Source organism: Streptomyces sp. T39, assembly GCF_008042045.1.
Classification (GTDB): domain Bacteria; phylum Actinomycetota; class Actinomycetes; order Streptomycetales; family Streptomycetaceae; genus Streptomyces.
This window is the reverse complement of sequence record NZ_RDBP01000054.1, coordinates 210,944-252,510: the sequence shown is the minus strand read 5'-3', so window position 1 is coordinate 252,510 and position 41,567 is coordinate 210,944. Positions and strand designations below refer to the sequence as shown.

The window sequence follows — 41,567 nt, the reverse complement described above, 5'->3', positions numbered from 1 at the left end:
GTCCACCGCCGTCACCGGCCGCCGGCCGGTGACGTGCCGTCCCGCCACACCCCAGGAGGCTCTTCCGTGCCGTCCCCCTCGTCCCCCGGCGTCCGGCCCCCGGTCCCCGGACGTCCCGCCCGGCGCCGGTCCCGGCGGACCGTCCGGCTCGTCGCCGGCGCCGCGCTCCTGCTCGGCCTGGTCGCCGTGCCGACGGCGCAGGCCCGTGAAGGGGACCACTGCGCGCGCCAGGCGTCGCTGCGCGTCCCGGGCGCGGCCCACCAGCAGGTGTCCTGCCTCGGTGAGCTGACCACCGCGGGAACCGTCGCCTCCGGCCACACCGATCCGGCCGACTGGGCGGGGCTGACCCCCGCGGGACTGGCCACCCCCTCCGGGGTGCCCGGCATCCAGCTCGACGGCTGGTTCCCCGACGACTCGGCCACCAACACCAACCACGGCTGGGGGCACGACTCCCAGTTCGTGATCCGGCTCCCCGACCGGTGGAACGGCGGCCTCGTCGTGGCGGGGTCGCCCGGCACCCGGGAGCAGTACGCCAACGACCGGGCGATCTCCGACTGGGTGCTCTCCCGGGGCTACGCGTTCGCCGCCACGGACAAGGGCAACACCGGTGCCGCGTTCCACCGGGACGGCGACCGGCCCGGTGCGGCGATCGCCGAGTGGAACGACCGCGTCACACAGCTGACCCGGGCGGCCCGCGCCGTCGTCGCGCAGCGCTACCGCGAACGGCCCCGGCGCACGCTGATGACCGGCATGTCCAACGGCGGCTACCTGGTGCGCTGGCAGCTGGAGAACCACCCCGGTCTGTACGACGGCGGGGTCGACTGGGAGGGCACGCTGTGGCGGGCCGACGGCCCCAACCTGCTCACCTTCCTGCCGCCGGCGCTGCGCGCCTATCCGCGGTACGCCGCGGGCGGTGCCGGCGCCGCCGGGGCGCACGAGGAGATGGTCGCCGCCGGGTTCCCGGCGGGGTCGGAGTTCCTGTGGCCGTACCACCACCAGTACTACTGGGACCTGACGCAGCGCATCTACCGCGAGGAGGTGGACCCGCGCTTCGACGGTCCCATGGAGGCGGGGACGCCGTTCTGTGCCCCCGGCACCCCGGCGTGCGACGCGGACTACGACTACGCGGCGCGCCCGCGCGAGGTGCACCGGGCCGTGGAGCGCATCGCGCTGACCGGCCGGATCGGCAAACCGCTGATCACCCTGCACGGCACGCTGGACGTGCTGCTGCCGATCGGTGAGGGCTCGGACGTGTACGCCCGCATGGTCCGCGACGCCGGGCGGGAGGGGCTGTTCCGCTACTACCGCGTCGAGGGCGGCACCCATGTCGACTCGCTGTACGACGTCTTCCCCGACCGGCTGCGTCCGCTGACGCCGTGCCACCGCTCCGCGTTCACCGCGCTGGAGTCGTGGATCGGCGGCGGGCCGGAGCCCGCGCCCAGTCGCACGGTCGCCCTGCCGGCCGACCGCAGCGGGCTGCTGACGGACTGCTCCCTCGGCCGACGCTGACGGCGCCGCCACCGCTCCCTGGGCAGCCCGCCACGCCCGGACCGGTGGCAGCCGGTCCGGGCGTCCGGCTCAGGCCAGGGGTTCCAGCCTGCCGGTGCGCGCGAGCCGGGCGTACCAGTGGGCGCTGGACTTGGGGATGCGGGTGCCGGTCGGGTAGTCGACGTACACGGCGCCGAACCGCTTGCTGTAGCCGTAGCCCCACTCGAAGTTGTCGAGCAGCGACCAGAGGAAGTAGCCGCGCACGTCGACGCCGGACTCGATGGCCCGGTGCACCGCCTCGAGGTGGCCGTGGAGATAGGCCACCCGGTCGGGGTCGCGGACCTCGCCGCCCGGGTTCACGTAGTCGTCGAAGGCGGCGCCGTTCTCGGTGATCATCAGCGGTGTCCCGGGCAGGTCCGCCGAGAGCCGGCGCAGCAGGTCGTACATGCCGCTCGGGTCGACGGCCCAGCCCATGGCCGTGGTGTCGCCCGGCGGCAGGTGGAAGGCGACCCCCGAGGCGCCGGGCCAGGGGCTGTGGGCGCTCCGGCCGTGGCCGTCGGAGGTGTGGGTGGCGCCGTCCGGGGAGGCGGCCGACACCACGGTGGGCGTGTAGTAGTTGACGCCCAGGAAGTCCAGCGGGCGACGGGCGGTGGCGGTGTCGCCGTCGCGCACGAAGGACCAGTCCGTGAGACCCGCGGTGTCCTCCAGCAGGTCGTCCGGGTAGGCGCCGTGGAACATCGGCCCGGTGAAGATCCGGTTGGCGAGGGCGTCGATGCGGCGGACGGCGTCCGCGTCGGCGTCGCTCGCGGTCAGCGGCCGCACATGGTGGACGTTGAGCGTGACGGAGACCTGCGACCTGGACGGCAGCGCGGCCCGCAGGGCCTGGACGGCCCGGCCGTGCGCGAGGTTCAGATGGTGCGCGGCGCGCAGGGCGGCGACGGGGTCGGTGCGCCCGGGGGCGTGGACGCCCGAGCCGTAGCCGAGGAAGGCGCTGCACCAGGGTTCGTTGAGGGTGGTCCACGTGGTGACACGGTCGCCGAGCGCCTCGGCGGCCAGTTCCGCGTAGGCGGCGAAGCGTTCGGCGGTGACGCGCTCGGGCCAGCCGCCGGCGTCCTCCAGTTCCTGGGGCAGGTCCCAGTGGTAGAGGGTGGCGACCGGCTTGATGCCCTTGTCGAGGAGTTCGTCGGCCAGCCTGCGGTAGAAGTCGAGGCCGCGCTGGACGGCGGGGCCGCGGCCGGTGGGCTGGACGCGCGGCCAGGAGATGGAGAAGCGGTAGGCGCCCACGCCGAGGTCGGCCATGATCGCGACGTCCTCGCGCCAGCGGTGGTAGTGGTCCGTGGCGATGTCACCGGTGTCGCCGTTGCGGACCCTGCCGGGGGTACGGGCGTAGGTGTCCCAGATGGAGGGGGTGCGGCCGTCGAGGGCGGCCGCGCCCTCGACCTGGTAGGCGGCGGTGGCCGTACCCCACAGGAAGTCCTGCGGGAAGGTGCGGGCGGCGGAGAGCTGGTCGTCGGGCGCAGGGCGTCGGATCGCGGTGGCCACGGGGTTCCTTTCCCGGAGGAAGTGGCGGTGGGTACGTTCCCATCCCAGGGTGGGAACGTGCCCATTCCGAGGTGGGAACGTACCCACCCGATGTCCGGAAGACTGACGCCCGGGCGCCGCCGGTGTCAAGGAGCCGGTGGGCGCACGGTCGTCGACACCGGCCGTTCTGGCACAATGCGCCAGGTGAACGGCCCCGTAGAAGCACGAGGAGGGTCCATGGGGGGCGGTCAGCGACCGACCATCAAGACCGTCGCCGCACGCGCCGGCGTGGGCCGCACGACGGTCTCACGGGTGATCAACGGCTCGTCCCTGGTCAGCGACGAGGCGCGCACGGCCGTGATGACCGCGATCGCCGAGCTCGGCTACGTGCCCAATTCGGTCGCCCGCGGCCTGGTGACCAGCAGGACCGACTCCGTCGCCCTCGTCGTCCCCGAATCGGAGAGCCGGCTGGGCTCGGAGCCGTACTTCTCCGCCGTGATCCGCGGGGTGAGCACCGGACTGGCCGACACCCGCACCCAGCTCCAGCTGGTCCTGGTGCGCGACGCCGGCGAACGGGACCAGCTGACGCGGTCCGTCACCGAGCGCCGTGTCGACGGCGTGCTGCTGGTCTCGGTCCACACCGACGACCCGCTGCCCGGCCTGCTGGAGGAGATGGGCCTGCCGACGGTGCTCGCCGGCCGCCGCTCCCCCGGCGAGTCCCTGAGCCATGTGCACGCGGACAACGCGGGCGGCGCGGCCTCGGCCGTACGGCATCTGCTGGCGGGGGGCCGCCGCACCGTGGCCACCGTCGCGGGGCCGATGGACATGGACGTCGGCCTGAGCAGGCTGCGCGGCTGGCGTCAGGCGCTGGACTCGGCGGGCCGCCCGTCCGGCCCGGACCTGGTGGCCGTCGCCGACTTCACCGAGGAGGGCGGCCGGCGGGCGATGGGCGAGCTGCTCGACCGGGTGCCCGCGCTGGACGCCGTCTTCGTGGCGTCCGACGTGATGGCGGCCGGCGCGCTGCGCGAGCTGCGCGCCCGGGGCAGACGGGTGCCGGCCGACGTCGCCGTGGTCGGCTTCGACGACTCGTTCCTGGCCCGCCACACCGATCCCCCGCTGACGACCGTGCGCCAGCCGGTGGAGGAGCTCGGCGTCACCATCACCCGGCTGCTCCTGGCGGAGATCGCCGATCCGGCGACGCCCCGCCGGCACGTCGTGCTGCCGACCGAACTGGTCGTCCGGGGCTCGGCGTAGCACGGTCCGGCGGTGCGCCCGGCAGCGGCCGGGGCACCGGCGGACGGGGTGGCGCGCGGGAGCCCGGGACACGGCCTGCCCGCGGGTTCACGCGTCCGGGTCGAAAGCTGTCACATCCGGGGCAAACTGGGTAGTCGCTATCCATGACCACATACAGTCCCTCCGCGCAGGGCGCCCTCACCGATCTCGCCGCGGGCGAGGGAGCACCGGCAGTGATCGTCTTCCTTCTCGTCGTGGTCGGCCTGCTGGTCCTGCTGGTCTGGATCGTCTGGCAGGTAGGGGCGCGCAGGCGGCGCGACGCCGCGCCCACCCGCGACGAACTGCCCACCCCGCCCGACCACCGCACCCATGTCGAGAGCCGTCTCGAGCCCGACGAGGTGGACCCCTCGCAGGGGCGCCAGACGCCGGGACGTCTGACACCGCACGAGATGCACGGTTACGGGAACATGGGCTCGCGCCCCGCGGCGGCGGAACCGCCGCGGCCGGAACCCGGTGAGGGGGACGCCGCCCCCGGCCAGGACGGCGGCCGCCCCGGCCAGGGCGGCCGACCGCCCGCCTGACAGGCCCTGCACCGTCCCGCCCGCCGGGCCGGCCGCCGTCGGCGCGCGTCCGTGCCCCGTTCCGTTCCCGCGCGCCCGTGTCCGCGACCGGTCCGCCCGCAGGTGTCGGTGTCGGCGTCCGTGACCGGCTCCGGTCGCACGTGTTCCTCTCCGGTCCGGTTCGCCCGCAGGTCCGACCGGCTCCGGTCGCACGTGTCCGTCTCCGGTTCGCCCGGCCGGCTCCCGCCCGCAGGTGTCCAATCCGCCCGCACGCGTCCCCGCACGGGCGGTGCCCGCACCCCCGGCCGGGGAGTGCGGGCACCGGTGCGCGCCTGGGCGCGTCAGTCGTCGCCGCGGACGATGTGCGCCTCGGGCCCCGCCTCGCGGGGCTCGCGCGCCGTTCCGGCGTCCCGCCGGAGCACGGCGGGGCGGCAGATGCGCACCCGCTCGTCCTCGGGCACACGGCTGGTGATCGGTCGGGGGTAGGCCCGGGTGTCCACGGCCTCCATCTCCTTCGGTGTCTGCGTACCGGCCTGTGGTCTTCAGCACCGGTCTGGCACGCGCGACGACCGGGACGGCGGCACGGCGGCCGCTCGCAGCCGGTCACGGCATGCGCTTCGAGGTCGTGTACCCCGATGGGAGCACATTATTCGTGTATCCGTACGAATCGGCACCTCCGGCCGCCGGTACGCCCCCTCGCGCGAGGGGGCGTACCTTCGCCCTCTCCGGCGCGCGCTCGGGCCCGATCCGGCACAGGGTGGGAGGCATGCCCCGCGGGGAGCGCCCCCGCACGGAACGGAGGACGGCACGTGGAGTCCATCGCACGCCCCGACGACCCGGCCCATGCGTCCGTGGTCACCCTGCACGTCAACGGCGTCGCCCGCACGGTGGCGCTCGACCATCGCACCACCGTCCTGGACGCCCTGCGCGAAGGGCTCGGGATCACGGGGCCGAAGAAGGGCTGCGACCAGGGCCAGTGCGGCGCATGCACGGTCCTGGTCGACGGACGGCGGGTGCTGAGCTGCCTGCTGCCGGCCGTGGCGTACGACGGGGCGCGGATCGTCACGGTGGAGGGCCTCTCCGGGGGCCGGGGACTGCATCCGCTCCAGGAGGCGTTCGTGGCCCGTGACGCGCTCCAGTGCGGCTACTGCACGCCGGGGCAGCTCTGCTCGGCGGCCGGGATGCTGGCGGAGGCCCGGGAAGGTCACCCGTCGTTCGTGACACAGGGCTCCGAGGGCCCCGTCGACCTGACGGCGGAGGAGATCCGGGAGCGGATGAGCGGCAACGTCTGCCGCTGCGGTGCCTATCCCGGGATCGTGGCGGCCATCGAGGACGTGGCGTCGTGAAGCCCCACGGGTACCTGCGCGCGTCGACCACCGGCGAGGCGCTCGCCGCGTACGCCGCCCACCCCGGGGCGCAGTACCTCGCCGGGGGCACCAATCTGGTGGACCTGATGAAGCTCGGCGTCACCGCGCCCCGGATGCTGATCGACGTGCGCCGGCTGCCGCTGGACTCGGTCGAGGGGACACCGGACGGGGGCCTGCGCGTCGGGGCGGCCGTGCGCAACAGCGATCTCGCCGCCCACCCCGCCGTGCGGTCCCGCTACCGCGCCCTGTCGCAGGCGCTCCTCGCGGGGGCCTCGGCCCAGCTGCGCAACTCCGCGACGACGGGCGGCAACCTGCTCCAGCGCACCCGCTGCGGGTACTTCCAGGACGTCACCAAACCGTGCAACAAGCGCGAGCCGGGGACCGGCTGCCCCGCGGTGGAGGGACTGCACCGGGACCTGGCGGTGCTGGGGCATTCGCCGCACTGTGTGGCCACCCATCCTTCCGACATGGCCGTCGCCCTCGCCGCCTTCGACGCGATCGTGCGGACCGAGGGCGCCGACGGCCCCCGCACGCTGCCGGTCACCTCGTTCCACCGGCTGCCGGGCGACCGTCCGGACGTGGACACACAGCTGCTGCCGGGCGAACTGGTCACGGCGGTGGACCTGCCGCCCGCCCCCGGCGTCCGCTCGGTCTACCGCAAGGTGCGCGACCGCGCCTCGTACGCGTTCGCCCTGGTGTCGGTGGCGGCCTGTCTGGCCGTCGAGGACGGCCGGATCCGGCATGCCTCGCTCGCCTTCGGCGGTGTGGCGCACCGCCCGTGGCGGGCGTGGACGGCGGAGGAGCGGCTGCTCGGGGCTCCCGCCACGAGGGCGGCGTTCGAGCAGGCCGCGGAGGCGGAGCTGGACGCCGCCGAACCGCTGCGGGACAACGCGTTCAAGGTACGGCTCGCCGGCGATCTCGCCGTGCGGGTCCTCATGGAGCTGGCCGGGGAGGCGGCATGACGGACGACGGACGCGTCCTCGGGGCGGACGCGGAACGCAGCGAGGCACGCGACAAGGTCACCGGGCGGGCCCGGTACGCGTCGGAGTACCGCCCGCCGGACCGGCTGTACGCCTGGCCGGTGCCGGCGACCGTCGCCCGCGGCCGGGTCACGGACGTCGACGCCGGTCCCGCCCTGGCGGTGCGGGGTGTGCGGGCGGTGCTGACCCATGAGAACGCCCCCCGGGTGGCCGCCCCCGACGACGCGACCCTCGCCCTCCTCCAGGACGACCGGGTCCCCCACCGGGGCTGGTACGTCGCGCTCGTGGTGGCGGACACGCTGGAGAACGCCCGCGCGGGCGCCGCCGCGGTGCTCGTCTCGTACGAGACCGAGGAGCACGACGTGCTGCTCACGCGCGACCGGCCCGGCCTGCGCATCCCCGAGGAGGCCAACGGCGGCCACCCGGGCCTGCGCGAACGCGGGGACCCGGACGGGGCGTTCGCTTCCGCGGCGGTGCGGGTGGAGGCCGAGTACGCGCTGACCGCGCTGCACAACCACCCGATGGAACCGCACGCGGCGACCGCCCACTGGCAGGACGACGGCACGCTGACCGTCCAGGACTCCAGCCAGGGCGCCGGCACGGTCCGCGAGGTGCTGGCCCAGATGTTCGGGCTCGACCGGCGCCGGGTGACCGTGGTGTCCGAACACGTCGGCGGCGGCTTCGGGTCCAAGGGGACGCCCCGGCCGCACGTGGTCCTCGCGGTGATGGCGTCCCGCCGCACGGGGCGGCCCGTCACGATCGCGCTGCCGAGGCGCCACCTCGCGGCGGTCGTGGGCCACCGCGCACCGACCCTGCACCGGGTGCGGCTCGGCGCGGACGCCGACGGGGTGATCACCGCGCTCGACCACGAGGTGGTGACCCGCACGTCGCGGGTGCGGGAGTTCGTGGAGCAGGCCGCCGTGCCCGCGCGGGTGATGTACACCTCCCCCAACAGCCGCACCGTGCACCGGGTCGTGGACCTGGACGTGCCCACTCCGTCGTGGATGCGGGCGCCCGGTGAGGCGTCCGGGATGTACGCGCTGGAGTCGGCGATGGACGAGCTCGCGGAGGCCGCCGGCATCGACCCGGTGGAGCTGCGGCTGCGCAACGAGCCGGCGACCGAGCCCGACAGCGGGCGGCCGTTCAGCAGCCGCGGTCTGCCCGGCTGTCTGCGCGAGGGGGCCCGGCGCTTCGGCTGGCACGAGCGCGACCCCCGGCCCGGTTCCCGGCGGGAGGGGGACCTGCTCATCGGGTCGGGCGTCGCGGCCAGTACGTATCCGGTGCTCGTCGGCCCCTCGCGGGCGAGTGCGACCGCGGAGCCCGGCGGGCGCTACCGGATCCGGGTGAACGCCACGGACATCGGCACCGGCGCGCGCACGGTGCTCGGGCAGATCGCCGCGCAGGTGCTGGGCGTCCCGCTGGACGCGGTGCGGGTGGAGGTGGGGAGCACGGCGCTGCCGGCCGCGCCGCTGGCGGGCGGCTCGTCGGGGACGGCGTCCTGGGGCTGGGCGGTGCACCGGGCGAGCGAGCAGCTGGCGGCACTGCTGTCCGGGCACGACGGGCCGGTGCCCCCCGAGGGCCTGACCGCCACGGCCGACACCCGGGCCGAGGCCGGCGCCGAAGTGCCGTACGCGCGGCACGCGTTCGGTGCCGTGTTCGCGGAGATCGGCGCGGACACGGTGACCGGCGAGGTCCGCGCACGGCGGCTGCTGGGGGTGTTCGCCGCCGGGCGCATCCTCAACCCGCGTACCGCGCGGTCGCAGTTGACGGGCGGGATGACGATGGGGCTGGGGATGGCCCTGACGGAGGGCAGCACGCTGGACGCCCGCTTCGGCGACGTCGCGGAGTGCGACCTCGCCTCGTACCACGTGCCGGTCTGCGCCGACGTGCCGATGGTCGAGGCGCACTGGCTGGACGAGGACGATCCGCACCTCAACCCGATGGGCAGCAAGGGCATCGGCGAGATCGGGATCGTGGGCACGGCGGCGGCGATCGGGAACGCGGTCCGTCATGCCCTGGGGGCGCGCCTGCGGGAGCCCCCGTTCACTCCGGACAAGGTGCTGGCCCATCTGCACCGCGACCCGCACCGCTGATCCGCGCGGCGCGGGTGAGCACCTCCAGGAGCATGGCCGGGGTGAGGCGGCCGGTGAAGACGTTGCGCCGGCTGGGGTGGTAGCAGCCGAGCACGTGGAGGGCCTCGCCGCCGTCGGCGCGGGTGAGGATGTGGTGGGCGCCGTGGCCGAACGCCGGCCGGGGGCGGGGGCTGTCGTAGCCCGCGTCGGCGAGGACGGGCAGCAGCGCCTGCCAGCCGAAGCCGCCGAGCACGACGACCGCCCGCAGCCGGTGCAGCAGGCCGAGTTCGGCGGCGAGCCAGGGCCGGCAGGCGTCCCGTTCCCCGGGAGTGGGCCGGTTCTGCGGCGGGGCGCAGTGGACGGGTGCGGTGACCCGTACGCCGTGCAGGGTGAGGCCGTCGTCCCGGTCGGTCGACGCCGGCCGCGAGGCGAGTCCCGCGGTGTGCAGCGCGGCGAAGAGCACGTCTCCCGAGTCGTCGCCGGTGAACATGCGCCCGGTGCGGTTGCCGCCGTGGGCGGCCGGGGCGAGTCCGACGACGGCGAGCGACGCGTCCCGGGGGCCGAAGCCGGGCACGGGCCGGGCCCAGTACTCCTCGTCGCGGAAGGCGGCCCGCGGCGCTGCGGCCACGCTCTCGCGCCAGGCGACGAGGCGGGGGCAGGCCCCGCAGCGGGAGACCTGCCGGTCGAGTGCGCCCAGCGAGGCGCAGCGGGGGGCGGTGCGGGCGGGGAACGCCGGGTCGGCGGGCGCCGGCGGTCCGCTCGGCCCGCCTCCCGGTGTCCGGCTCATCCGCCGTCCCCGTCCGCGTCCCGGACCTCGTCCGAATGCCGGGCCCCGGGCGCGTGCCCGTCCCCGTGCGCGGCGGGCGCATGGTCCGCGCCGCGGGCCGGGGGACGGTCGGGGGCCTCGATCCAGCGGGCGGCGAGGAGCAGGGCGATGTCGTCGGGGCGGTCGGGGGTCTGGCGCGCCTCGTTGATCAGCCGGTCGGCGGTGTCGCCGAGCGGGGAGGCGCCGACGTCGGACAGGGTGAGGCGCAGCCGCTCGATGCCGATGTCGATGTCGATGCCGGGCGTCTCGACGAGACCGTCGGTGAACATGGCCAGCACCGCGCCGCGTTCGAGATGGAAGTCGGTCACCGGGTACTCGGCGTCGGCGTCCACCCCCAGAACCACGCCGCCGGGCAGGTCCAGCACCTCGGTGCGGCCGTCCGGGCGGCGCAGCAGGGGCTGGAGGTGGCCGGCCCGCACGGCCTCGGCGCGGCCTCCGGCGGGGTCGAGCAGGATGTAGCAGCAGCTGGCGAACTGGCCCGGGTCGAGGTCGATGAGCAGCCGGTTGGTGCCGCCCATCACCTCCGCGGGCCCGTGGCCGCTGACGGCCAGGGCCCTGACGGCGCTGCGCAGCTGGCCCATGGTGGCCGCCGCGGACACACCGTGGCCCTGGACGTCGCCGATGACGATGGCGACGCCGCGGGCGGTCTCCACGACGTCGTACCAGTCGCCGCCCACGTCCATGCCCTGGGTGCCCGGGAGGTGGCAGGCCACGGTGTCGAGCTGGTCGACGATGGGCAGCCGGCGCGGCAGCAGCCCGTCCTGGAGGCCGCGGGCGAGCGCGGCCTCGGAGTCGTAGCGCTGGGCGCGCTGGAGGGCCTGGGCGATGAGACCGGCGAGCGCGGTGAGCACGGTGCGTTCCTCGGGGCTGAAGCCGCGCGGCTGGTCGAAGCCGAGGATGCAGGAGCCGACGGGCCGTCCGGACGCGATCAGCGGCAGGAAGGCGCGGGCGCCGACGTGGGCGTCGAGCGGGATGCCGGGGTACGCCTCGGCGAGGTGGTGCATGGATTCGAAGAAGAGGGGGCGCCCGGTGGTGAGGGTGTCGACGCCCGGGATCTTGGAGTCGAGACCGACTCCGTCGAACCGGTCGAGGAAGCCGCGGGGGAAGCCGGTCTCCCAGGAGAGGTACAGATGGCGGTCGTTGAGGAGGTAGATGGCCAGCTGGCGTCCGCCGAAGGCGGGCAGCAGCTCCTCGGTGACCACGGCGGACACCTGACGGGCCGTCACCGCCTCGGTGAGCGCGATGGCGAGGGCGACCGGCCGGTAGAGCGCGACCGCGCGGTCGGCCGGGGAGCCCATGCCGGTGCCGGGGGCGACGACCGAACCGGGGGTGTAGGCGGGCTGGTCGGCGGGGCCCATCGTGACGGTGAGCCCGTCGTGGCCGGCGAAGACGGAGACGGAGAGCCAGCCCTGGTCCCGCTGGACGAGGAAGTGCGCCGGGTCCCCGGAGAGCAGGGCGGAGCGGTAGTAGTCCTCGTAAGCGGGCTGCCCGAGCCACGGCACGCTCTCCCACAGGACGGTGCCGAGCAGCGAGGAGCGCGGCAGGCCGACCATCGTCTCGGCGTGCCGGTTGAGGTAGGTGACGCGGCCGAGGCGGTCGACGGAGCAGACCCCCTGCGGCAGCCGGTCCGCCGACTCGGCCACCACCGGCCCGGCGCCGAGGTCGACGAGGAAGCCGGTCAGCCGGGTGCCGCCGGATCCGCCGCGCCGCCGCCCCCGGCGGCCGGACATCTCCACCAGGTGGGGGCGGCCGTCCGCGCCCTGCAGGCGGATCCTGCGGGTGACGGGACGGTCCGACTCCGAGGCGTGCCGGGCGACGGCCCACAGGCCGTACGCGTCGGCCGGTTCGACGCGTGCGGCCACCTCGTCCACGGTGAGCGGGAGGCCCGCCGGCTGGGCGCCCATGATGCTGCACCAGCCCTCGTCGCCGGTGACGGTGCCTGCGTCCAGGTCCCAGTCGAAGGTGCCGAAACGGACCGGCGGGGAGCTCACGCTCGGCAGGGTGACGGCCAGCGGGTCGCCCTCCCACTGGATCCGCCCGTCGACGGGCATGGCGGCGAGCGTCTCCCCGAGACGCGCCGCGATGCCCGTGATGCGGCGCCGGTCGGCCTCCTCGACGCCCCGGCCGGGTGTGCCGGGTCGCAGCACGGCGATGATCCCGTAGGTGTCGCGACGGTGGACGATCGGCACGTACAGCGAGCCGAACGGGAAGGGGAGACCGGCCATCAGCTGGGGGTAGCGGCGCATGGCCTCCTCGGCGTCGCCGAGATAGACGGGCCGGCCGGACCGGTAGGCCTCCGAATGGGGGAACGGCCTGTTGACGTGCATGCGCCACCAGTGCCGGAACAGGTCGGACGGCAGTCCGGCGATCACCGCGAGGAGCAGCAGCTCCGGGGAGGTGGTCCGCATGTACAGGCCGCCCGCGAAGCCGCCGACGGCCTCGATCGCGGCCGCCTCCGCCTGGGCGAGGACCATCGCCAGCTCGTCCGGGGCCGCGGGACCGCCGCCGGCCGCCGCGGGGTCGGGCGGGCGCGCCGACGGGCCGCGCGCGTCGACCGCCGCGGGTCCGGGGCGCTCGGCGTCGCCAGCGGGCGGCCGGCCCGCGCCGTACCGGGTCACCCCCTCAGCATGCTCCCCCGCGGGGGTGCTCCGCATCTCCGTGTCCGGCCCCGGACGGTGATCCGCCGGCGCGATGTCCGGCCGCGACCGGTGATCCGCCGGCGCGGCGGGGGGCCGGGGTGCTTGAGCTAGATTGAGCACGGGCCGGACGACAGGGAGGCACACGGTGCCATCAGGGCAGCAGGCGCGTGCGCAGGCGGCGGCGATCACTCCGGGGCGTCAGGCGCCGGTGACGGAGGCCGCGCCCGCGGACCGGGTCAGGGCCCTGTTCGGCAGTCATCGGCTGTCGCCGGGACAGCGCCGGATCGCCCAGTACATGATCGACCATCTGACCGAGGCCGCGTTCCTGTCGATCACCGACCTCGCCGAGCGGGCCGGGGTCAGCCAGCCGTCGGTGACCCGCTTCGCCACCAGCCTCGGGTACAGCGGTTTCCCCGCCCTGCGGGAGGCGTTGCAGCCGATCGCGCTGAGCGCGGTGGCCGGCGTCCAGGAGACGCGGGAGCAGATCCGCCGCAACGAGCTCCAGGCGGCGGTCGACGCCGAGATCGACAACCTGGAGTCCCTGCGCCGGGTGTTCGCGGACACCGACCAGGTGCTCGACGTGGGCCGGGAGCTGGCCCGTTCGGTGCCGCTGACGGTGCTGGGGCTGCGGATCTCGGTGTCGCTCGCGGAGTACTTCGCGTACGCGGCGCGCCGTATCCATCCCGATGTGCGGCTGGTGACACGGGGCGGGACGGTGGCGTTCGACGCGCTGCTCCAGTCGCGGGAGGCGGGCGGCAGCTGGGTGCTGGCGTACGCGATGCCGCGGCACGCGAACGAGACGCTGGCCGCGCTGCGGGTGGCGCGCGGCACCGGGCTGCGGGTCGCGCTGATCACGGACCTGACGCTGGGGCCGCTGGTCGACGAGGCGGATGTGACGCTGACGGCGGGGACCGGGTCCCGGCTGGTCTTCGACTCCTACGCGGCGCCGGCCGTGCTGTCGGCGGCGGTGCTCCAGGCGATGGCCGACGCGGACCCGGAGCGGACGCAGGCGCGGCTGGAGGGCTACGAGCAGGTGGCCGACCAGCAGGACTTCTTCATCGAGGACTGACACCGCGGCCGGCGCCCGTCCGGGCCGCCCGGCGGGCGCCGCGGCCCGCGACGAGGGGCGTCGGCGGTGCGGCCTCCCGGCGGTGTGGACGTCCTGTGTGGCCTGCGCGCTTCCGGTGTGTTTCCGGCGCCCGCCGTGCATGAAATTTTTCATACCCTTGCGTACTCGACGGTATATATATTTACTACTTCTGGCAGGCCGCTCCGGCGCACTCCCGGAGCCCGGCCACCGCGTGAACCGAACATCCGGTGACGGCGCTCCCTCCTCGCGTCGGGCTCCGGTGTTCAATCCGGGCACTCCGCCGTACCGCGGAATGTCCCTTGGCGGTCCCGGTCAACCCCTGGGCCGGGACCGCCACAAGCTTCTCTCCCGCAGCGGATCCGCTCAGGCGAGCTGGCGGCGCACCAGCGCGTGCAACCGCCCGCCGGGATCGGCCAGCAGCTCCGCCGGCCGGCCCTCCTCCACGATCCGCCCCGCGTCCATCACCAGCACCCGGTCGGCGTCGAGGACCGTGCTCAGCCGGTGGGCGATGACGACCCGGGTGGCGTTCAGCGCGCGGGTCGAGGCGATGACGGTGCGCTGGTTCTCGTTGTCCAGCGCACTGGTCGCCTCGTCGAGGAAGAGGATCCGGGGCCGGCGCACGAGCGCCTGGGCGATCATCAGACGCTGTCGCTGCCCGCCGGAGATCGCGCCGCCCTGCGCGATCATGGTGTGCAGGCCCATGGGCATGCGCCGGATGTCGTCGGCCAGCCCGGCCATCTCGGCGGCGGCCCAGACCTCGTCCTCGTCGAAGCTCCCGGCGCCGCAGATGCAGTCCCGCACGGACCCCGTCAGCGGCTGGGCGTTCTGGAGCACCACACCGCACTGCCGGCGCACCGCCGCCCGGTCGAGGGCCGCCAGGTCCTGGCCGTCGTAGAGGACCGCCCCCGTGTCCGGCCGCTCGAAGCCGATCAGCAGCCGCAGCAGCGTCGACTTGCCGCAGCCGCTCGGGCCGACGACGGCGACGAACTCCCCCGGGCGCACGCTCAGCGAGACGTCGTCGAGGACGGCGGGGCCGTCGTCGGTGTAGCGGAACGACAGGCCCCGGGCCTCGACGGCGCCCGAGAGCGTGCCGGGCCGGCCTCCGGTGCCGCGGACCTCCGGCAGTTCGTCCAGGATCGGCCGCACCTGCTCGAACATGGGCAGTACGGCGACGGCGGACACCAGGACGCCGGTGAGCTGGGTGACGGCGGCCAGCAGCATGGTGACGGCCGCGTTGAAGGTGAGGAACTCGCCTGCCGACATGCTTCCCCGCGCGGGCCCGGCGAGCAGCACGAACATCACCAGCGAGCACAGCGGCAGGTACACCGCGTCGAGCACGGCCGTCCAGTTCCTGATCCGGCCGACCCGCTGCTGGAGCTCGCGGGTGCGGGCGAACTCCCCCGCCCAGGCGGCGTAAGCGAAACCCTCCGCGGCCGCGACCCTGAGCTTCGGCAGCCCGCGCAGGGTCTGGAAGGCCCGGTTGTTGAGCTTGTTGCCCAGGTCGACGAGTCGGCGCTGCCAGCGCACCTGCCACAGTCCCATCACCAGGAAGACGGTGGCGATGACCAACAGCATGCCCAGGGCCGCGAGGGCGAGCGGCACGCTGAACCAGAGCAGCAGGGCCACGTTGACCAGGCCCACCGTGCCGGACTGCACCGCGACCGGGGCGATGCCGGAGAGCACCCTGCGCATCGAGCTGATGCCCATCGCGGCACTCGCCAGCTCGCCCGTGGAGCGCTCGGTGAAGAAGCGTGCCGGAAGCCTCAGGAGGCGGTCCCAGACGGCAGGTTGCAGGGTGCTCTCGATGCGGCCCTCCATCCGCAGGATGGTGAGGTTCTGCATCAGCATGTACGCGGCGGACACCACACCGGCGATCATGACGGCGACAGCGGTCGTCACGATCGGGCCGGTCTCGGCGTGCGGCACGTACTCACCGAGCACCCTTCCGGTGGCGACCGGGACCAGCGCGCCGAACAGGACCGTGACGAGGCCGCCGAGGAGCAGCCGGCGCACGTCGGGGGCGGCGCCCCGCAGGGCGAAGCGGGCCAGTCCGCGCAGGCTCGCGGGAGTCTCGGGCAAGGGGCGGCAGAACATGGTCGCCCGGGGCTCGAAGCCGTCCGCCTCGTTCCTGCCCACGCGGGTGCGCGAGCCGGTGACCGGGTTCAGCGCCTCGTAGCGGCCGCGCCGCCACAGCAGCGCGACCGGGGCGCCGGAGGCCGCGCGGTGGCCCACCAGCGGGCCGGCGTCGGTCCGCCACCAGTCGCCGGTCAGCCGTACCGGGCGGGTGCGGACCCGGGCGGCGGCGGCCACGCGTTCGACCGGCGGCAGCCGCTCGTCGTCGGTGCCGCCCCGCGGGGCGTCCGTCAGGTCGATGCCCGCGGCCCGGGCGACGGCCACGCACACGGCGAGGACCGCGTCGTCCCCGGCGCCGCCCAGCGGGGCGCGGGCCCCGGCGCGCCGGCCGATGGAGTCGACCAGCGCCCGGTCGGCGCGTGCGCGCACGTCCTCGCCCGCCCGAATCCCGGCGGCGGCGCGGTCCTCGTGGGCGCGCTCCAGTTCCTCGATCCACTGGTCGACGGCGGCCAGCAGGCGGTACTGCTGGTTCACCATCCGCTGCCACATCGCGCCGTCGACGAGGAGGTCCGCCGCGAAGTCCGCGCTGTGGGCGGCTCCGTAGCGGACGGCGCCCGGGTCGACGGGCATCCACAGCACGTCGTCGTCGGCCGTGCCGGTGTCGCCCGCGGGGCGGCCGTCGAGCGGCGCCTGGAAGAGGACTCCCAGGCCGCGTCCGACGCCGAGCGCGAAGGCGTGCTCCGGTCCGGCCCAGGGGGTGTCGTGTGCGGCGGCGCCGCCGGATCCCCGGGGTGCGTACGGGTCGGCGGCCCGGGGGGACGCGCCGTACGGGTCCGTGGCCCAGGGGGACGCGCCGTACGGGTCGGGGGCGTGGGGATCGGGGACGTACGGGTCGGGGGCGTGGACGTCCTGGGCGTACGGGGACGCGCCGTACGGGTCGGTGGCGTACGGGTCCTGGTACAGCTCGCGCAGCGGGATGCGGCGCAGCAGGCACTCCTGGGACGGCCGTCCGACCAGGGTGTGGCGGGGGCCGTCGACCGGGCCGAGCAGCAGCGCGCCCGCCTCCAGCCGGCCGAGGAAGTGCCAGGGGCCCTCCTCGGCCGCGTCGACGGCGAAGAGGTCGAGGAAGCCTCCGGCCACCAGCCAGAGCACCTGCGGACCCTCCAGGTGGAGGCTGCGCAGCCCGGTGGAGTCGACGGGGCCCCCGAGGGCGCCGAACGCCGCGACGACGGGGTCGGCGTGCTCCGCGACGGGTCCGGACGGCGGCGTGTGCGGGGTCCGGACGTCGCCCGCCCCAGGGGTGTGGGGGCCGTACATGCCGCCCCCGGCCCGGGGGTGGGTCGCATACATGCCGTTGTCGGCCTGGGACGAAGGGACGTGCACGCCGCCGTCGGCCTGGGGGTGGGGGACGGACACGTCAGCGCTCCTTGACGAGATCGGCGTAGGCCCCGCCGGCGGCCACCAGGTCCTCGTGGCGGCCGCGCTCCACGACCGAGCCGTGGTCGAGGACCACGATCTCGTCGCTGTCGCGGACCGTGCTCAGGCGGTGGGCGATGACCACACAGGCGCAGCCGCGTCTGCGGATGTTGTCGATGATCACGCGCTCGGTCTCCGCGTCGAGCGCGCTGGTGACCTCGTCGAGCACGAGGACGCTGGGGCGGCGGACGAGCGCCCGGGCGATCTCCAGGCGCTGGCGCTGGCCGCCGGAGAAGTTGCGGCCGTCCTGTTCGACGCGGCCGTGGATGCCGTCCGGCCTGGCCGTCACGACGTCGAGGACGGCGGCGTCGCGCAGGGCGGCGACGACGGCATCGTCGGTGATCGACGGGTCCCACAGCGCCACGTTGTCCCGCACCGTGCCCTCGAAGAGGAAGACGTCCTGGTCCACGAAGGAGACCGAGGCCGCGAGCGCGCTGCGGGGGATGTCCTCCAGACGTTCGCCGTCGATGCGGATCGTGCCCTCCCACGGCCGGTACAGGCCCGAGATCAGCCGGGACACGGTGGACTTGCCGCTGCCCGAGCCGCCGACGAGCGCGACCTGCCGGCCGGGTCCCACGGCGAGGGAGAAGCCGCGCAGCAGGGGTGCGTCGAGCGGGCTGTAGCCGAAGGTGATGTCCTCCAGCGTCACATGGCCCTTGAGCCTGCGGGTGCTGGGGGCCGGCGCCTCGCGGGAGTAGAGGCCGTCCACGGGGAAGTTCTCGACGTCCTTGAGCCGGGCGACGTCCGCGGCGAAGTCCTGGATGCGGCCCGCCACTCCGTTGAGGCGGGTGATGGGGGCGGTGAAGCGGGCGACCAGCGCCTGGAAGGCGACCAGCAGGCCGATCGAGATGTGCCCCTCGACGGCCCGCAGTCCGCCGATCCACAGGATCAGGGCGCTGTTGAGGGTGGCCAGGGCCGGCGCGACGACCGCGAGGTACGCGCTCGGCACACCGAGGCGCTGCTGGACCTCCAGGGTGGTGGCGTGCTGCCCGGCCCAGCGGCGGAACCAGCCGTCCTCGCCGCCGGTGGCCTTCATCGTCTCGATCAGCTGGAGACCGGTGTACGAGGTGTTCGTGAGCCGGGCGCTGTCGGCGCGCAGCTTCTGGGTGTCGGTGGCGCGCAGGCGCAGCACGATCCGGATGGCCACCACGTTGAGCAGGGCGATGCCCACGCCGACGACGGTGAGCTGGGGGTCGTAGGTCCACAGCAGCGCGGCGTAGAGGACGACCACCACTCCGTCGACGGCGGCCGCCGCCAGGTCGCGTGCGAGGGTCTCGGCCACGGCGTCGTTGGACTGGAGCCGCTGCACCAGGTCGGCCGGGCTGCGCTGGGCGAAGAACGTCACCGGCAGGCGCAGCAGATGTCTCAGGAACCGCGCGCTGCCGAGGGTGGAGGAGATGACGCGGCCGCGCAGCAGGTTCGCCTGCTGGAGGCCGGTGAGCACGGCGGTGAGCACCACCAGGGCGGCCAGCGACGCGAACAGCGGGCCGAGCAGCGAGGTCTGCCCCCCGATGAGGAACATGTCGATGTAGGTGCGGCTGAGCGCGGGGACCGCGGCGCCCACGGCGACCAGAAGCAGGCTGGCGAGCAGCGCCGCGAGCAGGGTGCCGGTGGTGCCGCGCAGCCGCGCGGGGACGGAGGCGAGGACGCCGGGCCTGCGGCCGCCGCGGGTGAAGTCCGGGCCGGGTTCGAGGACGAGGACGACCCCGGTGAAGCTGGTGTCGAAGTCCTCGTCGGAGACGAACCGGCGCCCCCGGTCGGGGTCGTTGATGTGCACGCCGCGGCGGCCGGGGCGTCGTGCCGGACCGTCGTAGACGACGTAGTGGTTGAACTCCCAGAAGAGGATCGCCGGTGCCTGGACGCCGGCCAGCGCGCCGGCCTCCATCTGCATGCCCTTGGCGGCGAGACCGTAGCCGCGGGCCGCCTTCAGGATGTTGCTCGCCCGGGAGCCGTCGCGGGAGACGCCGCAGGCGATGCGCAGTTCCTCCAGCGGCACATGGCGTCCGTGGTGGGCGAGGACCATGGCGAGGGCGGCGGCGCCGCACTCGACGGCCTCCATCTGGAGGACGGTCGGGGTGCGGACCGGTTTCGGCCCGGGCTGCCCGCGCTTCGGGCCGGCGCGCCGGGTGCCCCGGCGGCCGGTGCGGGCGGGCTCGGGGCGGTGTCTGCGGCGGCCGCCCGGCGGGAGCCGCCGCTGGGCGGGGACGGCGGTGTCGCCTGCGGGGGTCACGGCAGCAGCCAATCGATCGGGTGCCGGGCGGCGGTGTGGACCGATCCGCTCGCGAGGGTCATGGACGGGAGGGCGTGGGGCGGGCCGTTCGAGGTGGACCAGTCGTAGCCGGAGTCGGTGTGCGGATCGGGGGCGAGCTCCACGATCACGGCGACGGGCAGCCCCTTGCCGGAGAACTGCTCGCCGAGCTGGCTGCTGCCGAGGAAGGCGGTGATGCGCCGGCTGGTCTCGGCGGTCCTGCCGACGGACTTCACCGTGCCGCGCAGCACTCCGTACCGCTGGGCGGCGACGGACTGCACGCTCAGGTCGACGCGCGCGCCGACGGGGACGTCGGGGCCGCTGTCCGCGGGCACGTAGAGGACGGCCATCAGGGGGTCGTCGGCGGCGCGCGCCCGCTCGACGGCGGCGAGGTCGCTGCCGGTGGTGACGACGGAGCCGATGGCGGCGACGAGGGCGGTGACCCGGCCGGCGGCGATGGTGCGCACGACGGTGTCGCCGCCCGCGGTGCGGACCTTCAGCAAGGGGGCGTCGGCGGCGACGCGTTCGCCCTCCTCGGCGAGCACCTCGGTGATCTGGCCGGAGACCGGGCTCTGGAGCACATAGCTGCCCTGGGCGTGGGTGAGCACGCCGGGGGCGGTGACGGTGGAGGTCACGGTGCCGGCGACCGCCCACACCGTCGCGGCGGCCATGGCGGTGAGGGTGACCGCGAGGACGAGGAGTCCCTGGGGGCGCGCGTAGCGCACCGGGAGGTCGATGTCCTCGGCCGACCGGAGTCTGGAGAGGGCCTGTTGGCGGAACTGCACGACACGCTTCCCTGGGCTTCCGGGGGACCTTCCGTGCCGCCTCCCGCGCCGGGGGCTCGACGGAGCGTCCCGTCCTACGGGCCGTGCGCCGCACGGCGGGGCTGACGGCCGTGTGCCCCGGAACCTGGCTGGTTCCGGGGCACACGGCACGGCGGTGCCGGCAGAGCGGGCCGGCGGGCCGCGGAGGTCCTGCGGACCGGGAGACCTTACAGACCGGCGACGAGTCCGGTGACCGGGCCGGTGAGGGCGGCGGTGTTGAGACCCGTGGCGCCCTCGACCACACCGGTCACGGCGGCGACGGTGCCGGAGACCGGGGCGATGGAGTCCAGCGCGGCGGTGGCGTTGCCGACCACGGCGCTGTGGAGGCCGCCGGCCACGTTGTCCAGCTCGCTGTCGGAGATCTCCTGGGTGGGGACGAAGTTCATGGAGAAGCTTCCCTTCGGATGGATGGTGCGAAATGACGGCGCCCGGCGGGCGAATCGCTTCGCCGGCCGCCCTGCGGGGTGGGGGGAGATTCCCGGATGCAAGAACCGGTATCGCATCCCGCGGTGCGAAGGATCAAAGCACGTGGGCGTGTTGGCGGCCCAATCGCGAGGAGGCCGTGACGGGCCGATCGGGGCCTTTCGGCGGCGTTGTATTGCGAGGACGTGCACGCGCCTCCATGAATCGGGGCCACCTTCTTCACGGGATCGCCCGGGAGGCGGCGCCGACGGGCCGAACTCCCGCTCAGACAAACGGGACATGACCGCACAGAGGGCGATTTCCGCAGGTCAGGGGCTTGCCGACAGTGCGGAGACGATGTGCCGCCTGAGCATTCGCTGTGCAGATCCGACGGAGGGAACGGAATGCGGGCGCCGCGTCACACGGCCTTCACACGTCAGGGGTGCGGCTTTTCGCCGCACCCCTGAATTCGTTCACCCCGCCCCGTCCGTCGCGCGGGCCGGGTCCCCCGTCACCGCATTCAGCCGCCGTCCGCCCGCGACTCCTGCGGCGGGGCGATGATTTCCGTGTGCAGCGCCGCCGCATACGCCTCGTCCGGGTCGAGCCGGCGCAGTTCCTCGGCGATGAGTTCGGCGGTGCTGCGCACCTTCAGGGCGAGCACCCGGTTCGGCTGGCCGGGGATGGACAGCCGGGCGACCGGCCCCTCCGGCCGGTCGATGTGGATCTCGCCGTCGGCCGTGCGCAGGCGTACGGCGGTGACGACGGGGCCGGCCGTGACGACCTGCTCCACCGGCACGCCGAGGCGGGCGCAGAACCAGCGGGCGAGCAGTTCGGCGCTCGGGTTCTCCGCCTCGCTCTCCACCACCGCCGACAGCACCTCGGTCCGCGCCTGGTCGAGGGCGGCGGCGAGCATGGAGCGCCAGGGGGTGAGCCGCGTCCAGGCCAGGTCCGTGTCGCCGGGCTCGTACCCCTCGGCGCGGGCGGCGAGTTCCCGCAGCGGCTCCTCGACGGCGTAGGTGTCGGTGATCCTGCGCTGGGCGAGGGAGCCGAGCGGGTCCCGGGCCGGGACCGGGGGTGCGTCGACGGGCCACCAGACGACCACGGGGGCGTCGGGGAGCAGCAGGGGCAGCACCACCGAGTCGGCGCGGTCGGCGAGCTCGCCGTGCAGGCGCAGCAGGACGGTCTCCCCCGCGCCGGCGTCGCTGCCGAGGCGCACCTCGGCGTCGAGGCGGGTGGCGTGGCGGTCGCGCGGCGAGCGGGCATGCCGCTTGATGACGACGAGGGTGCGCGAGGGGTGCTCGCGCGAGGCGTCGCCCGCGGCCTTGATGGCGTCGTAGGCGTGCTCCTCGTCGGTGACGATGACCAGGGTGAGGACCATGCCGACGGCGGGGGTGCCGATCGCGCGGCGGCCTTTCACCAGCGCCTTGTTGATCTTGCTGGCCGTGGTGTCCGTGAGGTCGATCTTCATGGCCTGCGCCAGCTCCGTCCGTCTCGTGCGAGCATTTCGTCGGCCTCGGCCGGGCCCCAGGTGCCGGCCGGGTACTGCGCGGGCGTGCCGTGCTGTCGCCAGTGGTCCTCGATGGGGTCGAGGACACGCCAGGACTCCTCGACCTCCTCGGTGCGGGGGAAGAGGTTGGCGTCGCCGAGCAGGACATCGAGGATGAGCCGCTCGTACGCCTCCGGGCTGGACTCGGTGAACGACTCGCCGTAGGCGAAGTCCATGGTCACGTCCCGCAGTTCCATGGAGGTGCCGGGCACCTTGGAGCCGAAGCGCATGGTGACGCCCTCGTCCGGCTGCACCCGGATGACCAGGGCGTTCTCCCCCAGCTCCTCGGTGGCGCTGGAGTCGAACGGGGAGTGCGGGGCACGCTGGAAGACCACCGCGATCTCGGTGACCCGGCGCCCCAGCCGCTTGCCGGTCCGCAGGTAGAACGGCACCCCGGCCCAGCGGCGGTTGTCGATGCCGAGCTTGACGGCGGCATAGGTGTCGGTGGTCGACCGGGGCGCGATGCCGTCCTCCTGGAGGTAGCCGACCGCCTGCTCGCCGCCCTGCCAGCCCGCCGTGTACTGGCCGCGCACGGTGTGCAGGCTCAGGTCGGCGGGGAGCCGCACGGCCCGCAGCACCTTGAGCTTCTCGGTGACGAGGGAGGCCGCGTCGAAGGAGGCGGGCTCCTCCATCGCGGTGAGCGCGAGCAGCTGCAGGAGGTGGTTCTGGACGACGTCGCGGGCGGCGCCGATGCCGTCGTAGTAGCCGGCGCGGCCCCCGATGCCGATGTCCTCGGCCATGGTGATCTGCACATGGTCGACGAACGACCGGTTCCAGACGGGCTCGAAGAGGGTGTTGGCGAACCGCAGCGCCAGGATGTTCTGGACGGTCTCCTTGCCCAGGTAGTGGTCGATCCTGAAGACCTCGTCGGGCGCGAAGACCTCGTGGACGATCGCGTTGAGTTCGCAGGCGCTGGCCAGATCGTGCCCGAACGGCTTCTCGATGACCGCGCGGCGCCAGGAGCCGGCGGGTGCGTCGGACAGGCCGTGGTTCTTGAGCTGCTGGACGACCTTGGGGAAGAACTTGGGCGGCACCGAGAGGTAGAACGCGAAGTTGCCTCCGGTGCCCTGCGCCTTGTCGAGGTGCTCGACGGTGGCCCTCAGCTGCTCGAAGGCCGCGTCGTCGTCGAAGTCGCCCTGGACGAAGCGCATCCCCTCCGCGAGCTGCTGCCACACCTCCTCGCGGAAAGGCGTGCGCGCGTGCTCGCGGACGGCGTCGTGCACCTCCTGGGCGAAGTCCTGGTCGGCCCAGTCGCGGCGGGCGAACCCGACGAGCGAGAAGCCCGGTGGCAGCAGGCCGCGGTTGGCGAGGTCGTAGACGGCGGGCATCAGCTTCTTGCGGGACAGGTCTCCGGTGACCCCGAAGATCACCAGCCCGGAGGGGCCGGCGATCCGGGGCAGTCTCCGGTCGAGCGGGTCCCGCAGCGGATTCGCCCAGCCGCTGTTCTCCGACATGGGGTCAGTCCTCCTTGTGCGAACGGCGATTCGAGTGCATCCGTTCCGAGGATCGCACCTGGGCTCGCCCCGGGCCTGTTTCGTCCCTCCGCGGCCGCGTCGCCGAAGCGGCTGCCGCACGGGGATTGACCGGGCGACAGCGAGGCCCTAGGTTCCCAGAAAATTGCGAGGACAATACCGAAAGTTTCGATCGGTCACGAGCACGTACGGCCGGTCCTCGCCCCGCAACGGGACACCGAACGACACCCCATGAAAGGGGACGTCCATGAGCAGGACGACCCGCGCCCTGGCGGTGGGCGCCGCAGCCGCAGGACTCCTCGGCACCCTGGCACTCCCCGCCGCCTCGGCCCCGGCCGGCACCGGCCGGACCGCGCGCGCCGCGAGCGCCGCGCACGAGGACGTGCCCGGGCGGACCGCGCAGGCCGGCCGGACCGGCCGCGACACGGGCGCGCAGACGCTCGGCGAGCTGGGCCGCCGCAACGGCATACGGATCGGCACGGCCGTGGACATGGCGGCGCTCGCCGACGACGCCGCCTACCGCGACGGGGTGAGCGCATTCTCCTCGGTCACCGCCGAGAACGTGATGAAGTGGCAGCTCGTCGAGCCCGTGCGCGGCACCTACGACTGGGCCGCGGCCGACGAACTGGTGGACTTCGCCGGGCGCAACGGCCAGCTGGTCCGGGGCCACACCCTCGTCTGGCACAGCCAGCTGCCCTCCTGGCTCGACGAGGACGACTTCTCCGCCGAGGAGCTGCGGGAGCTGCTGCGCCGCCACGTCACCGAACAGGTGCGTCACTTCAAGGGGCGGATCTGGCAGTGGGACGTCGTCAACGAGGCCTTCGACGACGACGGGACGCTGCGCGACAGCATCTGGCTGCGAAAGCTCGGGCCCGGCTACATCGCCGACGCCTTCCGCTGGGCCCACCGGGCCGACCCCGCGGCCAGGCTCTACATCAACGACTACAACATCGAGGGCGTCAACGCGAAGAGCACGGCGCTGCACGGACTCGTCGCCGACCTGCGACGGGAGGGCGTCCCCGTGCACGGCGTCGGCTTCCAGGGCCACTTCGCCGTGCAGTACGGGTTCCCGGGCGATGTGACCGCGAACCTCGGCCGCTTCGACGCCCTCGGACTGGAGACGGCGGTCACCGAGGCCGACGTCCGGGTGCCGATGCCCGCCGACGCCGCCGAACGGGAGGCGCAGGCGCGCGGCTACAGCGTGCTGCTCCAGGCATGCCTGCTGACCCGCCGCTGCACCGACTTCACCGTGTGGGGCTTCACCGACAAGTACTCCTGGGTGCCCGGCGTCTTCGACGGGGAGGGCGCGGCGAACATCCTGGACGAGGACTACGCGGAGAAGCCGGCCTACCGGGCCCTGCTCCAGGACCTCCGCCTGGCGGCCCGCCGCCGCTGACCGCGCCGGGAGCGCCGGCACCCCGTCGTTCCGAAACTTTCGTTCGGATGCATGCCATGGACCCGTACGATCCGCCCGGTGCCGGCCGGAGGTCCGTGCTCGGGCTCGGGCTCGGCGTCACCGCCCTCTCCTCCCCGCTGTTGTCCGCGCTCGCCGGTGCGTCGCCCGCGCACGCCGAGCCGGCGAGCGCTGCGGCGACCACCAGCGGCCCGCTGCGGGCCACGGACCCGGGAGCGTACATCGCCTTCTCCCCCGAGCCCGGCACGATGCCCCTGGTGGCCGAGGGCGCATCCCCGGCATCGGGCGCACCGCGGGCGGTGTGGAACCGTTCCCGGTGACCGCCGCCAGGCAGTCGCCCGGCGGGCGGAGCCCGCATCGCCGCGTCAGAAGTTCTCCGGTGTGGCCATCGGCGCCCTGGCGCTGTTCCTCGCCGCCGCGTTCGCGCCGGCGGCGCTGCTGCCCCATGTGACGGTCTTCGTGCTCGCGATCGTGATCGGCTACTACGTGATCGGCCACGTGCACCATGCCCTGCACACACCGCTGATGTCGGTGACGAACGCGATCTCCGGGATCATCGTCGTCGGCGCGATTCTGCAGATCGGCCACACGAGCACGGCGGTCACGGTGCTGTCGGCCGTGGCGATCCTTCTGGCCAGTATCAACGTCTTCGGCGGCTTCGCGGTGACGCGTCGCATGCTCGCCATGTTCAATCGGAGCTGACATGTCTGCGACCATCGCCGCCCAGGCGGCCTACCTCGTTGCCGCGCTGCTGTTCATCCTCGCGCTGGCAGGACTCTCCAAGCACGAATCGGCACGGCTCGGCAACGCGTTCGGCATGCTCGGCATGGGCGTGGCGCTCGTCGCCTCGGTCGTCCTCGCGGTCGACGGCGACGTCAGCGGCGCCGGCCTCGGCCTGATGGCCGCCGCGATGCTGGCCGGCGCGCTGATCGGCCTCCAGCGGGCCCGCGGCGTCGAGATGACCGGGATGCCCGAGCTGATCGCGCTGCTGCACTCCTTCGTCGGTCTGGCCGCCGTACTGGTCAGCTGGAACGGCTACCTCAACGTCGAGCACGACCCGGACGGCCACGAGGCCCGGGCCCTGGACGCGCTCGGCACGCTGGGCATCCACCACGCCGAGGTGTTCATCGGCCTGTTCATCGGCGCGGTGACCTTCACCGGCTCCATCGTGGCGTACCTGAAGCTCGCCGCGAAGATCGACTCCAAGCCGCTGGTGCTGCCGGGCAAGAACGTGCTGAACCTCGGATCGCTGGCCCTGTTCGTGGCCCTGACGGTCTGGTTCGTCGTCACGCCGGAGCTGTGGCTGCTGATCGCCGTGACCGTCCTCGCGCTGGCCCTGGGCTGGCACCTCGTCGCCTCGATCGGCGGAGGCGACATGCCGGTCGTCGTCTCGATGCTCAACAGCTACTCCGGCTGGGCGGCGGCGGCCTCGGGCTTCCTGCTCGGCAACGACCTGCTGATCGTGACCGGCGCGCTGGTCGGCTCCTCCGGCGCCTACCTGTCCTACATCATGTGCAAGGCGATGAACCGCTCCTTCTTCTCCGTCATCGCCGGCGGCTTCGGCATCGAGGCGCCGTCGGGCTCGGAGGTCGACTACGGCGAGCACACCGAGATCACCGCCGCGAGCGCCGCCGAACTGCTGGGCTCGGCCCGGTCGGTGGTCATCACCCCCGGCTACGGCATGGCCGTGGCGCAGGCGCAGTACCCGGTGGCCGAGCTCACCGCGAAGCTGCGCGCGAAGGGCGTCGACGTGCGGTTCGGCATCCACCCGGTCGCCGGCCGTCTGCCCGGCCACATGAACGTCCTCCTCGCCGAGGCCAAGGTGCCGTACGACATCGTCCTCGAAATGGACGAGGTCAACGACGACTTCGCCGAGACCGACGTCGTCCTCGTGATCGGCGCCAACGACACGGTCAACCCGGCCGGCGCCGAGGACCCCAGCAGCCCGATCGCGGGCATGCCGGTGCTCACCGTGTGGGAGGCGGGCAAGGTCATCGTCTTCAAGCGCTCGATGGCCTCCGGCTACGCGGGCGTGCAGAACCCGCTCTTCTTCCGCGAGAACACCTCGATGCTCTTCGGCGACGCGAAGGCCCGCGTGGAGGACATCGTCGGAGCCCTGTGAGGCGCACCGCCGGGTGAGGGCCTTCCGGCCGGGATGACCTCCCGGCCGGAGCCCTCGGTCTCTCCACCACCACCCCGCGCCGCCGTACACCGGTTCGGACGGCGGAACCGGGAGCGGACCCGGACCGTCCGGCGGTGCGTTATGGGGGGATTCCTGCGTGTTCTCTCGGCTGCGCGGTGCGCGGTGCGCGACCATACGGACGCTGACCCCGGGCTCGGTCACGATGCGCCGGACCGGCGCATCGTGACCGAGCCGGCCGCAAACAGCGGGAAAACCGAGACAGGAAGAAGGACGGACGTGTCCGGCAGTGAGAGCGAGAACCCGGTAATCCCCTCCCCGTCCCGTGCGACGACCCGCCCCAGGACCAACCGGGACTGGTGGCCGAACCAGCTTGACCTGCAGGTCCTCCACCAGCACTCGGAGCGTGCCAATCCGATGCCGGCCGGCTTCTCCTACGCCGCGGAGTTCGCGGCCCTCGACGTCGAGGAGCTGAAGCGGGACGTCTTCGCGGTCATGACCGACTCGCAGGACTGGTGGCCCGCGGACTACGGTCACTACGGTCCGCTCTTCATCCGGATGAGCTGGCACTCCGCGGGCACCTACCGCATCGAGGACGGCCGGGGCGGCGGCGGGAGCGGCGCCCAGCGCTTCGCCCCGCTCAACAGCTGGCCCGACAACGCCAGCCTCGACAAGGCGCGCCGGCTGCTGTGGCCGGTGAAGCAGAAGCACGGCCGGAAGATCTCCTGGGCCGACCTGCTCGTCTTCGCCGGGAACTGCGCCCTGGAGTCGATGGGGTTCGAGACGTTCGGATTCGGCTTCGGACGCGAGGACATCTGGGAGCCCGAGGAGATCTTCTGGGGCCCCGAGGACACCTGGCTCGGCGACGAACGCTACAGCGGCGAACGGGAGCTCTCGGGCCCGCTCGGCGCGGTGCAGATGGGCCTCATCTACGTGAACCCGGAGGGCCCCAACGGCAACCCGGATCCGCTGGCCGCCGCCCGGGACATCCGCGAGACGTTCCGGCGGATGGCGATGAACGACGAGGAGACGGCGGCCCTCATCATCGGCGGCCACACCTTCGGGAAGTGTCACGGCGCGGTGGACGCCCAGTACATCGGCCCGGAGCCGGAGGCGTGCCCGGTCGAGGCGCAGGGCATCGGCTGGAGCAACGCCTTCGGCACCGGCGCCGGCCCGCACGCCCTCACCAGCGGGCTGGAGGGCGCGTGGACCACCGCGCCGACGTCATGGGACAACAACTACCTCGACAACCTCTTCGGCTACGAGTGGGAACTGACCACGAGCCCCGCCGGCGCGCAGCAGTGGACGCCCAGGGACGCGGCGGCGCAGGGGACCGTGCCCGACGCCCACGACCCGTCGAAGAGCCACGCCCCGATGATGCTGACGACCGACCTCGCGCTCAGGGCGGACCCGGTCTACGGCCCGATCGCCCGGCGCTTCCACGAGAACCCGCAGGAGCTCGCGGACGCGTTCGCCAGGGCCTGGTACAAGCTGCTGCACCGTGACATGGGGCCGCTCACGCGCTACCTCGGTCCGTGGGTCGCCGAACCGCAGCTGTGGCAGGACCCCGTACCCGAGGCCGACCACGAGCTGGTCGGTGACGAGGACGTCGCCGCCCTCAAGCGCACGATCCTGTCCTCGGGGCTGTCCGTCTCCCAGCTGGTGTCCACCGCGTGGGCCTCGGCGGCGAGCTTCCGCGGCACCGACAAGCGGGGCGGCGCCAACGGAGCCCGCATCCGGCTCGCCCCGCAGCGCGGCTGGGAGGTCAACGACCTGCCGGGCCTGGCGGACGTACTGCGCACCTACGAGCGGATCCAGCGGGAGTTCGAGGCCGCGCAGTCCGGCGGGAAGCGGATCTCCCTCGCCGACCTGATCGTCCTGGGCGGCTGCGCCGGTGTCGAGCAGGCGGCGAAGGAGGCCGGGCACGACATCACCGTCCCGTTCGCGCCGGGCCGGACGGACGCCTCGCAGGAGCAGACCGACGTGGAGGCGTTCGCCGTCCTCGAACCGCGCGCGGACGGCTTCCGCAACTACCTGCGGGCGGGGGAGAAGCTGGAGGCGGAGACCCTCCTGCTGGACCGGGCCAACCTGCTGACGCTCAGCGCTCCCGAGATGACCGTCCTGGTCGGCGGGATGAGGGTGCTGGACACCAACGCGGGGCAGACCCCGCACGGCGTCTTCACCCGGCGGCCCGGGGCGCTCACCAACGACTTCTTCGTCAACCTGCTCGACCAGGGCACGGAGTGGAAGGTCTCCGGAGCGGCGGAGAACGTGTACGAGGGACGCAGCCGCGCGAGCGGCGAGGTCGTGTGGACCGCCACCGCCGTCGATCTCGTCTTCGGCTCCCACTCCCAGCTCCGCGCGCTCGCGGAGGTCTACGCCTGCCGGGACGCGGAGGAGAGCTTCGTGCGCGACTTCGTGGCCGCGTGGGACAAGGTCATGAACCTCGACCGGTTCGACCTCGCGTGAGCGCGCAGCCCGGGCCGGCCGTCCACCGGCCGGCCCGGGCTCCGCACGGCCGGGGCACCCCCGGCCTACGCGGGCTCACCCCGGGGCGATGCGGCCGCGCCACGCGCCGGACTCGCCGCCGCGGCCCTCGATGAAGTCCTTGAAGCGGCGCATGTCGCCCTTCACCCGCCGCTCGATCAGCCCGGTGGCCGCCGCGGTCTTCTCGGCGATGTCCCTCGCCTCGACGTCCATCACCAGCTGCACGCGGGTGTGGCTCTCGTCCAGGCGCTGGAAGCTGACCATCCCCTTCTGCCTCGTCTCGCCGCGGGTGGTGCGCCACGCGATGCGCTCGTCGGCCAGCTGGTCGATGATCTCGGTCTCGAACTCACGGGTGATGCCGCCGAGTTCCATGGTCCAGCGGTTGTGACGGGCATCCAGCTGCACCACCTCCTCGACGCCTTCCATGAACTTCGGGAACTCCTCGAACTGCGTCCACTGGTTGTAGGCGGTGCTCACGGGGACGTCGACCTCGATCGTCTCGGTCACCATGCTCATGGCCGTGCCTCCTTTCATGACCACCGCGCCGGCAGGAGGTCTGCCGCGCGGACGGGCACGAAGGGGCGCGTACCCCGGCATCCGGGACCGATGCCTGTCCGTCCGCCTGCCGTGGGGGGACGGGGGAGAGACGGCGCAGACGGCGGTGCACCAGGCATTCGCCCGCTGTGCGCAGGGCAGACCCCAGGTGTTCGCCCGAAAGCGCCCCCCGCACGCTGTCCTTGGGGCGCCCCTCGCCGACCGCCCCCCACCTGCGAAGGACCCGCCCCCATGACGCAGTTGAACCGACGCCGCTTCCTCCAGCTCGCCGGCGGCGCCACGGCCCTCGGCCTGCTCTCCGAGAGCATCGCCCGCGCCGCGGCCATACCCGCCCAGGGCGCCACCGGCACCCTCCGGGACGTGGAGCACATCGTCGTCCTCATGCAGGAGAACCGTTCCTTCGACCACTACTTCGGCACCATGAAGGGTGTGCGCGGCTTCGGCGACCCCCGCCCCGTCACCCTGCCCAGCGGCAGGAGCGTCTGGCACCAGTCCGACGGCACGAAGGTGACGCTGCCCTTCCGGCCGGCCGGCGACGACCTCGGGATGGAGTTCCTCCAAGGGCTCAACCACGACTGGGCCGGCGGCCAGAAGGCGTTTAACCGGGGACGCTACGACCAGTGGGTGCCGGCCAAGACCGCGACCACCATGGCGTACCTCACCCGCGACGACATCCCCTTCCACTACGCGCTCGCCGACGCCTTCACCGTGTGCGACGCCTACCACTGCTCCGTCATCGGCTCCACCGACCCCAACCGCTACTACCTGTGGAGCGGGCACACCGGCAACGACGGCACCGGCGGCGGGCCGGTGCTGGACAACGCCGAGGCCGGGTACGGCTGGACCACCTACCCCGAGCGCCTGGAGGCGGCGGGCGTCTCCTGGAAGGTGTACCAGGACATCGGCGACGGCCTGGACGCCGCGGGCTCCTGGGGCTGGATCGAGGACGCGTACCGCGGCAACTACGGCGACAACTCCCTCCTGTACTTCGACAGCTACCGCGGCGCCCGCCCCGGCACCCCCCTGTACGACAAGGCCCGCACCGGCACCGACGCCGCGGCCGGCGACGGCCTGTTCGACATCCTGCGGGCCGACGTACGGTCCGGCCGGCTGCCCTCCGTCTCCTGGATCGCGGCCCCCGAGGCGTTCTCCGAGCACTCCAACTGGCCGTCGAACTACGGCGCCTGGTACATCGCCCAGGTCCTCGACGCACTCACCTCGGACCCCGACGTCTGGGCGCGCACCGCGCTGTTCATCACCTACGACGAGAACGACGGCTTCTTCGACCACGTCGTGCCGCCGTACGCGCCCGCCGACGCCTCACAGGGCCTGTCCGCGGTGCCCACGACGCTGGACACCCACCCCGGCTCGCCCGGCTTCGTCGCCGGACCCTACGGCCTCGGCCCCCGCGTCCCCATGCTCGTCGTCTCCCCCTGGAGCACCGGCGGCTACAGCTGCTCGGAGACGTTCGACCACACCTCGGTCATCCGCTTCATGGAACGCCGCTTCGGCGTCCGCGAGCCGCAGATCTCACCGTGGCGGCGCGCCGTCTGCGGCGACCTCACCTCCGCGTTCGACTTCGCCCGCACGGGGACCGCGCCCGGACTCCCGCCCACCGAGGGCTACTTCCCGCCCGACCGCGAGCGCCACCCCGACTTCCGGCCCACCCCGCCGCCGACCGGCTCCATGCCCCGCCAGGAGCCGGGCCGCAGGCCCACCCGGCCGCTGCGGTACGCCCCGTACACCGACGGCGCCGCGGACACCACGGCCGGCACCTACCGCCTCACCTTCGGCGGCGGGCCCGACGCGGGCGCCCAGTTCCTCGTCACCTCCGCGAACCGCACGGACGCCCCCTGGACCTACACCACCGCGGCCGGCGCGTCGGTCGCCGACACCTGGAACACCCGCTGGTCGAACGGCATCACGGACCTCACCGTCCACGGCCCGAACGGCTTCCTGCGCCGCTTCCGCAGTCCGGGCACGACCCCCGGCCCCGAGGTGTCGGCGCGCCACAACGCGGTCACCGGCGGTCTCGACCTCACCTTCACCAACCCGTCCGCCGCCGAAGTCCGGGTGACCGTCGGCGAGGCGTACGGCGGCACCACCCGCCGGATCGCCGTCCCGGCGGGCGCGACGGTCCGTCACACCCTCGACCTGCGCGCCTCGGGGAGCTGGTACGACGTGACGGTGACCGCCGCCGGCTCCTCCGTGTTCCTGCGCCGGCTCGCCGGCCACGTCGAGACCGGGATCCCCGGCCTGTCCGACCCCGGGCTCCTCACGGACTGAGCCACGCCGTCCGCACCGATCGGCTCCCCACGGCCGGGCCCCGCCGCCCGTCCCGGACCACGGCACACGGGTCCGGGGCGGGCGGCCCCGGCCGAACGGCCCGCGGGGCGCGGCGGCTCACCGGTCGACCGGGATCTCCGCCCACACCTGCTTGCCGCCGCTGAGCGGCACCGCCCCCCACGCCGACGTCGTCGCCTCGACGATCAGCAGGCCCCGGCCGCCGGTGGCGTCCCAGTCGACCTGGGGCTTCACCGGACTGCGGGGCGAGGCGTCGCTGACGGCGACGCGCAGCCGGTCCGAGGACAGGGTCAGGTTGAGGCGTACCTCGCCCCGGGTGTGCGCGATCGCGTTGGTGACCAGTTCGGAGACGACCAGCAGGGCCACGTCCGCCTCCTCGCGCACCCCCCAGGACCGCAGGGTGCGTGCCGTGAACCGACGGGCGTGCAGCACCGCGTCCGGCAGGCGCCAGACCGTCCAGTGGGTCCGCAGCGGGCGCGAACGGGACCCGTCGTAGCGCAGGACCAGCACCGCCATGTCGTCGTCGCGGCCGTCGGCCGCGCCGAGCATGTCGTCGGCGACGCGGCCCGGGTCGGAGGGATCCGCCGCGGCCAGCACCTCCCGGACGCGGCGCATGCCGTCGTCGAGGGCGAGCTGCGACGACTCCACCAGACCGTCCGTGAGCAGGGCCACCAGCGTCCCGGGGCCGAGACCGGCCTCCGTCATGGGGAACTGGGCGTCCGCCAGCACGCCCAGCGGCGGCCCGCCCTCCACCTCCAGTTCCTGCGTCACCCCGTCCGGGTGCCGCAGCAGCGGCGGCAGATGCCCCGCGCGCACGAAGCGGGCGATGCCCTCCTCCATGTCCAGGTCGGCGTAGAGGCAGGTGGCGAAGAGATCCGTCTCCATGCCCACCAGCAGCCGGTTGGCGCGGGCGAGGACCACGTCCGGGGGGTGCCCCTCCACCGCGTACGCCCGCACGGCGGTGCGCATCTGCCCCATGATGGTCGCCGCGGCGGCGCTGTGGCCCTGCACGTCGCCGATGACGAGCGCGACATGGCCCTCGCCGAGCGGGATCACGTCGTACCAGTCGCCGCCCACCTCCAGGCCCCGGGTCGCGGGCAGGTAGCGGGCCACGGCCACTCCGCCGGGAAGCTCGGGAAGTTTGCGGGGCAGCAGGCTGCGCTGGAGCATGGTGGCCAGCTCGTGCCCGGCGTCCAGGGCGTGCGCCCGGGTCAGCGCCTGGCCCACCAGGCCGGCGACGGCCGTGAGCAGCGAGCGTTCCTCCGGGGCGAACGGGTGCGGGTCGTCCCAGCCCACGAGGCAGACACCGACCATCCGGCCCTCGGCCGGCAGCGGCAGGACGGCCAGACCGCCGGGACCGATGCCGGCGAGGTTCTCCTCCAGCCCGGTACCGGACGGCCACAGGCTCAGATGGCCGTGCCGCATGGCGTTCTGAAGGGTCGGCAGAGCGTGGTACGAGGCGTCCGGCCACTCCGAGCGCCACTCCGACTGCCACGCAGGCGGCCAGGCGTGATGGTCCGGCGGATCGAGGACGGTGACGAACAGCCGGTCGGCCTTGAGCTCCGCCAGGGCGATCCGGCCGGCCTGCAACGGCCCCCGCAGCGCCGACACCACGAGCCGGCTGACCTCGCGCACGGTCGTGGCGCCGGCCAGTTTCGCCGCCAGGTCCTGGACGACGGCGACCTCGTCGGCGGTCGGGCGCAGATACGCCGCGTCGGCGACCACACCGAGTATGCGCTCGGGCGTGCCGCCGGGGCCGTAGCGCAGCCGGCACCGCAGCCCCAGCCAGCGCAGCTCCCCGCCCGGCAGCCGGACACGGAACGCCAGCTGCCCGCCGTCGGCCGACATCCGGCCGGGCTCCAGGATCTGCATCAGCGCGGGCACGTCGTCCGGCACCGCGCACGCCAGCAGGGACTCCACCCGCCCGTCGAAGTCCCGCGCGCTCAGCCCGAACAGTGACAGCGCCCGATCGTCGGCCACCAGCCCGCCGCTGCCGAGCGTCAGAGTGAACGCGCCGCCGTGGCGGGGCACCAGCGAGCGGCCGGGCGCCGGTGCGCCCCGGGAGCCCGCCGCGCGGGTGGCGGCCGACTCCAGACCTGCCGCCACCTGGTCGGCGTACAGCTCCAGCAGCCCGCGGCGGTCGGCACTGAAGCCCGCGCCGACGTCCCCCGCCACCAGCAGGCAGCCCAGTGCGGTGGCCCCGCCGCCGAGCGGCAGCGCGCCGAGGGAGTAGGAGGCGGGCCAGGACCCGGCCAGATGGGCCGTCCCGGTGTCGGGGCGCCCGGCGTCGTACGCGGCGAGTTCCTCCGGCGCCAGCCACACCGGCCGGGCCGTGCGGAACGCGTCGGTCGCGGGGGAGTGGCCGGCGACCGCCACGGCGGACGGCAGCGCGTACGTCCCGCCGCCGTCGCCCGCGACCTCCGCCAGACGCAGTTCGTCGTCGCCCTCGGCGAGTACGTAGACAGCGGCCAGCTCGGCCCCGCAGAACGCAAAGTCGTGCCTGGTCAAAGTGTGTACCGCCTCCGTACGCGGACAGGCGTCGCCCTCACTCCCCATGCTGCCGCTCCCCGCGGTGCGGCAGCCAGTGCGGAACAGAAGGTGATGATGCCCCGTGAAGCGGTTGCCGTCAGCCCCTGCACCGCAAACGCCGGGTGTGTCAGCGTATGTCGGCACAGACGGGCGACGGCCCGAGCCGCCGTCGTCACATGGGGTGACCGTTCGGCGACAAGGCGTCGCCGCCGTGCAGGACGGTCAGCAGTCGGCCCACCTCCGACGCCATCGCCGCCCGCGCCGGTCCCAGATACCTGCGGGGGTCGGAGAGCCGCTCGTCGGCCGCGAGCGCCGACCGGGCCGCGCCGGTGAACGTCCGGTTCAGGTGCGTCGAGATGTTGATCTTCCGCATGCCGGCGGTCACCGCCCGGACCAGGCCGGCGTCGTCGACGCCCGAGGATCCGTGCAGCACCAGAGGCACCGGCACCGCCTCGCGCAGTGCGGCGATCAGGGCGAAGTCCAGCGCGGCGTCCCGCGTGGCCATGGCGTGGGAGCTGCCGACCGCGACGGCCAGTGCGTCGACCCCGGTGGCGGCCGTGAAGGCGCGCGCCTCCCCGGGGTCGGTGCGCACGCCCGGGGCGTGGGCACCGTCCTTGCCGCCGATCTCGCCGAGTTCCGCCTCCACGTGCACCCCGTGCTCGTGGCAGTGGGCGGTGATCTTGCGGGTGGCCGCCACGTTCTCCTCGTACGGGAGCTTCGACGCGTCGAACATCACCGAGGTGAAGCCCAGCGCGACCGCCTCGTGCACCAGCTCGGTGGACTCGGCGTGGTCCAGGTGCACGGCGACCGGGACGTGCGCGGCGCGGGCCAGCGCCAGCGTGGCCAGGCCGATCGGCGCCAGCGTGCCGTGGTAGCGCACGGTGTTCTCGCTGATCTGGGCGATCACCGGCAGTCCGGCCGCCTCGGCGCCCGTGACGATGGCCTCGGCGTGTTCGAGCTGCACCACGTTGAACGCGCCGATACCGGTGCCCGCTTCGGCGGCGGCCCGGACGAGGGAATCGGTGGACGTGAGGGGCATCGGGTTCCTCCAGCGGAACGAGGGGGGCGGTCTGGGGAAGTCGTCGGGGGGCGGACGCGTCCACGTCGCCGGCCATCGGCAGGGTGACGCCGGGGCGGACGTCGGGGCATACGTCGACGACGATCTTCTCGTGCATGAAGCTGCGCATACCCTGGTCTCTTCGAACAGTTACGAGCATGTCTCGCGCCGCGCAGTATTCAGCAGCAGACGCGCCCGGTCCAGCTGCCGTTATGGGACTGTTGCCCGAGAACCGGGACAAGTGCATGCGGGTACCTGCGTACGCATGGCGGGTTACGATCAGATTCATGCACGGTGAGGACCCTCGAATCGGGTGAGGGGCGCCGTCGCCCAGCGTGTCGGTGCGCAGCCCGCAGCCTGAAGGAGTCCCGCCATGTCCAAGCACGAGCGGTGGAACGCACTGCTGGAACTGCTCGCAGCCGACGGCAGGGTGGACGTCGAGGACGCCGCGGTCACCCTGGAGGTCTCCCCGGCCACGATCCGCCGCGACCTGGACGAACTGGCCGCCCAGCAGATGCTCGTCCGCACCCGGGGCGGGGCCATCGCCCACGGCGTCAGCTACGAACTCCCGCTCAGGTACAAGTCGTCCCGGCACGCCTCGGAGAAACAGCGCATCGCGTCGGCCGTCGCCGAACTCATCGGAGAGGGTGAAGTGGTGGGGCTCAACGGCGGCACCACCACGACCGAGGTCGCCCGCGCGCTCGCCCTGCGCGCCTCCGGCACCCGCCGCGACGCCCCCGACGCCAACGCGCCCGTCCTCACCGTCGTCACCAACGCCCTCAACATCGCCGGCGAGCTCGCCGTGCGCCCTCAGATCAAGATCGTGGTCACGGGCGGGGTCGCCCGCCCCCAGACCTACGAACTGGTCGGCCCGCTCACCGTCGGCGTCCTGAACGAGGTCGTCCTGGACGTCGCCGTGCTCGGCGTCGACGGCATCGACCCCGAACTCGGCGTGATGACCCATCAGGAGGACGAGGCGAGCATCAGCCGCCTGTTCGCCGAACGGGCCCAGCGCGTCATCCTCGTCACCGACTCCTCGAAGATGGGCAAGCGGGCCTTCGCCCGGATCTGCGGACTCGACAGCATCGACGTCGTGGTGACCGACTCGTCCGTCCCCCCGGACGTCGCCGAGGGCCTCGCGGAGGCGGGCATCAAGGTCGTCGCCGTCTGACGTCACCGGTTCGCCGGGGAGCCGTCCCCGGTCGTCCGGCCGGCGTGCGAGGTGGGTGCCCCGTCGGCGGCCCCGTCATGGGCCGGGCGCCGGGGGAGTGCTTCCCCGGCTGCGGCGGCCGTCGTCGTGGGGTCGTCCGCCCGGACTGAGGGGCGGCGCCCGGGGCCGGGCGGGCGTCAGCCCGTCAGGACCGCCGGCGGCGTCTCGCCGGCCGGCGCGGGCGGCCGGGGCGGGAGGACGAGCAGCACGCCCGGCGTCCGGGGTGCCGGAGCCTCCACCGTCCCGGGAGCGGCCGCCCCGGCCACCGGGCGCGGGCGTCCCGTGACCGGGACGTCTCCCGCCTTCTCTGCGACGGCGTCTCCCTCCGCCTCCGGGAGGGCCCCGTCCGGGGCGGCCGGGACGGCCCGGGTCAGCAGGATCACGCCGCGCGCCGCGACCGCCGCCGACACGGCGGCGGTCAGCCAGCCCCAGGCGCCTGCCCGGAACGTCTCGCCCAGCAGCGCGACGCCGATCACCCCCGCCACGGCCGGGTTGGAGAGGTTGACGAGCGCCAGCGGCGCGGCGAGTCCGCCCCGGTAGGCCCGCTGCGACAGCAGGAGCCCGCCCACGGAGAGGACCGCCACCAGCGCGGCGACCGCCACGGTCTGCCACCACGCCGTCGCCCCGCCCGGCAGCCCGCCGGCCAGGGCCGCGGTGACCGTCTGCGTCAGCGCCGACGCCACACCGGAGGCCACTCCCGACGCGGTCGCGTGCCCGAGACCCCGGCCCCGCGCGAGCACGGCGATCAGGAGCCCCGACGCCGCCGCCACGGCGAGCGACTCCCGCACCGACAGCGCGTCGCCCGGGGCGGCGGGCCCGGTCACCGAGATCAGACCCACGAGACCGGCCAGGGTGCACAGCGCGCCGCGCCACTCGCCGCGCACGACCCGGCGGCGGTCGCGCCGGGCGGCCAGGGGCAGCGCCGCCACCAGGGTCAGCGCCCCGAGCGGCTGGACCAGCGTCAGCGGCCCGTAGTGCAGAGCGCCGACGTGGGCGAGGGCGCCCGCGGCGTTGAGGCCCACCGCCCACCACCACAGCGGCTGCGCGGCCAGCGAACGCGGCGCGCCGCCGTCGCGGGCCGCGACGGCGGCCAGCCGGGACTGCGTCACGGCGGCGAACGCGTACCCGACGGCGGACAGCAGGGAGAGCAGGACCGCGAGGACGAGGCCGCTCATCGCAGCGCCCCGGCGGCACCGGCCGCTGCGGCGCCGCCGGATCCGTGCGCGAGCGCACCGGAAGCGGGCGCCCGCATCAGCAGCAGGACCCCGCCGAGCAGGAGGGCGGCGACGACGGCGTCGAGCCAGTAGTGGTTGGCGGTGCCGACCACGACGAGCAGGGTGAGCAGCGGGTGCAGCAGCCACAGTGCGCGCAGCCGCCCCCGGGTCGCGGCCATCAGACCGAGGGCCACCATCAGGGCCCACCCGACGTGCAGCGAGGGCATCGCGGCGAACTGGTTCGCCATCGAGTCGGTCGCCGGGGTCGCGCCGTACACCGACGGCCCGTACACCTGCGCGGTGTCGACGAGGCCGGCGGCGGACAGCATCCGCGGCGGTGCGAGGGGCATCAGCAGGTGCAGCATCAGCGCGGCGGCCGTCAGCGCCGCCAGCGCCCGGCGGGACCGGCGGTAGTGCTCGGGCCGGCGCCAGTACAGCCAGGCGAGGAAGGCGACCGTGGCGGGGAAGTGCACCACGGCGTAGTAGGTGTTCGCCGCGTGGACGAGGGTGTCGCTGTGCAGCAGCACCCGCTGCACGAGCCCCTCGTCCGGCAGGCCGAGGGCGCGCTCGGCGTCCCATATGCCGGTGGCGTTGTGGAACGCGCGGGCCTCGTGGCCGTTCGCGAGGAGGCGGCCGAGCTTGTAGACGAGGAAGAGCGCCGTCACCAGCGCGAGTTCGCGCAGCAGCGGCGGCCTGTGGGCAGCGGCCGTCCCCGGTATGGCGGGACGTTTCCCGGCAGCCATGACGCGGCCCCTCAGTCACCCGGTACTCGGCCGGCGGATCGACAGCAAACGGAGGAAGCGTAGATCCGAATTCATCGAGACGCAAACGTCTCGATACGTTTGCGTCTCGATTGTGCGGCCCCTACTCTCGTCTGTGCAGTCACCTCCCGCCGACAGCCGCCCACCGCCCCGTCACGGACCGCCCGCCAGGGAGAGGAACCGATGTCCACGCAGGCCGCCACGTCAGCCGCTCGCCGCAGCAAGATCACGCCCCAGCGCGAGCAGGAACTCTTCGCCGCCGTGCTCGACCTGCTCCGCGAGGGCGGCTACGACGCCGTGACCATGGAGGGCGTCGCCGCCCGCACCAAGTGCGGCAAGGCGACGCTCTACCGGCAGTGGAAGACCAAACCGCAGCTCGTGACCGCCGCCCTCGGCGCCCGGCGGTGCGCGCTGTTCACCGGCATCGACACCGGCACGCTCGCGGGCGACCTGCGGGAGGCCGCCCGGCTCGCCTGCGACCGCCGCGGCCGGGACACCGAACTGATGGAGGCCGTCGGCCAGGCCTACCTCCAGCACCCCGATCTGCGCGACGCCCTGCGCGAGACGGTGATCGACCCCGAGGTCGCCGCGCTCGACGCGATCGTGCGCCGCGCCGTCGAACGCGGCGAGCTCGCCGCCGACAACCCGGCGATCGGCTACGTCGCGCCCTGCTTCATGGGGGTGCTGCGCGTCGAGCGGCTCTTCGACGACCGCCTCGGCGACGACGCCGGGCTCCCCGGCTTCGTCGAGGCGGTGCTCTTCCCGGCCCTCGGTCTCGCCGCCCCCGGCCGGGCCGTCCGGTAGCCGCACCGGCGGCCCTCTGTGACCCTGGGCCCATGCAGCGAGGAGCCGGTCAGGTGAAGGTCCGCAGGGTCTACGACGACCCCGGGGCGGACGACGGCACCCGGGTGCTCGTCGACCGCCTCTGGCCGCGCGGCCTGGCCAGGACACGGGCGCGCGTCGACGAGTGGCCCAAGGCCCTCACCCCGTCGACCGAGCTGCGCCGCTGGTACCACGGGCCGGACGGCGAGTACGACGAGTTCTGCCGCCGCTACGAGAGCGAGCTGGCCGAACCACCCGCCGCCGAGGCCCTGTCACGCCTGCGTGCCCTCGCCGCCGAGGGACCCGTGACCCTGCTGACCGCCGCGAAGGACCCGGCCGTCAGTCACACGTCGGTGCTGGTCCGCCTTCTCGCGCGGTGAGCCGCGGGGCCTCGGACGCCGCGTCCACCGGCCCCGCCGCCCGCCCGGCCAGCTCCCGCGCCCACGCGGTCAGGCCGGGCACGTCGATGCCGTAGGGACCGGGAAACGGCGCGATCCGGTCCGCGCCGCGCCGCAGCAGGCGCACACCGCCCGTGGCATTGCCCCGGGCGGCATGGGTGAGCCCCACGGCGAGTTGGGCGAGCCCGCGCCACAGCTCACGCTCCGCCTCGGGCCCCGACTTCCACGCGTCCTCGAACACCTCGTGCGCGTGGAACGGCTTCCCCTCGTCGAGCAGCCGCTGTGCCTCGGCCAGCGACTCCCCGGGGGTGCGCACCAGGCCCTCCGGCTGACGCTCCACACCCGCCGCACCGTACGGCAGGGGACGCCCGAGACCGTCCCTGGGCCGGGCGTTCCTCGCCCTGCCCTCCGCGTCGCGGTCCCGCCCCGGCCTGCTGCTGCGTGCCTCGTCCATCCGCCCATTGTCCCGCCGGCCGCCCGGAGCCACTTCCCGGGTGCGCGCGGCCGCGTCCGGCCGTCCCGTGGAGTGTTGTATGGTTCTCTTGCGCGTTCGGCCAGGGGGAAAGCCCAGGTCACACGGGCATCGGGACGTGGCGCAGCTTGGTAGCGCACTTGACTGGGGGTCAAGGGGTCGCAGGTTCAAATCCTGTCGTCCCGACTCGAGAGAGTCGTCGATCAGAGGTCGTGTCGGAGCAGTCCGACACGACCTCTGACCGTTTTCCGGGTTCACCCGCCGTCCCGCGCCGGGCCCGCACCCTGCCCGGCTCGGCCCCCCACGGGCCGGGCAGGGTGCGGGCCCGGCGCGGGACGGCGGGTGAACCCGGAAAACGGTCAGAGGTCGTGTCGGACTGCTCCGACA

31 protein-coding genes, 1 tRNA gene and 1 pseudogene are annotated in these 41,567 nt (G+C 74.1%); 17 read left to right on the top strand and 16 right to left on the bottom strand.

Going from position 1 to position 41,567, the window contains the following annotated elements; translation table 11 throughout:
* The first annotated feature begins 66 nt into the window (after nt 1-66).
* A complete protein-coding gene (locus EAO77_RS33360) occupies nt 67-1,509 on the top strand; it encodes a 3-hydroxybutyrate oligomer hydrolase family protein (protein ID WP_147992055.1) in 1,443 nt (480 codons plus the stop codon).
* Nucleotides 1,510-1,578: 69 nt separating this feature from the next.
* On the opposite strand, the gene EAO77_RS33355 is transcribed toward EAO77_RS33360, so the two are convergent.
* Nucleotides 1,579-3,030: a GH1 family beta-glucosidase gene (locus EAO77_RS33355; RefSeq protein ID WP_147992054.1), complete on the bottom strand. Its 1,452-nt coding sequence runs from the start codon at nt 3,028-3,030 to the stop codon at nt 1,579-1,581.
* A gap of 216 nt (nt 3,031-3,246) precedes the next feature.
* On the opposite strand from EAO77_RS33355, the gene EAO77_RS33350 reads away from it, so the two are divergent.
* Together EAO77_RS33350 and EAO77_RS33345 are read left to right on the top strand one after the other, a co-directional pair.
* Complete coding sequence (locus EAO77_RS33350; protein ID WP_147992053.1) at nt 3,247-4,263, top strand: LacI family DNA-binding transcriptional regulator; 1,017 nt, start codon at nt 3,247-3,249, stop codon at nt 4,261-4,263.
* A 143-nt stretch (nt 4,264-4,406) separates the two neighbouring features.
* Entirely contained in the window at nt 4,407-4,823 is a 417-nt protein-coding gene (locus EAO77_RS33345; protein WP_147992052.1) for a DUF6479 family protein, read from the top strand.
* 320 nt (nt 4,824-5,143) lie between these two features.
* On the opposite strand, the gene EAO77_RS39040 is transcribed toward EAO77_RS33345, so the two are convergent.
* Nucleotides 5,144-5,302, bottom strand: a complete 159-nt coding sequence (locus EAO77_RS39040; RefSeq protein WP_187283527.1) for a hypothetical protein — start codon at nt 5,300-5,302, stop codon at nt 5,144-5,146.
* Nucleotides 5,303-5,611: 309 nt separating this feature from the next.
* Here EAO77_RS39040 and EAO77_RS33340 point away from each other — a divergent pair, with 309 nt between their 5' ends.
* Genes EAO77_RS33340 through EAO77_RS33330 form a run of 3 tightly spaced genes read left to right on the top strand, consistent with a single transcriptional unit; the run spans nt 5,612 to nt 9,242 of the window.
* Complete coding sequence (locus EAO77_RS33340) at nt 5,612-6,148, top strand: (2Fe-2S)-binding protein (protein ID WP_261994255.1); 537 nt, start codon at nt 5,612-5,614, stop codon at nt 6,146-6,148.
* The gene (locus EAO77_RS33335) at nt 6,145-7,131 is read left to right on the top strand and encodes an FAD binding domain-containing protein (protein WP_147992050.1); all 987 of its coding nucleotides are present in this window, start codon (nt 6,145-6,147) and stop codon (nt 7,129-7,131) included. The genes EAO77_RS33340 and EAO77_RS33335 overlap by 4 nt, the downstream gene beginning before the upstream one ends.
* Nucleotides 7,128-9,242: a xanthine dehydrogenase family protein molybdopterin-binding subunit gene (locus EAO77_RS33330; RefSeq protein WP_147992049.1), complete on the top strand. Its 2,115-nt coding sequence runs from the start codon at nt 7,128-7,130 to the stop codon at nt 9,240-9,242. The genes EAO77_RS33335 and EAO77_RS33330 overlap by 4 nt, the downstream gene beginning before the upstream one ends.
* Here the strand turns inward: EAO77_RS33330 and EAO77_RS33325 are convergent.
* Both EAO77_RS33325 and EAO77_RS33320 read right to left on the bottom strand, forming a co-directional pair.
* On the bottom strand, nt 9,193-10,008 hold the full coding sequence (locus EAO77_RS33325) for a uracil-DNA glycosylase (protein ID WP_147992048.1): 816 nt from the start codon (nt 10,006-10,008) through the stop codon (nt 9,193-9,195). The two genes, EAO77_RS33330 and EAO77_RS33325, sit on opposite strands and share 50 nt — an antisense overlap.
* A complete protein-coding gene (locus tag EAO77_RS33320) occupies nt 10,005-12,701 on the bottom strand; it encodes a SpoIIE family protein phosphatase (protein ID WP_147992047.1) in 2,697 nt (898 codons plus the stop codon). The genes EAO77_RS33325 and EAO77_RS33320 overlap by 4 nt, the downstream gene beginning before the upstream one ends.
* A gap of 130 nt (nt 12,702-12,831) precedes the next feature.
* Here EAO77_RS33320 and EAO77_RS33315 point away from each other — a divergent pair, with 130 nt between their 5' ends.
* Complete coding sequence (locus EAO77_RS33315) at nt 12,832-13,755, top strand: MurR/RpiR family transcriptional regulator (RefSeq protein ID WP_147992046.1); 924 nt, start codon at nt 12,832-12,834, stop codon at nt 13,753-13,755.
* 384 nt (nt 13,756-14,139) lie between these two features.
* Here the strand turns inward: EAO77_RS33315 and EAO77_RS33310 are convergent, their stop codons facing one another.
* The 6 genes from EAO77_RS33310 to zwf all read right to left on the bottom strand — a co-directional run bounded on the left by EAO77_RS33310 (nt 14,140) and on the right by zwf (nt 23,799).
* The gene (locus tag EAO77_RS33310) at nt 14,140-17,166 is read right to left on the bottom strand and encodes an NHLP bacteriocin export ABC transporter permease/ATPase subunit (protein WP_147992079.1); all 3,027 of its coding nucleotides are present in this window, start codon (nt 17,164-17,166) and stop codon (nt 14,140-14,142) included.
* A 100-nt stretch (nt 17,167-17,266) separates the two neighbouring features.
* The gene (locus EAO77_RS33305; RefSeq protein WP_147992045.1) at nt 17,267-19,555 is read right to left on the bottom strand and encodes an NHLP family bacteriocin export ABC transporter peptidase/permease/ATPase subunit; all 2,289 of its coding nucleotides are present in this window, start codon (nt 19,553-19,555) and stop codon (nt 17,267-17,269) included.
* Nucleotides 19,552-20,358, bottom strand: a complete 807-nt coding sequence (locus EAO77_RS33300; RefSeq protein ID WP_147992044.1) for an HlyD family efflux transporter periplasmic adaptor subunit — start codon at nt 20,356-20,358, stop codon at nt 19,552-19,554. The genes EAO77_RS33305 and EAO77_RS33300 overlap by 4 nt, the downstream gene beginning before the upstream one ends.
* 206 nt (nt 20,359-20,564) lie before the next feature.
* Nucleotides 20,565-20,783 (bottom strand): type A2 lantipeptide, encoded by a 219-nt coding sequence (locus EAO77_RS33295; RefSeq protein WP_147992043.1) that lies wholly within the window; start codon nt 20,781-20,783, stop codon nt 20,565-20,567.
* 536 nt (nt 20,784-21,319) lie between these two features.
* Nucleotides 21,320-22,267: a glucose-6-phosphate dehydrogenase assembly protein OpcA gene (opcA, locus tag EAO77_RS33290; RefSeq protein ID WP_147992042.1), complete on the bottom strand. Its 948-nt coding sequence runs from the start codon at nt 22,265-22,267 to the stop codon at nt 21,320-21,322.
* The gene (gene zwf, locus EAO77_RS33285; RefSeq protein WP_147992041.1) at nt 22,264-23,799 is read right to left on the bottom strand and encodes a glucose-6-phosphate dehydrogenase; all 1,536 of its coding nucleotides are present in this window, start codon (nt 23,797-23,799) and stop codon (nt 22,264-22,266) included. The genes opcA and zwf overlap by 4 nt, the downstream gene beginning before the upstream one ends.
* Nucleotides 23,800-24,064: 265 nt before the next feature.
* Here zwf and EAO77_RS33280 point away from each other — a divergent pair, with 265 nt between their 5' ends.
* The 5 genes and pseudogenes from EAO77_RS33280 to katG all read left to right on the top strand — a co-directional run bounded on the left by EAO77_RS33280 (nt 24,065) and on the right by katG (nt 29,840).
* Nucleotides 24,065-25,213 carry an endo-1,4-beta-xylanase gene (locus tag EAO77_RS33280; RefSeq protein ID WP_147992040.1) on the top strand — a complete coding sequence of 383 codons (1,149 nt, stop codon included), beginning with the start codon at nt 24,065-24,067 and terminating at the stop codon, nt 25,211-25,213.
* A 56-nt stretch (nt 25,214-25,269) separates the two neighbouring features.
* Nucleotides 25,270-25,551: a hypothetical protein gene (locus EAO77_RS33275; protein ID WP_147992039.1), complete on the top strand. Its 282-nt coding sequence runs from the start codon at nt 25,270-25,272 to the stop codon at nt 25,549-25,551.
* A gap of 61 nt (nt 25,552-25,612) precedes the next feature.
* Nucleotides 25,613-25,933: pseudogene (locus EAO77_RS33270) on the top strand (proton-translocating transhydrogenase family protein); the annotation flags it as partial.
* A gap of 1 nt (nt 25,934) precedes the next feature.
* Entirely contained in the window at nt 25,935-27,353 is a 1,419-nt protein-coding gene (gene pntB / locus EAO77_RS33265) for a Re/Si-specific NAD(P)(+) transhydrogenase subunit beta (RefSeq protein WP_147992038.1), read from the top strand.
* A gap of 297 nt (nt 27,354-27,650) precedes the next feature.
* A complete protein-coding gene (gene katG / locus EAO77_RS33260; RefSeq protein WP_147992037.1) occupies nt 27,651-29,840 on the top strand; it encodes a catalase/peroxidase HPI in 2,190 nt (729 codons plus the stop codon).
* 75 nt (nt 29,841-29,915) lie between these two features.
* Here katG and EAO77_RS33255 read toward each other — a convergent pair whose 3' ends face one another.
* Nucleotides 29,916-30,374, bottom strand: a complete 459-nt coding sequence (locus tag EAO77_RS33255; protein WP_147992036.1) for an SRPBCC family protein — start codon at nt 30,372-30,374, stop codon at nt 29,916-29,918.
* 270 nt (nt 30,375-30,644) lie between these two features.
* Here EAO77_RS33255 and EAO77_RS33250 point away from each other — a divergent pair, with 270 nt between their 5' ends.
* The gene (locus EAO77_RS33250; protein WP_147992035.1) at nt 30,645-32,699 is read left to right on the top strand and encodes a phosphocholine-specific phospholipase C; all 2,055 of its coding nucleotides are present in this window, start codon (nt 30,645-30,647) and stop codon (nt 32,697-32,699) included.
* 117 nt (nt 32,700-32,816) lie between these two features.
* On the opposite strand, the gene EAO77_RS33245 is transcribed toward EAO77_RS33250, so the two are convergent.
* Together EAO77_RS33245 and EAO77_RS33240 are read right to left on the bottom strand one after the other, a co-directional pair.
* The gene (locus EAO77_RS33245; RefSeq protein ID WP_147992034.1) at nt 32,817-35,225 is read right to left on the bottom strand and encodes a SpoIIE family protein phosphatase; all 2,409 of its coding nucleotides are present in this window, start codon (nt 35,223-35,225) and stop codon (nt 32,817-32,819) included.
* Between the two features lie 193 nt (nt 35,226-35,418).
* Complete coding sequence (locus tag EAO77_RS33240) at nt 35,419-36,285, bottom strand: ketose-bisphosphate aldolase (RefSeq protein WP_147992033.1); 867 nt, start codon at nt 36,283-36,285, stop codon at nt 35,419-35,421.
* A gap of 391 nt (nt 36,286-36,676) precedes the next feature.
* On the opposite strand from EAO77_RS33240, the gene EAO77_RS33235 reads away from it, so the two are divergent.
* Nucleotides 36,677-37,474 carry a DeoR/GlpR family DNA-binding transcription regulator gene (locus EAO77_RS33235; protein ID WP_147992032.1) on the top strand — a complete coding sequence of 266 codons (798 nt, stop codon included), beginning with the start codon at nt 36,677-36,679 and terminating at the stop codon, nt 37,472-37,474.
* Between the two features lie 176 nt (nt 37,475-37,650).
* Here the strand turns inward: EAO77_RS33235 and EAO77_RS33230 are convergent, their stop codons facing one another.
* Both EAO77_RS33230 and EAO77_RS33225 read right to left on the bottom strand, forming a co-directional pair.
* The gene (locus EAO77_RS33230) at nt 37,651-38,688 is read right to left on the bottom strand and encodes a DMT family transporter (protein WP_187283525.1); all 1,038 of its coding nucleotides are present in this window, start codon (nt 38,686-38,688) and stop codon (nt 37,651-37,653) included.
* Nucleotides 38,685-39,470: a phosphatase PAP2 family protein gene (locus tag EAO77_RS33225; RefSeq protein WP_147992031.1), complete on the bottom strand. Its 786-nt coding sequence runs from the start codon at nt 39,468-39,470 to the stop codon at nt 38,685-38,687. Before EAO77_RS33225 ends, EAO77_RS33230 begins: the two co-directional genes overlap by 4 nt.
* A gap of 201 nt (nt 39,471-39,671) precedes the next feature.
* Between EAO77_RS33225 and EAO77_RS33220 the strand changes: the two genes are divergently transcribed.
* Together EAO77_RS33220 and EAO77_RS33215 are read left to right on the top strand one after the other, a co-directional pair.
* Entirely contained in the window at nt 39,672-40,292 is a 621-nt protein-coding gene (locus EAO77_RS33220) for a TetR/AcrR family transcriptional regulator (RefSeq protein ID WP_147992030.1), read from the top strand.
* A 32-nt stretch (nt 40,293-40,324) separates the two neighbouring features.
* A complete protein-coding gene (locus EAO77_RS33215; RefSeq protein ID WP_147992029.1) occupies nt 40,325-40,690 on the top strand; it encodes a DUF488 domain-containing protein in 366 nt (121 codons plus the stop codon).
* On the opposite strand, the gene EAO77_RS33210 is transcribed toward EAO77_RS33215, so the two are convergent.
* Complete coding sequence (locus tag EAO77_RS33210) at nt 40,650-41,162, bottom strand: DUF309 domain-containing protein (protein ID WP_147992028.1); 513 nt, start codon at nt 41,160-41,162, stop codon at nt 40,650-40,652. The two genes, EAO77_RS33215 and EAO77_RS33210, sit on opposite strands and share 41 nt — an antisense overlap.
* Before the next feature lie 130 nt (nt 41,163-41,292).
* Here EAO77_RS33210 and EAO77_RS33205 point away from each other — a divergent pair.
* A tRNA-Pro gene (locus EAO77_RS33205) sits at nt 41,293-41,366 on the top strand.
* Nucleotides 41,367-41,567: the final 201 nt, after the last annotated feature.

Excerpts from the sequence above, each read along its gene's own strand:
- EAO77_RS33345 (WP_147992052.1), top strand. The coding sequence starts at position 4,407 with ATGACCACATACAGTCCCTCCGCGCAGGGCGCCCTCACCGATCTCGCC.
- EAO77_RS33210 (WP_147992028.1), bottom strand. The coding sequence starts at position 41,162 with ATGGACGAGGCACGCAGCAGCAGGCCGGGGCGGGACCGCGACGCGGAG.
- EAO77_RS33215 (WP_147992029.1), top strand. The coding sequence starts at position 40,325 with ATGCAGCGAGGAGCCGGTCAGGTGAAGGTCCGCAGGGTCTACGACGAC.
- EAO77_RS33240 (WP_147992033.1), bottom strand. The coding sequence starts at position 36,285 with ATGCCCCTCACGTCCACCGATTCCCTCGTCCGGGCCGCCGCCGAAGCG.
- EAO77_RS33350 (WP_147992053.1), top strand. The coding sequence starts at position 3,247 with ATGGGGGGCGGTCAGCGACCGACCATCAAGACCGTCGCCGCACGCGCC.
- EAO77_RS33235 (WP_147992032.1), top strand. The coding sequence starts at position 36,677 with ATGTCCAAGCACGAGCGGTGGAACGCACTGCTGGAACTGCTCGCAGCC.
- EAO77_RS33230 (WP_187283525.1), bottom strand. The coding sequence starts at position 38,688 with ATGAGCGGCCTCGTCCTCGCGGTCCTGCTCTCCCTGCTGTCCGCCGTC.
- EAO77_RS33330 (WP_147992049.1), top strand. The coding sequence starts at position 7,128 with ATGACGGACGACGGACGCGTCCTCGGGGCGGACGCGGAACGCAGCGAG.
- pntB (WP_147992038.1), top strand. The coding sequence starts at position 25,935 with ATGTCTGCGACCATCGCCGCCCAGGCGGCCTACCTCGTTGCCGCGCTG.
- EAO77_RS33310 (WP_147992079.1), bottom strand. The coding sequence starts at position 17,166 with ATGTACGGCCCCCACACCCCTGGGGCGGGCGACGTCCGGACCCCGCAC.
- EAO77_RS33220 (WP_147992030.1), top strand. The coding sequence starts at position 39,672 with ATGTCCACGCAGGCCGCCACGTCAGCCGCTCGCCGCAGCAAGATCACG.
- EAO77_RS33325 (WP_147992048.1), bottom strand. The coding sequence starts at position 10,008 with ATGAGCCGGACACCGGGAGGCGGGCCGAGCGGACCGCCGGCGCCCGCC.
- EAO77_RS33275 (WP_147992039.1), top strand. The coding sequence starts at position 25,270 with ATGGACCCGTACGATCCGCCCGGTGCCGGCCGGAGGTCCGTGCTCGGG.
- opcA (WP_147992042.1), bottom strand. The coding sequence starts at position 22,267 with ATGAAGATCGACCTCACGGACACCACGGCCAGCAAGATCAACAAGGCG.
- EAO77_RS33250 (WP_147992035.1), top strand. The coding sequence starts at position 30,645 with ATGACGCAGTTGAACCGACGCCGCTTCCTCCAGCTCGCCGGCGGCGCC.
- EAO77_RS33225 (WP_147992031.1), bottom strand. The coding sequence starts at position 39,470 with ATGGCTGCCGGGAAACGTCCCGCCATACCGGGGACGGCCGCTGCCCAC.
- EAO77_RS33280 (WP_147992040.1), top strand. The coding sequence starts at position 24,065 with ATGAGCAGGACGACCCGCGCCCTGGCGGTGGGCGCCGCAGCCGCAGGA.
- EAO77_RS33255 (WP_147992036.1), bottom strand. The coding sequence starts at position 30,374 with ATGAGCATGGTGACCGAGACGATCGAGGTCGACGTCCCCGTGAGCACC.
- EAO77_RS33320 (WP_147992047.1), bottom strand. The coding sequence starts at position 12,701 with ATGCGGAGCACCCCCGCGGGGGAGCATGCTGAGGGGGTGACCCGGTAC.
- EAO77_RS33295 (WP_147992043.1), bottom strand. The coding sequence starts at position 20,783 with ATGAACTTCGTCCCCACCCAGGAGATCTCCGACAGCGAGCTGGACAAC.
- zwf (WP_147992041.1), bottom strand. The coding sequence starts at position 23,799 with ATGTCGGAGAACAGCGGCTGGGCGAATCCGCTGCGGGACCCGCTCGAC.